The following is a 57367-nucleotide window of genomic DNA, read 5'->3' on the forward strand; positions in this document are numbered from 1 at the left end:
TGCCCTTCGCCGGGCCGGCGGAGCCCCCGGTGTAGCGCAGCGCCCAGGCGTTGTTGTCGCTGTTGGCGACGGGCGCGGAGCTCACCTCCCCGGCGCCGGCAGCGCCGGCACCGTTCGCGGCGCCCCCGGACGAACCCGACGACGAACACGCCGCGGCTAAGAGCAGGGAACTGAGCGCCAGCGCCCCCGCCACAGAACGACCTCTCACCGGTACCGCCTCCCACCTGCGCCGGCCCCCGTGGCCGACGGGTGGGAGCACCGTACGACCCCACAATAATTTAGTCCACCAGTCGATCGAATTAATCGAGAGGTCGGCCGATGGCCCTGGGCTACGACCCGATCGACGGCTTGATCGGCCGCCCGTTCGACNCCTTCCGATCNCCCGGCGAATTTATTCGACCCGCCGGTTGACTGTAATCTGCGTCTCACCTATCGTCCCGTGCAGGTAGTGCGCACCGTCCCGACCGGGGGCGTTCCCGGTCCCGCGTGAGGGGTACATCGTGGATCTCATCGACGAACTCGACCTCAAGGTCATCGACTGCGACACCCACGTCGTCGAGCACTACGACCTCTGGACGTCCCGGGTCCCGTCGAAGTACGGCGACCGTGTGCCCCACGTCGAACGCGACGCAGGCGGCATCGAGTGGTGGGTCGCCGGTGGCAAGGTGCTCAGCCCGGCCGCCGGTCTCGCCATCGCCGGTTGGAAGGAGCCGCCGCCGAAGTTCCCCGCTCAGCTCGACATGGTCGACCCGCGCATCTGGCAGCCCGAAGGCCGTCTGGAGATCATGGACGAGTACGGCATCCACGCCGAGGTCCTCTACCCGAACGTCGCCGGCTTCGGCGCCGGGCGCTACACCGACTTCGGCGACATGGAGCTGGCCCTGCTGCTGTTACAGGCGTACAACGACTGGCTGGCGGACTTCCGCCGGGTCTCGGACCGCTACGTCCCGGTCATGGCGGTGCCGTTCTGGGACATCGACCTGTCGATCGCGGAGATGACCCGCTGCGCGGAGCTCGGCCACAAGGGCCTGGTGTTCTCCCAGGCGCCCGAGGACTTCGGCTCCCCCATGCTCACCGACCCGCACTGGGACCGGCTGTGGGCAGCGGCCCAGGAAATGGGCCTGTCGGTGAACTTCCACATCGGCAGCGGGGACACCACGATGCCGCAGCTGCTGCACCCCTCGGCCGGCGTCCACGCCAACTACGCCACCTTCCCGATGACGTTCTTCCTCGGCAACGCCCGCACCGTGGGCAGCCTCATCGGCGCGGGCGTGTGCCACCGCTTCCCCGACCTGAAGTTCGTCTCGGTCGAGAGCGGCGTCGGCTGGGTGCCGTTCACCCTGCAGGCGCTGGACTGGATGTGGACCGAGTGCGGCGTCGCCAAGGAGCACCCCGAGTATGACCTGCTACCCAGCGAGTACTTCCGCCGCCAGATCTACGCCTGCTTCTGGTTCGAGCACGGCCCCACGCTGCGCGCGGCGATCGACTACGTCGGCGCCGACAACATCCTGTACGAGACCGACTTCCCGCACCCGACGAGCATGTCGCCGGGGCCGGTGAGCTCGGCGCTGCCACCCCGGCAGTTCATCAACGACAAGCTCGGCGACCTCCCCCACGACGTGCTGCGCAAGATCCTGCAGGACAACGCCATGAAGCTCTACGACCTCGCCTGAGCCGCACGACCCGGCCCAAGCCGCAGGACGCGGCCCGGGCCACCGGCCACCGGCACCGAGAAGGCCCGGGCACCGCACGGTGCCCGGGCCTTCCGCCGATCCCCTGTCCCGGCAGCACGGCGCGGTTCCGCGGAACACCAAGATCATCAGAATGAACCGGCGCTCGGATGCGTGGAGCGGTGCCGCGAGCACGTCGGCACCGCAACCCCTCCCGCCCGCCCACCTCGACCGGCCGTCACCGGCGCATGCTCGTGGTCGGAGGGTAGATCGGAGGGTAGAGAAGACTCGATCGGCTAGCGCGACGGCCGGGGCCGTGCCGGGGTCGTCACCTGGACGACCCGGTCCAGGGTGCGGACTACGAGCGCGAACGCGGACTCGGGATCGTTCACTGCGACCGCGGCCGCGCCGCCACCGGCGCCCCCGTCGCGGCGACGCTGGAGGGGATCGCGCCGGGACTCGGCGACGAGATCGGCCTCGACCTCGACGAGGTCGATGGTGGGCGGGTCGCCGTCGAGCACGCCGCGGTCCCAGACGACCGTGACGATGCTGCCGTTGCGCACCCCTCGCACCTCGAACGACTCGGTCGCGGGCCCCACGTCGGCCCGCCGTCCCCCGTCGGTCATCGCCGTGCTCCGTCCGCCTTGTGCTCCGCCCGCCGGTACCGCGCCCGTCTGGGCCATGTCCGCCCGCGCCGTGTCCGCCCGTACCGTGTCCGCCGCCTGGGCTGCGTTCGCCCCAACGGCGTCCGTCTGGGCTGCGTCCGTCTGGGCTCCGTGTGCCTGGACGGCGTCTGTCGGTGCCGGTCCGGTCGGGCGCGGTGCGGTGGGACGGCGGTCGGGGGGCAGCAGGCGGCGGTCGAGTTCGGTGCCCAGGTCGGCGAAGAGGCGTTCCAGCAGGGCGCGCTCGGCGGGCACGGTAACGGCCTCGGCGGCCCGCCACACCAGGCAGGCCATCTTCACCGAACCGAGCACCTCCCACCACCGCAGGGCCGCGAGGTCGGGCGCCCAGCCGGCGGCGGCGCCGTAGAGGTCCGGCCAGCGAGCCAGGTCCACCAGGCCGCCGACGCGGTCGGTGCCGACCCGCCAGCAGACGAGCTGCGCCCAGGCGAGGTCCTCCAGCGGGTCCCCGACATGGGCCATCTCCCAGTCCAGCACCGTGCGCAGCCCGTCGGGGCCGCCGTCGCCGTGACCATGCAGGATGTTGCCGGTCCGGTAGTCGCCGTGGAGCAGGGTGACCCGGACGGGCGGGGGTGGCGGGTTCGCGGCGAGCCAGCCCAGCGCCCGGTCCAGCACACCGGTGTGCGCCCGAGGGGTCGCGCGCAGCTCGCCGCTCCACCGGGCCAGCTCGACCCCGGCGACCCGCGCCGGATCCGGGCGGGCGCCGAGGATGTCGGCCGGCACGTCGGCGGCGTGGATCGCCGCCAGCGTCGCGGCGAACCAGTCGGCGAGCTCCGCCCGGTGCTGCACGTACCAGGGGTCGCGGTGCAGCGGGCCGATCGCGGCCGTGCCGCTGCACCGCTCCATCACCAGGTACGGGCGGCCGAGTTCCCCGCCGGGGCCCCCGGTGGCGCCGTCGCCGCTGGCCACCGCGTCGGGCACCGGCAGGCCCGCGGTGTGCAGGGTGTGCAGCAGGGCGGCCTCCGCGGGACGGCCGAGGGTCTGGCCGCCCGCGCCGACGACGCCGACGGCCGAGTCGGCGCAGAGGATCAGCGGGTGCGTGGCGCCGTCGCGGGTCACCGCGTCGAACGACCACATCTCGCGGGAGTAGCCGCCCTTGAGCCGGTGCAGGTCGACGATGTCGGCCTCGGCGAGGACGGGTTCGGCCAGGACGGGGTCGGCCAGGGCGGGGTTGCGTCCCGCGGCCAGCAGCGCGCGCAGCACGCCCGGGTCGACCCCGTGGGTGACGGCGGTCATCAGGAGATCACACCGGCGATCTTGAGGTTGATGAGCTCCTCCTCGGAGCGGCCGAGCGCCAGGACGACCTCGTCGGTGTGCTCCCCGAGGGTGGGCGCCGGGGTCAGCGTGGGCAGGTCGCCGTCGACCCTGGCGGGCACCGGAACCAGCGGCAGGCGTGCGCCACTCGGGTAGTCGACCTGCTGGACGTAGCCGTTCGCCAGCGCCTGCGGGTCGGTCAGGGTGTCGCCGGGGACGGCGACCGGCGCCCACTGGCCCTCCTGGCTGTCGAGGGCCTTGACCAGCTCGTCGTAGCTCATCGCCGTGAAGATGGCGTCGAGGGCGGCGACGCACGCCGCGGCGTGCTCGGTGCGCAGGGCCAGGGTGGTGAACCGCTCGTCGGCGGCCAGCTCCGGGTGACCGAGCGCCGCGCACAGGCCGGCCCAGTAGCGGTCGGCCTGTAACATCCCGAGCACGAAGAAGCGGCCGTCGGCCGTCCGGTACAGGTTCGTCAGCGGGTTCGGCGGGCGGCGCCGATCGAGCTGGACGATGTTGTCCGCGCCGATCGCCGCGGCGCCGGCGATGGTGGCCTGCATCGCCCACAGCCCGGCGCCGAACAGCGACACGTCGACCACGCTGCCCTGGCCGGTCCGCTCCCGCTGGTACAGCGCCCCTGCGATGCCGCCGGCCAGGAACATCCCGCTCTGGATGTCGCCGAAGGCGGGGCCGGGCAGCAGGATCGGGAAGTCGTAGCCCGGCGGGACCGAGGCGGTGCTGGCGCCCGATCGGCTCCAGTAGGAGATGCCGTCGAACCCGCCCTTGTCCGCGTCGGGACCGGCGGGCCCCTGACCGGTGCCGCGGCCGTAGATGATGCGCGGGTTGCGCGCCCGGACCTGGTCGACGTCGATGCCGAGCCGCTCCCGGGCCGACGGCATGAAGCTGGTGATGAACACGTCCGCCTCGTCGATGAGGCACATCAGCAGTTCGAGCCCGTCGGGGGTGGCGATGTCGATGCCGACGCCCCGCTTGCCGCGGTTGAACACCTCCCACAGCGTGGTGACGCCGCCGTCGCCGGGGCCGAAGCCGTAGGACGACAGCGCCCGGACCGGGTCGCCGGTCTCGGGATGCTCGATCTTGATGACGTCCGCGCCCCAGTCGGCGAGCGCGGCGCCGGCCGACGGCACGAAGCCGAACAGCGCCACTTCCACGACCTTGATGCCCTCGAGAATCCTGCCCATCGCCTGCCTCCACACCTACTGATCGCCGTTGCGGCGCTGTCGTCCGGCTCTGATCTGCGCGTCAGGACCTGCTCGGCGCGGTCAGACCCGCTCGATGATGGTCGCGGTGCCCATGCCGCCGCCGGTGCACATGGTGACGAGCGCGGTCGACAGGTCGCGGCGTTCCAGCTCGTCGAGGGCGGTCTGCAGCAGCATGCCGCCGGTCGCGCCGATCGGATGGCCGAGCGCGATCGCCCCGCCGTTGACGTTGACCTTCTCGGGATCGAGGTCGAGGTCGCGCATGGTCTTCAGCGGGACCGCGGCGAACGCCTCGTTGATCTCCCACAGGTCGACGTCGTCCACCGTCATCCCGGCCCGCTCCAGGCAGCGGCGCGAGGCCGGGCCGGGCGCGGTCAGCATGATGACCGGCTCCGCGCCGACGACCGCGCTCATCACCACCCGGGCCCGCGGGCGCAGGCCGTGCGCGCGGGCGAAGTCGGGCGAGGCGATCGCGAGCACGGCCGCGCCGTCCACGATGCCCGACGAGTTGCCGGCATGGTGGACGTAGTCGACCTCCTTCACGTCCGGGTAGACGTCGCGGACCATCTCGCCGAAGGCCCGGTCGTAGCCGTAGTCGGTGAACACGGCGCGCCCCAGGGCCGCGAACGACGGCGCCAGCTTCGCCAGCGTCTGCGGGGTGGTGCCCGCCCGGGGATGCTCGTCGCGGTCGAGGGCGACGGAGCCGTCGGCGTTGACGATGGGCACCACGCTGCGGGCGAAGTGGCCCTGCTCGATCGCCGCGGCGGCGCGCTGCTGGCTGCGGGCGGCGAACGCGTCGACGTCGTCGCGGGTGAACCCCTCGATCGTCGCGATCAGATCGGCGGACACCCCCTGCGGGACCTGCGGGAACCTGGCCCGCACCGCCGGATTGCCGGCCGAGAAGTCCATCGGCCCCTCCTCCGCGGGCCAGCGCGACATCATGTCCACACCGCCGGCCAGCACGAGCCCCTGGTGCCCGGAGGCCACGCCCATCGCCGCGAAGGTGACGGCCTGCTGACCGGACCCACACCACCGGTTCAGCGTCACGCCCGCCACCGTCTCCGGCCAGCCGGCCGCGAGCACCGCCATCCGGGCGATGTCGCCGCCGTGGTCGCCGACGGCGTTGCCGTTGCCCATCACCACGTCGTCGACGAGCTCCGGGTCGAAGCCGACGCGGTCGGCGAGCGCACGCAGGAGCTGGCCTAACAGCTCCTGCGGATGCAGGTGATGCAGCGAGCCGGTGGACCGGCCCTTGCCGCGGGGGGACCGCACGCCGTCGAGAATCCAGGCCTCGCTCATCGTGATCCTTCCGGGTTGTCTTCCGGGTCGGCTTCCGGGTCGCCGGTGCGGGCGTCGGCCTCGGCCTCGGCACCGGCCTCGGCATCGGCTCCGACGTCGGCTCCGGCCTCCACCTCGGCGCCGGCGCCGAAGTAGGTCGATTCGAGGGCGGCGGCACGCCCGGCGATCTCCGCGGTGGTGCCGCTGGCGACCAGGTCCCCATGGACCAGCACGGCGGCCCGGTCGGCGACCTCCAGGGCGAGGTGGACGTGCTGCTCGACGAGCAGCACTCCGGCGCCGGTGTCGTCGACGATGCGGCGCAGCACCGGCAGCAGGCGTTCGACGATGACGGGGGCGAGACCGAGGCTCATCTCGTCCACCATCAGCAGGCGTGGCTTCGAGGTCAGGGCCCTGGCCATCGCGAGCATCTGCTGCTCGCCGCCGGACAGCAGCCCCGCCCGCCGGCCCAGCAGCGGCTCCAGCGCCGGGAAGTACGACAGCGCGCGGGCGAGGTCGCCCTTGCTGCGCGCGGCGGCAAGCCGGAGGTTTTCGGCGACCGTGAGCTGGTAGAACAGCGAGCGGTCCTCCAGCACGTGGGCGAGCCCCTCGCGGGGCGCCCGGTGCGCCGGGCGGCCCCGCACCGAGCGGCCGAAGACCCGGATGTCGCCCTTCATCACCGGGTTGAGGCCCGAGGTGGTCAGCAGCGTCGTGGTCTTGCCGGCGCCGTTCGGGCCCAGCAGGGCCACGATCTCCCCGGCGTGCACGGTCAGGTTCAGGTCGCGGACCATCGCGACGCCGGCGTAGCCGGAGTACAGGCCGTCGATCTCCAGCAGCGCGGTCATATTCCCGCCTTCGTGCCGAGGTAGGCCGCCCGGACGCGCTCGTCGGCGACGACCTGCGCCGGCGTGCCGTGCGCGATCTTCGTCCCGAACTCGATGACGTAGACCTCGTCGCACACCCCCATCACCAGCCCCATGTCGTGATCGACGAGCAGGATCGACACGCCGGCCTCGACGATGCGGCGCAGCCGGCGGCCGAACTGCTCCGACTCGGTGGTGTCCAGGCCCGCGGCCGGCTCGTCCATGCAGATCAGCGCGGGCCGGGCGGCGAGGGTGCGCCCGGCGCCGACCAGCTTGCGCTGGCCGTGGCTGATCTCGGTGGGCAACCGGTCGGCGAGGTGGGCGATGCCGAGGACGTCCAGCGCCCAGTCCACGTCGGACTGATCGCGGCGGCGGCCGGGCCGGACCAGGTCGAGCAGAAACCCGCCGACCGTCTGCCGTTCGGCGCCGACCTGGAGGTTCTCCCGCACGGTGAGGTCCTCGAACAGTTCCAGCGACTGCCAGGTGCGGCCGAGGCCCAGGCGGGCCCGGCGGTGGGCCGGCTCGCGGTCGACGCGCTTCCCGCGGAAGTGGATCGCACCCTGAGTGCGGGTGAAGCCGGAGATGCCGTCGATGAAGCTCGTCTTCCCGGCGCCGTTGGGACCGATGAGCCCCACCAGGCGGCCCTCGTCGACCCGCAGGTCCAGCCCGTTGACGGCGTGCAGGCCGCCGTAGACGACGCTCATCGACTCGGTGCGCAGCAACTCGCTCACCGGGCCTCCCCCGCCACCGCGGGCGCCGCCCCGGCCGACCCGCTCACCCGGGAGCCGGCAGGGGACCCGGACGCAGCCGGGGTGGCCGCGGCGACCGGAGTGGACGCTGCAGGTGGGACGGACGCTGCAGGTGGGACGGTCGTGGCGGGCTCGGTGGACGCAGTGGGCTCGGTGGACGCAGTGGGCTCGGTGGACGCGACGGGACCAGTGGTCGGTGTTGCCACGTCCGCCGGGGTGGGTGGGTCCGCCGGGGTGGGTGGGTCCGCCAGGGTGGGTGGGTCCGCCAGGGTGGGAGGTCGGAATCTTCGCTGTAGGGCCAGCAGGTCCGTGCGGGCCTTGCCGGCGACGCCCTCGGGGTTCAGCACGGCGGTGACGACCAGGCCGAGGCCGCCGAGCAGCAGCACGAACTCGTCGGGCAGCCCGAACACCCGGTTGAGGACCGTGAAGCCGAGCCCACCGCCGACGAGCAGGCCGCCGGTGACCGCGCCACTGACGCTCGCGATCCCCCCGAGGTAGGCGAACGCGAAGAACATCAGCGACTTGTCGTAGAGGAACTTGTCGGGGGTGACGTTGCCGGTGCGGTAGGCGATGACCGCGCCACCGACCCCGGCGATGAACGCCGAGACCCCGAACGCCAACACCTTCACGGCGGCCACGTTGACTCCGGCGGCGGCGGCGGCCCGCTCGTTCGAGCGGATGGCCAGCATCTGGCGCCCGGTCAGCGATCGGCGCAGGTTGGCGACGAGGTAGCCCAGCGCGACCACGACGACCAGGCAGAACACCAGGGTCAGCGGGTTGGGTTGGGTGCCGTCCCCGATCGTGACGCCGAGGATGTGGTGGGTGGCGGTGTCCTGGGAGCGGATGAGCGCCGGCGTCGTCACGGTCGCGCCGTCGAAACCACCGTTGATCCAGGAGTTGGCGAACACGACCTTGTCGACGGCGACGGCGAAGGCGAGGGTGGCGATCGCGAGGTGCACCCCGCGCACCCGCAGTGCGGGCAGCGCCACGAGCACGCCGGCGACGACCGCGACCGCAGCCCCGGCGAGGATCGGCAGCGGGAACGGCCAGCCGTGGTGCGTCGACAGGCTCGCGACGGTGTAGGCCGACAGGCCGGCGAAGCTGGTCTGGGCCAGCGAGATCTGCCCGATGAAACCAGTGAGGACCACGATGGACAGGCAGATGACGATGCCGGTCAGCGTGTTCGTCAGCCCGTCGCGCATCGCTGGCGACAGGAAGAACACCCCGGGGATCAGCGCGACGACGGCCAGCCCCGGCCCGCCGTAGCGCAGCGCCCACGGCCGCGCCGTCGGCGAGAACGGCAGCCGGCCCGGCCCCAGCACCCCGCGGGTCGGCAGCGACTGCCCGCGCAGGGCCAGCACCGCGACGATGACGACGAGCGGCACGAGCAGGTCGACCCCGGGCACGGGCAACCCGCCGGCCTTCGGAAACCAGCTTTCGTTCGCGCCGAGGAAGGTCACCAGCGAGACCTGCATACCGAGGCCGAAGGCGGCCAGCGTCGTCCACCCGAAGGAGGTGAAACCGCCGACCAGGGCGGCGGTGACGGCCGGGACGATCAGCGCCGGCATGGTGTTCGGGTCGACGGAGGAGTTCACCGAGGCGACGAAGATGCCGAGCAGCCCGGTGACGACGGTGGACAGCACCCAGGTCGCCGCGGCGAGCCGGTCGGCGGAGAAGCCGAGGACCGTGGCGCCCTTCTCGTTCTCGGCGGCGGCCCGCACGGCGAGGCCGAAGCGGCTGCGCTGGAACAGCGCCCACAGCGCCACGGCGAGCACGAGCACCAGGCAGACGACGAAGAGCTGCTCCTGGGTGATCTTGAACAGGCCGAGGTCGACCTGCGTCTTGTCGACGAACGGCAGCGGCCCGACGACCTGCGTCGTCGTGGAGAACCGCCGGACGACGACGGCCTGCAGGAACAGCAGCACGCCGACCGAGGCGACCACCTTGGCCAGGACGGGCGCGTGCCGCAGCGGCCGGAACACCGCGACGTGCAGCACCAGGCCGAACAGGGCGCAGAACACCAGGGCGAGCACGAGGGCCGGCCAGAAGCCCATCGCGGCGCCGAAGGACACCGAGGTGGGCCAATGCGGCACGGAGAACCCGTCGTCGCCCGCCAGGTGCACGAGGCCCTCGATGGGCGCGAGCGGGTTGGGCAGCGGGGGGAGGAACAGGTCGCCGTGGGCCCGCAGGTCGGCGTAGACGTAGGCGGCGTACATCGCCACGGCCGCCCCCGCCAGGTTGACCACCCCGGACCCGCGGTAGGTGACGACGACGCCGAGAGCGATCGCCGCGATCAGCGCCCCCAGGGCGAACCCGCCGCCGGAGAAGAAGTTGGCCCGGTAATCCCCCTTGGCGAGGATCACCGCGAGCAGGGCCACCACCACGAGGGCGGGAACGGCCGTGCGTAATCGTGCGGCGGGAGTTCGGGGTCGCGTCATGTCGTCCAAGCTCCTGTTCCCGGCGGGCTGGCAGGCCCCGGCCGCCGGTGCGGCGGCGCGCGGGCGGGCCGGCGGGCTCGGCCGGCCCCGCGTCCAGGCCCGCCGGCGCGTCGACGGCCATCCGTGACCGCCTGAACCGACCACCTCCCCGGGGCGCCGATCGCGTTCCCGGCGGGGCCGCCGACCGCTGCGGCCTGCGAGGTAGGAGCAAGGTATGCGGGCGGTAGATTTATGTCAACCCATGAGTAGAAATTAATCCGCGTCACACTGGCGAGTGGCCCCGGCGGGGCGGACCGGCCGGCGGGGGCGTGGCCCGGGGNGGCGGATCGGCCGGATCTCCCGGCCGGCCGGGCGGGTGCCGGCCCCGCCCGGCTCAGCGCAGGACGAGGGCGACGCAGGTGTCGGCGAACGCCTCCGGCGAGTCGCGCCGGGCGTCGAACCACTTGTAGGACCAGCTCGTCATGCCGATGATCGCGTTCGCGACGAGCCTGGGGTCGCCCGGCGGGATCGACCCGTCCGCCATCGCGGCCTCGACCGCGAGGATGAACTGGCGCAGGTAGAGGTGCTCCTTGTGGCCGACGTCGGCGAGGTCGGCGTGCTCCAGGCCGGCCCGCTGGTCGAAGAACACGGCGAACAGGGCGGGATCCCGGGTGACCAGCAGCGCCTGGTGGCGGATGAGCGCGGCGAGCCGTTCGCGCGGGTTGGCGAGGTGCGCGAGCGTCTCGACCTCGGTGAGCGCCACCGTGATGGCGCGCTCGAAGACCAGGCGGAGCAGGTCGCTCTTGCGCTTGACGTAGTAGTAGAGGCTGGCCTTGCGCAGGCCCATCGCGGCGGCCACGTCGTCGAGCGAGCCGGCCTCGTACCCGTGAGCCTGGAAGACGTCCGCCGCCACCCGCACGATGTTCTCCAGCCGATCGCGGTACTCCTGGCTGGGCTCGAGGTTGCGCGGGCGGCCACGCTTGCGCGGCGGGTCGGACTGAGTCGTGTTCATCGGGATTGCGGCGTGGAGACCCCGCCGTTCATGGCAGGGAGGAAACGCCGTCTCATCTTATTCATCGGTCGATATCCCTTCTGTAGAATGGAGACATGTCCCGCTACCGGCTTTGTCCGACCGCCGAACAGGCGGCTGTGATGGAAGACCATTGCGGGCAGGCGCGGTACGCGTGGAACCTCGCCGTGGAACAGCAGTCCTGGTGGAATCCGCGCCGCGGCCCGGCACCGAACTACCACGAGCAGTCCCGCCAGTTGACCGCGGCGCGCCGGGAGAATCCGTGACTTGCCGCAGGTTCGCAGACTTTGCAGCAGCAGGCGTTGCGCGATTTCGCCACGGCCATGGCAAACCTCTTCCGGGGTTCGCATCGCCGGCCGTCGTGGCGCAAGCGTGGCCGGTCGGCGGGTTTCCGGATCGTCGCGGTGAAACCCACCGATGTGCATGTTCTGAACCGTCGCTGGTCGGCGGTGCGTATCCCGAAGGTGGGGTGGGTGCGGTTCCGCCGGTCCCGTGCTGTTCCGGAGGCGCGTTCCTACCGCGTGACGCGGGACCGGGCGGGCCGCTGGCAGGTGGCGTTCGCGGCCGTGCCCGACCCGATCCCGGGCACTGGCACTGGCACTGGCACGATTGTCGGGGTGGATCGGGGAGTGACCGTGTCGGCCGCGCTGTCGACGGGCGCGTTGCTGCACTGTCCCGGGTTGCGGCCCGGGGAACAGGCTCGGCTGCTCCGCCTGCAACGCCGGCTCGCCCGAGCGAAATCCGGATCGAACCGGCGGACCCGCCTGAAAGCGCAGATCGGCCGAGTGAAGGCCCGAGAGGTCGACCGGCGCAAGGACCGGGTCGAGAAGACCAGCACCGCGTTTGCCCGCCGGTACGACCTGATCCGCGTCGAGGATCTGCCGATCGGAAATATGACCCGCTCGGCGCGGGGCACCCTCGCCGAACCGGGGCGGAACGTGCGGCAGAAAGCCGGGCTGAACCGGAGCATCCTCGCCCACGGCTGGGGACTGCTCGTCCGCCGGCTGGAACAGAAAGCCCCCGGCAGGGTCGAGAAGATCAACCCTGCCTACACGTCGCAGACCTGCAACACCTGCGGAACCCGAGACCGGCAGGCGCGCGAGAGCCAAGCCGCCTTCCGGTGCCGGGCCTGCGGGCAGCAGGCGAACGCCGACGTGAACGCGGCACGCAACATCGCCCTGGGACATCAGTGGGCAACCACGTGGGTGACTGCGCGGGGAGGCGACGCCGACAGGCGGCCCGTGAACCGCGAACCTCAACGCTGCACACCCCCTCTCCCGGCGGACGTGTAGAAGTTGGAATCCCCCGCGTTCACGCGAGGGAGGATGTCAAGCGTTCCTCCGCAGGGCTCCGCACGCCCCGAGGCGATATCGACCATCCGACCAGCAGGTAGATTGCCCGTCGGCGAGGTCTAGCTTACGGACCGAGCGCGTCCAGACCAGTAAGGGTTACGCAGCTCACGCTTGAGCACCTTCCCCGCGGCATTGCGCGGCAGCGCGTCGACGAGGTCGATCGACGTCGGGCACTTGTAGGCGGCCAGGCGGGCGCGGGCGAAGGACACGACGTCGGCGGTCGTCGGGGTCCGGCCCGCCTCGGCGACGACGACGGCCTTCACCGTCTCGCCCCAGCGCTCGCTCGGCACCCCGATGACCGCGACGTCGGCGATGTCGGGATGGGACATCAGGACGTTCTCGACCTCGGCCGGGTAGACGTTCTCCGCCCCGGTGATGATCATGTCCTTGACCCGGTCGTGGATGAACAGGTAGCCGTCCTCGTCGAGGTAGCCGACGTCCCCGGTGCGCAGCCAGCCGTCCTCGAGCAGCGCCGCGGTCTCGCGCGGATTGTTCCAGTACCCGGGGGTGTTCTGCGGCGAGTGGATCCAGATCTCGCCGACCTCCCCGGGCGCGGCTTCGGCCCCGGTGTGCGGCGGGACGATGCGCACCCGGGCCCCGGGCACCGCTCGTCCCGCCGAGCGTAACCGCCCGGCTGCACCCGCCGACCCGGGAGGGGCCGCCGTCCCAGCCGCCTCCGCCGTCCCGCCCGCGCCCACTGCCCCGGGCTCCGCCGTCCCGCCCACGCCCGTCCCGGCGGCATCGAGGGCCCGGCGATGATCCTCCGGCGTCAGCATGGTGACGGTGCCCGCGGTCTCACTCAGCCCGTAGACCTGCACGAAGTCGCAGCGGAACGTCTCGATCGCCCGGACCAGCACGTCCAGGGAGATCGGCGAGGCCCCGTAGGCGATCGTGCGCAACGACGACAGGTCCAGCTCGGCGATGCCCGGCACGCCGAGCATCGTGCGCAGCACGGCGGGCACCGCGAACAGGTTCGTCACCCCGTGCTCGGCCACCGCGCGCAGGATCGCGTCGGGATGGGCCTCGCGCAGCAGCACCGTGTGGCAGCCGGCGTGGAAGCCGCTGAGCGAGTAGCCGCTGCCGGAGATGTGGAACAGCGGCATGGCGACCAGATTCACGCTGCCGGGTCCGAGGTCGAGCGTCTCCCCGGCCATCCGCAGCAGTGACAGCAGGTTGTGCTCGGTCAGCATCACGCCCTTCGGCAGGCCGGTGGTGCCCGAGGTGTAGAGCTGGATCCGCACGTCGTCGGGCTTCGCGCGCAGCCCGGGATCGAGCGCGGGCGCGGCGGCGACCCACTCGTCGTAGTCCTGATGGCGGGCCTCATGGCGGGCCTCGTGGCCGACCTCGGGACGGACCTCGTGGCCGGTCGAGCCGCCGACCACGATGATCTTCTTGACGCCGGGCAGCTCCGCCTCGACCGTCTCGACGGTCGCCGCGAACGCCGCGCCGACGATGAGGACCGAGGCCTGCGCGTCGGCGATGATCGCGGCGATCTCGACCGGCGCCAGCCGCCAGCTCACCGCGACGTTCACCGCCCCCAGCTTCGCCCCGCCGAAGAGCAGCTCGTAGTACTGCGCGGCGTTGGCGTCGAGGTAGGCGACCCGGTCGCCGGCACCGATCCCCTCCCCGGCCAGCGCCTGGGCGACCTGGTTCGAGCGGGCGTCGAGCTGGGCGAAGGTGACGGTGCGGCCGTCGGCGGTGAGCGCGGGCTGGCCACCGCACTCGGCGCCATGGGTACGGATCAGGTCGGCGATGGAGCTGATCGGCATGTCATTCCTCGATCCTCGCGGCGACGACCCGCAGACCGTAGGAGCCTCGCCGTATTAATGTCAACCCGCGAGTCGAGTAAACACACGTCCCCAGGGGGTCCCTCGTGATCACTCTCCTCGGATCCGCGACCTGGCACAACGGCCACGTTGACGGCGCCATCCGGGACATCCGCCGCCCGTTACCCGAGGACGGCCTGCTGAGCGGGGCCGTCCTGCGGATGGGTGACCCCGACGCGGGCCCCGTCGTCGCGATGTCCATCGAGGGCCGGATCTTCCCTCGCAAGGCCCCCGTGCACCTGCACAAGAGCGACAGCTTCCGGATGGCGCTGGGCGAGCCGATCCGGGTGGGCGGCACCAGCTACGCCCACGGCGAGTTCCGCCTCCAGCGGGCCGACGCCTTCTACGGCCCGGAGTACTGGACCGACGAGGTCGGCACCAACCAGCTCCTGCTGATGGCCGACCGGCGCGGACTCAAGCCCTACCTGACCGACGCGCAGCTCCAGCGGCTCGCCGACACCGCCCTCGCCGACGACGTCAGCCTGGAGGGGGTGGCGATGCTCCCCCGCGACGCCGACGTCCCGCACGCCATCGCCAACAGCTTCGGCGCCGTCCTGCGCCCGAGCCACTTCGACGCCGGCTTCACCGACACGACCCGATGGTCGACGCTCAGCGACGGCAGCCGCCTGGCCGCCGTCGCGCTGGGCGACCGCGAGTCCGGCGTGCTCCTGCTGTGCTGGGACCGGCCGCCGGGCGCCGCCGCGCTGCCCGGCTTCCGCCTCGGCACCGACCTGGTCCGGCTCGTCGTCGAGGGATCCTGCCGGATCGGCGCGCCGGGCACCGCCGCCGGCTCGACGGGCAGATCGACGGACGGATCGGGTGACCGGACGGACGGCGCCGGCGAGGTCGAGCTCGGCCGGCTCGGCTTCCGGCTCCAGCAGGAGGGCACCTGGCACGGAACGTCGCGCTCCGGCCCGGCCGGGTCGAAGGAGCTGTGGATCGTCGCCGACCGACGGGCATGGCCGCCGCTCACCGCCACCGGACCGCCCGAGGGGCTGTTGGCGGAGGCGGGCGCCGAGGTGGCGGCGCTGACCNCCCNGCNGGCGACCGCCGCATGACCGCCGGCGACAACTCGGCCGGCGCCGCCGGGACCTCGGCGAGGCCGGAGACCTCGGGAACCGCAGAAGCCGCACGGACCACGGGAGCCGCAGAAGCCGTGACGGCCGTGGGGACCGTGGGGGTGATCGGCGCGGGGGTGATGGGCGCGGGGATCGCGCAGGCGGCGGCGGTGGCCGGCTGCGCGGTGGTCTGCGTCGACACGAGCGGCGCGGCCCGCGAGCGCGCCCGCCGCCAGCTCGTCGAGGGCCGCTTCGGGCTGCGGGCCGCGGTCGAGCGCGGGAAGCTGGCCGCCGCGGACGTCGACCGGGTGGCCGCGAGGATCGCCTGGGAGTCCGAGCTGTCGGCCGTCGCCGGCGCGGCGGTGGTCATCGAGGCCGTGCCGGAGGACCTCGCGTTGAAGGTCCGGGTGTTCCGCGAGCTCGACCGGGTCGCCGCCGCCGGCGCGGTCCTCGCCACCAACTCCAGCGGCTTCCCAGTCGGGGCGCTGGCCGCGGCGACCGACCGGCCCACCCGGGTCCTCGGTTGGCACTGGTCGTCACCCGCGCAGATCATGCGCTTCGCCGAGATCGTCGTGACCGAGCACACCGACCCGGACGCCGTCGAGACGGTGACCCGGCTCGCCCACGGGCTGGGCAAGAACCCGGTCGTCGTGCGCGACGCCCCGATGTCCTGGGGCTACGTCGCCAACCGGGTCTACTGGGCGGCGGTGGCCGAGGCGCGCCGGATCGTCGCCGAGGGGGTCAGCACCGAACGCGACGTCGACCAGTTGCTGGTCGACTGCTTCCGCTGGCCCGTCGGACCATTCACGATGATCCAGGGCGCCACGGCAGGCTGGACGTAGCCAGCTCGCGGACTCCCGATCCATTGTGGATCACGGTGTTCCGCGGAACCGCGCCATCCAGCCCAGCCCCAGCCGGGCGATCATGGAGATTCCGCGGCGCCGGGCAACCCCGTCGCAGCCTCCCCGACTCCCCCTGCCCGGACCAAGCACGACGACAGAACTGCATCAGGGACGAATAATCTTCAGGAGCGCATGATGCCCGGTCTCACCTTCGATCTGTCCGGCCGCGCCGCCGTGGTCACCGGCGCCAGCAGGGGCATCGGCGCGGCGTGCGCGCGTGCTCTCGACGCCGCGGGCGCGCGGGTGGCCGTCGTCGCCCGCGGCAGCGCGGGCCTGGCCGCCGTCGCCGACCAGCTCGTCAACAAGCCGGTCACGATCAGCGCGGACCTCACCGTCGAGGCCGACGTGCGGCGGGTGGCCGACCAGGCCCTCGAGGAGCTCGGCGACGTCGACATCCTGGTGAACAACGCCGGGCTCGGCTGGCACCAGCCGCCGGAGGCCATCACCGCGAAGCCGCTGGACCTGCAGCTCAACCTCAACCTGCGCAACGTCATCCTGCTGACCTCGTGGCTCGCGCCGTCGCTGCTGCGGACGCGGGGATGCGTGGTCACGATGTCGTCGGCGGCGGCCTACGGCGGGGACGTCGAACAGGCCGTCTACGCGGCGACGAAGGGCGGGCTGAACACCCTGACCCAGAATCTCGCCACCGCCTGGGGCGATCGGGGGGTGCGGGTCAACGCGGTCGCGCCCGGCTTCGTCGACACCGACATCTGGCAGCCGCTGGTCGCGGCCCTCGGCGAGGAGGGCTACCAGCGGTTTCGCCGGGCGACGGCGGCCGGCATCCCGCTGCGGCGCTGGGCGAGCGCCGACGAGATCGCGACCGTCGTGCTGTTCCTGTGCTCCGACGCGGCGTCCTACCTCACGGGCCAGACGCTCGTCGTCGACGGGGGCGGCGCCCCGCTCCCGAGCCGGCACCTCCCGGCCTGACCCGAGCCGCCGGGGCGGTGGCTCGGCGGGCGGCCGGTCAGCCGCTGACGAGGATCGTCGAGCGGTTCGTGCCGGCCATGCCACCGGTGATCACCGCGCTGCGGGCGGCGTCGACCTGGCGATCCCCCGCGTCGCCACGCAACTGCTGCACCGCCTCGATCACGGAGCCGAACCCCTGCGTGGCACGCCCCTCGCTCAGGTTGCCGCCGTGCGTGCACACCGGAACCCGGCCGTGCAGCCGCAGCCGCTGCTCATCGTCGGACCACGACTCGCGCAGCAGCGCCGGGCCCTCCCCCGGCCCGGTGTACAGGGCCTCCAGCCACAGCATCGCCAGGATCGTGAACCCGTCGTACGGGTAGGCGAGGTCGATGTCGGCGGGGGTCAGGTCGCTGCGGGCGAACAGGTTGGCGACGGCGCGGCGGGCGGCGAGCCCGTCCGCCTCGGGCCACAGCAGCCCGTCGTTGCGCTCCGGCAGGGCGCTGGCGAACGCCTCGACGAGCACGGGCGGGTGCGGCAGGTCGCGGGCCCGGCGCTCGGTGGTGACCACGACGGCGAGCGCGCCGTCGATCGGCGCGTCCATGTCGAGCAGGCACATCGGATCGTCGATCATCGGGGCGGCGAGGTAGTCCTCGACGGTCAGCGGGGCGCGGAAGACCGCCCGGGGGTTGCGGGCGGCGTTCGTCCGGTTGTTGACGGAGATCCGGGCGAAGTCCTCCCGGGTGCTGCCGTGGCGCGCCATGTGCTCCCGCATCACCCGCGCGGCCCACAGCATCGAACCGCCGTGTTCCACCAGCGCGTGGTCGAGGCCGGGGTCGAACTCGTGCGCCGGGGCCTGGCGCAGCGGGTCACCGCGGCCGACGACCGAGGTGTTCGCCCACCGATACTTGCCGTGGTAGCACAGCGCGTAGTCGCAGTTGCCCGTCAGCACCGCGTTCGCCGCTGTGGACAGCGCCGTGACCGACGGCGGCTGCGCCGTGTCCCACCAGCGGACGTCGGGTAATCCCAGCGCGTCGACGACGTACCCGGGCCACAGTGTCGGGGAGTCCGTGCCGTACACGCCGATGACCCCGTCGATCGCGTCCCGCGCGACCCCGCTGTCAAGGACCGCCGCCCGGGCGGCCCGGGCGATGAGACTGCCCGGCCCCACGCCGCTGTCACGCGCCAGCTCCGACCACCCGATCCCCACGATCGCGGCCCGCTCCCACCCGTTCACGCCCCCGCCTCCCCCGCGCCGCCGTCCGCAGCACCCTCGTCCGCAACACCGCCAACCGCACCGCCGTCCGGCCGGGCCGGGGCGGCGTCGACCGGCCCGAACTGCGGATACACGCCGCCGTCGTCCTCCCACCAGCCCAACGCCAGCGGCATCCCGAGCGCGACCCGCTCCGGCTCGATTCCGACGATGCGGGCCAACAGTCGGACGCCCGGCGCCTCGGCCAGTGCCACGACCCCGCTGACGACCGGTGGCGACCCGGGCGCGACGCGGGGCAGGGAGTACGACACCAGCCGTCCCGCCCCGCCGAGCGCGGTCCCCACCAGGGCATCCGACCAGCAGCCGGGGCAGAACGGCCGCGGCGGGAAGACCCAGGTGCCGCAGTCCTTGCAGCGGTCGACGCGCAGCTCCCGCCGCTGCCACCCCTGCCACAGCTCGACGGTGTCGTGATTGATCCGAGCCATCCTGACCCCCAGCCGCCCGGCAACTTTTTCTCGACTCGCGAGTCGAGCATATATCCAGGGCCTGGTCGCCGACCCCGCGGAGGGATAGCGAAGGGATCGAGTAGGGATGGCGGCGTCGACCGTCAGGGTCGTATGGGTGACGGTCTCGATCGTGGCGCGTGATCCCGAGACCGGTCGGCTGGGAGTCGCGACCGCGAGCCGGGTCCTTGCCGTGGGCGCGGGCGTCCCGCACCCGCGTCCGGGAGTGGGCGCCGTGGCGGTGCAGGCGGGGCGCCGCGGCGGTGGGGAATCTGGCGCACGCCCCGGCGTCGCCGGACACCGGGCGCTGACGGCGTCATCCGTTGCGGGGCAGGGTAGTGTCGCGGGGCGTGACTCTCGATCGGTGGCGGGATCGGTACGCGCAGCGCGCCCAGGGGATGATCGCGAGTGAGGTTCGGGCGCTGTTCGCGGTCGCCTCCCGGCCCGAGATCGTGTCGCTCGCCGGGGGCATGCCGGCGGTCGACGCGCTGCCGCTGGAGGCGGTCGCGGCGACCGTGTCGGAGCTGGTGCTGAGCCGCGGGGCGGTGGCGCTGCAGTACGGCTCGGCGCAGGGTGATCCGGGTCTGCGGGCACGGATCTGCGACGTCATGGCGATGGAGGGCATCACCGACGCCCATCCCGACAACGTGGTGGTGACGGCGGGCTCGCAGCAGGCGCTCGACCTGCTCACCCGCGTGTTCGTCGATCCCGGCGACGTCGTCGTCACCGAGGGGCCCACCTACGTCACGGCGATCAACACGTTCGCGGCCTACCAGGCACGGATCGTGCACGTGCCGATGGACGGCGACGGCCTGTCGCCGGGCGCACTCGCGCAGACGCTGGAGCGGCTGGCCGCCGAGGGCGCCCGGGTGAAGCTGCTCTACACGGTCCCGACCTTCCAGAATCCCGGCGGGATCACGCTGACGCCGCCGCGGCGGGCCGAGGTGCTGGAGATCTGCCGGCGCGCCGGGGTGCTGGTCGTCGAGGACAACCCGTACGGGCTGCTGTCGTTCACGGGTGAGCCGGTGCGGGCGATGCGCGCCGACGCCCCCGACGACGTCGTGTACCTGGGATCGTTCTCGAAGACGTTGGCGCCGGGACTGCGGGTCGGGTGGGCGCTGGCCCCGGCGCCGGTGGCGGCCCGGCTGGTGCTGGCCGCCGAGTCGGCGATCCTGTCCCAGTCGATGTTCACTCAGCTGGTGGTCGAACGGTATCTGGCGACCCAGCCGTGGGCGGAGCAGGTGAAGGTGTTCCGGGAGATGTACCGGGAGCGTCGCGACGCCATGCTCGACGCCCTGGCCGAGTCGATGCCCGCCGGCGCCACCTGGACCCGGCCGGACGGCGGGTTCTTCGTCTGGGTGACGCTGCCGGGCGGGGTGGACACCCGGGCGATGCTGCCGCGGGCGATCGCCGCCCGGGTCGCCTACGTTCCCGGGGCCGGGTTCTACGCCGACGGGTCGGGTGGCAGCAGCATGCGGTTGTCGTTCTGCTACCCACCACCCGAGCGCATCCGCGACGGGGTCGGCCGGCTGGGCCGGGTCGTGCGGGACGAGCTGGCCCTTCGGGACACCTTTGCCCCTGACACCGTCGCCGACTGCCCATGACACCGTCGCCGACTGCCCATGACCCCGTCGCCGACCGGCCCTGATGTGCCCGACACCGCGAAGGACGCGATGATGACCGATCTGGGCCGTGTGCTGATCCTCGCCGGGGGGCTCTCGCCCGAGCGCGAGGTGTCGCTGCGATCGGGCGGGAGGCTGCGCGACGCGCTGACCCGCATCGGGGTCGAGGCCGACCTGGCCGACGTCGATGCCGCGACGCTGCCCGCGCTGGCCGCCGACCCGCCCGACGTGGTGTTCCCCGTGCTGCACGGGACGTCGGGTGAGGACGGCACGATCCGCGAGGTCCTGGACCTCTACGACCTGCCCTACGTGGGCGCCGCGCCGCCGGCCTGCCGGGTGGCGTTCGACAAGGCGACGGCGAAGGCGGCCGTCGGCGCCGCCGGGGTGGCGACGCCGGCGGCGGTGACGCTGCCCCGCGAGGCGTTCCACGACCTGGGCGCCGCCGCGTTGATCGAGCGGATCGTCGCCCGGCTGGGACTGCCGGTCGTGGTGAAGCCCCGCGCGGGCGGGTCGGCGTTCGGGGTCAGCCGGGTCGACGACGCGGGCGGACTCGCCGAGGCGCTGATGAGCTGCTTCGGCTACCACGACTCGGCCCTGATCGAACGGGCGGTCGCCGGCATCGAGATCACCGTCGGCGTCGTCGACACCGGCGACGGGCCGGTCGCGTTGCCGGCGGTCGAGATCGAGCCGGCCGCGGGGGTGTACGACTACGCCGCCCGCTACACGGCGGGCGCGACCGCGTTCTTCACCCCGGCCCGCCTCGACGACGCGGTGCTGCGCGCCGCCGCCGCGACCGCCGTCACCGCGCATCGCGTGCTGGGCCTGCGCGACCTGTCCCGCACCGACATGATCGTCGACGCGGCCGGCGTCGCGCAGTTCCTGGAGGTGAACGTGGCCCCCGGCATGACCGACACGAGCACCTGGCCGATGGGCCTGCACGCCGCCGGCCTCGACTTCGCCGTGCTCTGCCGCGACCTGGCGGCCCGAGCGCGCACGCGCCGCGACGCCGCTCACGCCGGCTGACCGCGACGGCTGACCGCGGCGGCCGATCGCGGCGCCGGCTCGACAGACACTCCGACCGACACTCCGGCGGAACGCGGTCAACCCACCCGGCCTTGGCCTGACAGCCGCGCCCGCATCAGGGCGAGCGGTGTGGCATCGGCTCGGCCAGTGCCGCCCGCCACGGGGGCGGGGCGAAGGGGTCGGCGAAGTACTGGGTCTCGTGGACGACGAGGCCGCCGGAGAATTCCATGATGCTCACCGGGTGGGACGGCACGCCGTCGTAGCTGATCACGCACTCGCTCACCCACAGATCCCCGCCGCCGCTGGTCCGAAGCACCGTGAAATGGCGGTCCGCCGGATGGCCACCGCGTTGCGTCGCGATGGTCGCGCGGCAGCCAGGCGGCTTCGCCGAAGAGAACCGGGCGTGTCGTGACGCGGGCGGGCCGTGGTTGCCGGCCGACCCGCGACGATGCCCTGGTGGGCACTCGCCCGGCGGCCCGCGGCCGGCCGGAAATCCCGCTCATGCCCCGCCGGCATATTGGTTTACCTGCTGTATACGTGCACCCTAAGCTGCCGAGATGACGGATACCCGTTCGATACCAATACCGCATTCCCGCCCGGCGGCCGCCGCCGGCGGCGATGCCGCATTCCCTGGCGGCCCCATTCCGGGCGCCCGTCCGCTCGACCGGACGCACGGCGAATTGACCCATGCCCTTTCCCCCGACGACCGTCCGACCCCGGAGTTTCCCCTCTTATGCGCCGCTGTTCCCGCCTAGCCCCCGCACTGGCCCTGCTCGCCGCCGCGACGCTGACCGGCTGTGCGTCCCATGAGGCGAAAGCGGCCGGGTGCGTCAGTCCCGGAGTCACGCCGAACGAGGTGAGAATCGGGCTGCTCTATCCCGACTCCGGTGTTCTCGCGCCTACCTTCAGTTCCTCCCGGGCCGGCATCGACGCCCGCATCGGCCTGGCCAACGAGCGCGGCGGCGTCCACGGCCGGAAGATCGTCTACGACTGGCAGGACGACCGCGGGACCGCCGACGCGAACAGCCAGGGTGCCCGCACCCTGGTGGAACGGCAGAACGTCTTCGGCGTCATCGAGTCCTCCTTCTCCGCCAGCGGCAGCGCCCAGTACCTCGCCGACCGTGGCGTCCCCGTGACCGGAATCGCGACCGAGAACATCTGGTCGCACTACCGGAACATGTTCTCGTTCTCCTATACCGACGGGAACGCGGTCGACACATTCGGCACCTTCGTGCACAACCGTGGGGGAAAACGCGTCCTGCTGGTTCAGGCCGCGTTGTCCGCGAGCGTCTCGGAGCTCACCTCGAAATACGACCAGAGCATCCGGGCCGCCGGGCTCGACCTGGCCGGCATCCTGAGCTACTCGTCGCAGGCCGACAATCCCGCGGAAACCGCGCGACGGATCGCCGAGTCGGGCGCCGACACGGTCATCTTCCTCATCCAGCCGCCCGACTACCTCCAGGTGCTGAGCGCCCTGCGCGGCGCCGGTCGGCTACCGGGGCTCGTCATGGCGGTCACCGGTTATGACCGGCAACTCCTGGAGACCGCGGGCGCGCAGATGGCCGGGCTCGTCATCCCCGTCTTCTACCGCCCGTTCGAACTCGGCGGCGCCGCCGTCGAAACCTACGAGAAGGCGGTGACCCGCTTCGCCCCCCAGATCCCGCAGGCGCAGCACGACTTCGCGTTGATGTCCTACGTCGACACCGACATGTTCATCCGTGGGCTGGAGACGGCCGGGCCCTGCCCCACCCGGCGGGCGTTCATCGACGGGCTGCGGTCGGTGACGGACTACGACGCGGACGGTCTGATCGCGCCGATCGACATCGCCCACGGGCTCGGCAGGACGACGAACTGCTACTCGTTCGTCCAGGTCAACCCTACGGGCACGGCCTTCGACGTGGTCGACCGAGACCGCTGCGGACGGGAGATCACCCCGTAGCGGTCCGCCGCCCGGCGCGGGCTCTCCCCGGTCACCCGACCGGGGAGAGCCCGCCCCCCCCCGGGGGGGGGCGCCGTCACCAGGTGGCGGGCAGGTGCGCGGGGCCCATGACGAAGTTCGACCGGGTCCACTCCATCTCGCCGTCGGGGTGGATGTCGGGGAAGGCCCGCAGCAACGTGGTGATCATCGCGATCGCCTCCGCCCGGGCCACGTGGGCGCCAAGGCAGAAGTGCTGGCCGAGGCCGCTGAAGGCGAGGTGGCGGTTGGGCGTGCGGGTGATGTCGAACCGCTCCGGGTCGGTGAACTCCCCCGGATCCCGGTTGCCGGCGCCGTAGTAGACGCACACCTTGTCCCCGGCGCTGATGCGCCGCCCGCCGATCTCGACGTCGCGCAGGGCGGTCCGGCGGTTGTACACCACCGGCGTGACCCAGCGCAGCATCTCCTCGACGGCGGCGGGCATCCGGCCGTCCAGGTCCGCCAGCAGAAGCTCGCGCTGGTCGGGATGGGTGAACAGGGCGTGTAGGCCGCCGCCGATCAGGTGCCGGGTGGTGTCGCCGGCGCCGACGATGAGCAGGGTCATGTTGGCCGAGAAGTTCTCCAGGCTCATCGGCGCCCCGTCCAGCTCGCAGGCCGCGAGCATCGAACAGACGTCGTCGCCGGGGTTCGCCCGGCGGTCCTCCCACACCTGGATCGAATACTGGATCAACGCCTCGGTCGCGCCCTGGCGCTCCTGCTCGGTGTAGGCGCCGCCGCCGAGGCCGATCTCGATGTACTCGTAGAGGCGCACCGCGTCGTCGCGGGGAATGCGCAGCACGTCGGCCGTCACGTAGGCCGCGATCTTCCCGGCCACGTCCACGGCGAGATCGCACCCGCCGGCCGGGCGGATCTCGGCGACGATCGCCTCGGCGGCGTCGACGAAGCGGGTCATCCGGCGGCGCACCGCCGAGGGCATGAACCCGGGGACGACCGCGCGGCGGATCACCGTGTGCAGCGGCGGGTCGAGGTTCACCATCGACTTGTCCTCGGTCTCCATGAAGTCCTCGATCATGGAGACCGGCCAGTGGGAGAAGTTCTCGTCGTCGCGGTTGACGGCGCGGATGTCCTCCCAGCGGGTGACGGCCCAGAAGCCCGGCCCGTTCGGCTCGTCGTTCCAGTGCACGGGATCATGCTCGCGCAGCCGGGCGTAGAGCCCGTACGGATGCCCGTGCTCGAAGCTCGCCAGGGAGTACAGGTCGATCGACTCGGTCTCCAGGATCGTCATGCGCTCGCTGCTCCCGCGGTCGAGACCGCCGGCGCCGCGGCGGGCAGAGTGATCTCCTCGAGGATGGTCGCCGAGAGGGTCGTGATCGCGAGGCGACCGTCGGCCTCGCGCATCGTCACGTGATAATCGCCGACACCGTGGGCGGTGCCGTCGGCCCGGCCCAGCCAGTACTGGAAGTAGCTGCGCACGTCGACGGAGCCGTCGGGCTCGACGTCGACGAGCAGGTTGGACACGAGGTGGCGGGCCCACTGCCGCTGGTCGAACAGCGAGGCGAGGATGTCCACCACGGTGTCGCGCCCGGCGAAGACCTGCTCGCTTCCCGGGCCGCCCTCGACGGTCCCGCCGGCCACCACGAGGGCGGCGTCCGGGGCGAGGACCTCCCGCAGGGCGCCCGCGTCGCCCTGGTCGATCGCCCGGCAGTAGCGGTACAGGACCCTGCCCGCGCGCCAGCCGATCTCGGCCGGCCCGCGGTCGTCCGGTAAGTCTGGCATGCAGCTTCTCCTTTTCGTCCCATCAGCGTTGTCGTCCGATCACCGCTTTCGCCGGATCAGCGATTACGCCGGATCAGCGGTCGATGACCATCCAGAGGTTCGCCACCGAGCTGCCGGCGTCGCAGACGACCGCCTGCCCGTTGACGAGCGAGGCCTCGTCGGAGACCAGGAAGCGGTGCACCCGTGCCACCTCCGCCGGGTCCGCGGCCCGGTTCATCAGCGCCTGCGCCCCCGGCCCGCCGACCGGCCCGGCCGAGGCCGACACCGACGCCGGCGCCTCCGCCGCGTCCGCCCGGGCCTGCGCCTCGGCCTGGGCCATGAGTACCGGCAGCACGTCGGTGTTCGCCAGCAGGTTGGTGGCGACGCCGCCCGGGCACGCGCAGTTGACCCGGATCCGATCGGTGACCAGCTCGAAGGCGAGGGCCCGCACGACGGCGACGATGCCGCCCTTCGACGCGCTGTACGCGGCCTGCCCGGCCACGCCGGTGAGCCCGGCGATCGACGCGGTCGCCGACATCGCCCCGCCACCCGCGCGGCGCAGGGCCGGGACAGCGGCGGCGAAGGTGCGGATGGTGCCCGCGAGGTTGATGTCGAGGATGGCCGTCCACCGCTCCTCGTCGAGGTCCTCCAGTCGCCGCGCCACGGCCGGACCGCCCACCGTGCCCGCGTTCGCGATCACCGTGTCGAGGTGGCCGTAGGTGGACTCGGCGGCGGCGACGGCCGCCCGCACCTCGTCGGCGCGGCGCACGTCCACCCGGTGGAAGATGGCCTCGCCGCCGGCCGCGACGATCTCCTTCGCCACCGCCTCCCCCTGCTGGTCGATGTCGGCGACGATGACCCTGGCCCCGTCGGCGGCGAGCACCCTCGCGGTAGCGGCGCCGATGCCCGACGCCGCCCCGGTGACGAGTGCCACCCTCCCCCGCAGACTCATGATGATCTCCGATCCTGGATCTTCCGATGGGCCCGCGCAACAGTTGTGATGAAGTGGCTGCTCAGAGTGCCTTCGCCGCGGCCGCAAGGCCTTCGATCAGCTCTCCCGCCTCCGCGGCCGAGCGCAGGCGGTGGTTGGGGCCGGCGACGGCCATGGTCGCCCCGGCCTCGAGGTAGGGCTCGGCGGCGGCGACGGTGCGCGCCGCGTCGATCCCCCCGGCCGCGTCGAGCACCGGCGGCAGCGGCACCCGCACGACGAGCGTCGCCGGGTCGCGCCCGGCATCGGCGTACGCCGAGCGCAGCGCGGCCACGCCGGCGCGCACCTGCTCGGGGGTGACGCCCACCGGCGTCCACCCGTCGCCGAGACGGGCGATGCGGCGGACGTTCGCCGCCGTCGCGGCCACGCCGTAGTAGAGCGGGATGCGGCCCTGGACGGGCACGGGCCGGGCGATCAGGCCCTCGAGGCGGCCGGCGCCAGGGCCAGCGTCGTCACCGCGGGCAGCGTCACGGCCGGCAGCGTCACGGCCGGCGGCGTCACCGCGGGCGGCGGCGAGCGGCAGGGAGAACGGCTGCTCGCCCCAGGCCAGCCGGCAGGTCTCGATCACCTCGTCGAAGCGGTGCCGCCGCTGCGCCCAGGCCAGCCCGACGCCGGCGTACTCCTCGGGCTGCCAGCCGGTCCCGACGCCGAGCTCGACCCGCCCGCGGGAGATCACGTCAAGCGTCGCGACCTCCTTGGCGAGCACGAGGCCGGCCCGCAACGGGGCGAGCAGCACCGCGGTCGACAGCCGGATCCGCTCGGTGACCGCGGCGACCGCGGCCAGCGACAGCAGCGGATCGGGCCAGGCGGTGTCGGGCGGGTGGCCCCACGGCCCGTACGGGTAGCGCGAGGTGTCGGGCGCCATCACGAGGTGCTCGCCGAAACACAGCGAGTGCAGCCCGGCCGCGTCAGCCTGCCGGGCCATCGCGAGGAAGGCGTCGAAGTCGCCGCCGGGAGCCAGGCCGGGCCGGGCGAACAGGCAGAGGTCCACGGGGGCGATCTCCCTCCAGCACCGGCGCGGCCGGTCCCCCGGCACCGTCGCCGCGAGGATTCGCCGACCGTAAGATCGCTCCCGATTTTTGTCAACCCAACGGTCGACGGAACAGCCCGCCCCCCGTACCGCCCCTTGATCGCAAACGGACCCGCCCCTAAGTCCTCCGCTTGACGTTCTAAAGCAGGTGGCTTAGAAATCGACGTCATGGCGTGGGACTTCGAGACGGACCGGGCGTTCGCCGAGCAGCTCGAGTGGGTCGACGCGTTCGTGCGGGAGGAGGTCGAGCCGCTGGATCACGTCCTGCGGGAGCCGTTCGACAAGACCGACGAGGTGGCGAACGCGATCGTGCGTCCGCTGCAACAGGCCGTGCGGGAGCGCGGGCTGTGGGCCGCCCACCTCGGCCCCGAGCTCGGCGGGTCCGGCTACGGGCAGGTACACCTCGCGCTGCTCAACGAGATCCTCGGCCGCTCACGCTGGGCGCCGTCGGTGTTCGGCTGCCAGGCGCCGGACTCCGGCAACGCCGAGATCCTCGCCCACTTCGGCACGCCCGAGCAGCGGGCCAGCTACCTCCAGCCGCTGCTCGACGGCCGGATCAGCTCGTGCTACTCGATGACCGAGCCGCAGGCCGGCGCCGACCCGACGCTGTTCCGCGCCTCCGCCCACCTCGACGGCGACACCTGGGTCCTGCGGGGCGAGAAGTGGTTCTCCACCAACGCCCGCTACGCCAGCTTCTTCCTGGTCATGGCGATCACCGATCCGGACGCCGGCCCGTACGAGCGCGCCAGCATGTTCATCGTGCCGGCGGGCACTCCCGGCTTGGAGATCATCCGTAACGTGGCGCTCGGCCACGAGGCGGCCGAGCTCGGCGCGCACGGGTACGTCCGCTACGACGACGTGCGCATCCCGGCCGATCACCTGCTCGGGCAGCGCGGTCGGGCGTTCGCCATCGCCCAGACCCGGCTCGGCGGCGGCCGCATCCACCACGCCATGCGGACCATCGCCATGGCCCGCCGGGTCTTCGACGCGATGTGCGAGCGGGCGCTGTCGCGCCAGGTGCGCTCCGGCCCGCTGGCCTCGCTCGGCGTGGTGCAGGAGCAGATCGCCGACAGTTGGATCGAGATCGAGCAGTTCCGCCTGCTGGTGCTGCGCACGGCCTGGCTGATCGACAAGCACAACGACTACCGTCGGGTCCGCCGCGACATCGCCGCGGTGAAGGTGGCGATGCCGAAGGTGCTGCACGACATCTCCCGCCGCGCGCTGCACCTGCACGGCGCGCTCGGCATCTCCAACGAGATGAACTTCGTCGAGATGCTGGTCGCCGCGGAGCTGCTCGGCCTCGCCGACGGTCCCACCGAGGTGCACCGGGTCACGATCGCCCGCGAGGTCCTCAAGGACCACCGCGCGGTCGAGACGCTGTTCCCGAGCGACCACCTGCCCACCCTGCGAGAGGCCGCCCTCCGCCAGTTCGCGGGCCGCCTCGGCACCGTCGACAACGACAACGACATCGACAACGACAACGTCGGCGTCGGGCTCGGTAACGGCGGTCCCGTCAACGGCGCCGCCCCCGCGCCGGCATGAACGGCGGCGCGGACGACCCGGCGGGCACCGTGCCCGGGGTGGACCTCGGCCGGCTGGCCGCGTGGATGGACGGTCAGGGTCTGCCGGCGGGGCCGATCACCGCCGTCGAGCGGCTCGCCGGCGGCACCCAGAACGTGCTCGTGCGCTTCGACCGCGGTGGGCTGCGGTTCGTGCTGCGCCGCCCGCCGGTGCACAAGCGGCCCGACAGCGACCGGACGATGCGCCGGGAGGCACGTGTGCTCGCCGCCCTGGCGTCCACCGACGTTCCGCATCCCCGGCTGATCGCCGCCTGCTCCGATGAGGCCGTCCTGGGCGCGGCGTTCTACCTGATGGAACCGGTCGACGGCGCCAATCCGACGGTCGAGCTGCCCGCCGGCTACCGGACCTCGGCGGGCTGGCGACACCGGCTGGGTCTCGCGATGGCCGAGGGGGCCGCCGCGATCGCCGCCGTCGACCACGCCGGCGCCGGCCTCGCCGACCTGGGCAAACCCGCCGGCTACCTGGAACGGCAGGTCGGCCGCTGGCGCGGTCAGCTCGAGGGCTACCGCACCCTGCCGGGCTACCCGGGACCCGAGGCGCCGGAGCTGGACGCGATCGGCGCCTGGCTGGACGCCCACCGGCCCGACGACTTCCGCCCCGGGCTGGTGCACGGCGACTACCATCTCGCCAACGTGCTCGTGACGGCGGACCGCCCGGCGCTCGCCGCGATCATCGACTGGGAGCTGGCGACCATCGGCGATCCCCTGCTCGACCTGGGCGGCCTGCTCACCACCTGGCCCGGTCCCGAGGGGCCGCCGCCCGGGGCACCGGGCGTGCGTCCCTGGGACGGGTTCCCCACGGCAGCCGAGCTCGTCGCCCGCTACGGCGAGATCAGCGGCCGGGACCTGCGATCCCTGCCCTGGTACGAGGTCCTCGCCGGCTACAAGATCGGCATCATCCTGGAGGGGACCTACGCCCGCGCCTGCGCCGGCCAGGCCGACCCCGCCGTCGGCCGGCAGTTGCGCGCCACCGCCCGGCGGCTGTTCGCCCGGGCGAGCGCGCGGATCGCGACGGCATGAGCGGCGAGCACACCCGCCGCGACCTGCTGCTGGCCGCCGAGCGGCTGTTCGCCGCCGGCGGCATCGACGGCCCCAGCATGCGTGAGATCAGCAAGGCCGCCGGGCAGCTCAACACGAGCGCGCTGCAGTACCACTTCGGCGACCGGCAGGCCGTCCTCGCCGCGATCATCGACCGGCATCACCGGGACATCGAGACCCACCGGCTCGGCCTGCTCGACGCCCTGGAGCTCGACGGGGAGCCCCCCGGGGAGCTCGACGGGGAGCCCGCTGGGGAGCTCGACGGGGAGCCCGCTGGGGAGCCCGCCGGCGAGCCCGGGCTGCGCGCGCTGGCCGCCGCGCTCGTGCTCCCCCAGGCGGCCCGCCTGGACCATCACGACGGCGGACCCGAGTACCTGCAGATCATCGCCGAGGTGACCGCGCGCCCCGAACGCTTCGCGGCCAGCTTCGCGGCGGCGTCGGCCGCGCCGAGCATGGTCCGCTGGCGCGCCCTGGTCACGCCCTTTCTGCCGCCCGCCGCGGTGGGCCCGCCGCTGCACCGCCGGTTCGCGGCGATCCGCTTCCTCAACGGGGAGCTGGCCACCCGCGCCCGGGAGCACCACCGCCCGGACCACCGCCTGTTCGCCAGTCACCTCGTCGATCTGGTGACGGCGATCCTCGCCGCCCCGGTCTCGGCGCAGACCAGCCGGCACATCCACTCCGGCACGCCGAGCCCCGCCGACCGGTAGGGTCGGAATGCGGCGCGACCGCCGGATGAGGGCCGAACGCGCAGCTCATCGGGTCGAGCCCGGGCGGGTCGAGCAACCGGGGCGGCCCGGGATCGGTAGTGCCCGCGGCCGTGCCGCGCGGCCTTCAGGGGGAGCGAGGCACCGCGGGCGATGCTTCGGTACACGCTGCCGGTGACGCACCGGCCGGACCGCGACGGCGTGCTGAGCCAGCACCGCCACGTCCCCTTCTTCCTGGCTCTGGAGATCGCCTCGCAGGCCTGGGCGCGGGCGCTCGCGACGACCTGTTCGGGGCTGCTCGCCCCCGCCGACCTCGCCGTCGTCGACGTGGCCAGCAGCTACCGCCGGGAGCTGTTCACCGGCGACGTCCTGTTCGACGTCACCCTGGCGAAGTTCGGCACCAGCTCGCTGACCTTCGCCCTGGAACTCACCCAGCACGATCACCCGGCGGCGAGCCTGACCGCGACCCTGGTGAAGGTCGACGACGACCGGCTGCACTCGATGCCCTTCACCCCCGAGCAGCGGGCCGGCCTGGAGCGGCTCCTGCTCGCCTGAGCACCACGCCGGGCGTCGTCCAGGCCCGGTCCCGTCCCCGGGAACGGGGGCCTACCAGGGGAGGTCGGCGAGCAGCGCCTCGACGCGCGCCCGCACCCCCGCGGCCGTCTCCGGGTTGGTGAGGATGTGGACCCGGTCGGCCTCGACGCCCTCGAGCGCGATCCGGGCGACGTCCGCCGGCAGCAGGACGCCGGCGCCGCGCTGCGCCGCCCGGTCGGCGAGGGTGTCCGTCGGGTCGGGCGTCGCCGCCCCCGCCGGCTGGTTCGCCCGCGACGTCTCGCCGAGCGCCGTCGCCACCGGCCCCGGGCACAGCACGCTCGCGCCGAGGGTGGGAGCGACCCCCCGAAGCTCCAGGTTGAGCGTCTCGGTCAGCCCGATGACGGCGTGCTTGACGGCGTTGTACGGCGTCAGCGTCGGCAGCGGCATGAGGCCGCCGACGGAGGCGGTGTTGAGGACGTGGCCGCCGCCCTGGCGGATCAGATGCGGCACGAAGTGGTGCACGCCGTGGACCACCCCGAGCAGCGCCACGTCGATCAGCCAGCGCCAGCTGGCCAGGCTCTGCTCCCACATCGGTGCCGGCCGGCTCACCACCCCGGCGTTGTTGCACACCAGGTCCACCCGGCCGAACCGGTCGATCGTGGCCGCGGCGAGGGCGCCCACCTGGTCGGCGTCGCCGACGTCGGCCGCGACCGCGAGCGTGGTGGCCCCCGTCGCGGCGAGCGTGGCGGCGGCCCGCTCGACGGCGTCGGTCTGCACGTCGGACAGGACGACGGCCACGCCCCGGGCCGCGAGCGCCTCGGCCAGCCCGTACCCGATCCCGCTGGCCGCCCCCGTCACCACTGCGACCTGCCCCTGCTCGATCCTCATGTCCGCATCCTGCCGGGAATCACCCCCGGACGTCGACGTCGGCCTGAACCGTGCAGGTAAGGGCGCTCACCGTCCTCGCGGACCCGATGGAGGCGTTCGTTCGCCTTTCGGTATCCGCTGACGGACAGACTTCGTGCCACAGCGGAGCCGGCCGTTGCGCAGCGCAGAAAGGTCATCTACCTTCCGTCACTGGACGGTTCGCGGAACGGCCACATGAAGGGACACGAACCTGTGGACGACGATGTCCAGGTGCTGGACCCAGGGCGACCGGCACTGTCGCTGCCATCACCGCGGCCGGCCGGATCGCACAAGGACCCGCAGCTCCGGGATGACCCGCAACTCCGGGATGACCCGCAGGTCCAGGACGACCCGCAGGTCGACGTGCTGATCGCGGGCTACGGCCCGGTCGGCGCGGTGCTGGCCGCCCTGCTCGGCGGACGCGGGCTGTCGGTGGCCGTCGTCGAGCCGCAGCACGAGCCCGTACCACTGCCCCGCGCGGTGAGCCTCGACGAGGAGGTCCTGCGCCTCCTGGTCCGGCTGCCGGGCCTCGGTGACCTGATCGACCACGTCCACGCCTCCGAGCGCAGCACGATCCTCGGGCCAGGCCGGCGGGTCCTGATCGAGCTGGGTCTCGGCGAAAGCGAGCTCGGCATGCCCGCCGCCGCGTTCTTCCACCAGCCCACCCTCGAACGTGACCTGCGCGCCGGCATCGCCACCCTGCCGACGGTCCGGCTTCACCTCGGCCGCGCCGTCACCGCCCTGCACCAGCACACCAGGTCCGGCACCGGGAACGCGGCCCGCCACGGCCACGGCCGCGACGACGGCGCCGTGACCGTCGAGCTGGACGACGGCAGCCGGCTACGCGCTCGGTGGGTCGTCGGCTGCGACGGTGCCGCGAGCCCCGTGCGACGCATGCTCGGCATCGGCTACCAGGGATCAACCTTCACGCAACGCTGGCTCGTCGTCGACGTCACCACCCCGGCGCCGCTGGCGCACCTGCCGTACTTCACCTACAGCTGCGATCCGCGGCGCCCGTCGGTCAGCATGCCCATGCCCGGCGGTCACCGGTGGGAGTGGATGTTGCTCCCCGGCGAGGATCCGGAGCAGATGGCCGCGCCCGCCGGCGTGCGCGCGCTGCTGCGCCCCTGGGTCGACCCGGACCAGGTCCAGGTCACGCGCACGGCCGTCTACACCTTCCACGCCCGTACGGCCGACCGTTGGCGGCGCGGGCGAGTCCTGCTCGCCGGCGACGCGGCGCACAGCATGCCACCGTTCAGCGGGCAGGGCCTGGGCGCGGGCGTCCGTGACGCCGCCGCCCTCGCCTGGCGACTCGACGAGATCCTGCGCGGCCTTGCCCGCGACGACCTGCTCGACAGCTACGAACGGGAACGACGCCGGCACGTCGAGACGGTGATCGCCGGATCGCTCCGGATCGGCCGCGTCCTGCAGACGACCGACCCGGCCCTCTCCCGGCTCACCCGCACCCTCCTGTTCACCCTCGGCCGGACCCCGGGTCTGCGCCAGGCGTTGCGTGGCGGTGCCACCCAACAGCGCCCCCGTCTGCCCGGCCGGGTCGCCGGCCCGCTGCCGGGCGCCGGCCTCGTCCTGCCCAATCCCCGCCTGCGTACCCTCGACGGCCACCGCCGCCAGCTCGACGATCTTCTTACCGACGGGTGGACACTGATCGGCCTCGGCGGTGACCCCGTCGCCGGCCTGGATCCAACGGCGCGCGCCTGGGCGGACCGGCGCGGCGCCACCGCGTTCGCTGTCGTGCCACCCGGCGGTCTGCGAGCGGTCGCCGAGGTGACCTGCCCGGTCTTCGAGGACCTGGACGGCACCCTGGTACGCCTCCTGACCGCCCCCCGCCTGGCCCGCGTGAGCCCCCTGGCCCGCGTGAGCCGCGTGAGCCGCGTGAGCCGCGTGGGCCAGGGGAGCCCGGGCGTGGACGGAAGCTCTGCATCACGGGCCCTCGCCCCGAGACCGAGCGCGCCGAGAGTGAACGCGCCGAGAGTCGCCGTCGTCCGACCCGACCGCTTCCTGCTCGGTATCTTCCCGACGCCACCGCGGGGAACTGATCTCCCGGGATTCGCCACGCCTGCCGGCTTCCGGGACACGCCCCGTCCGGATCTCGATCAGGTCGATTGCACCGATTCCGTCGACCTCATCGCCGCGGCGGCGAACCCGTCGCCGTAGTACCGAAAAGGGCCCAGTCCGACGGGCCCAGTCCGACGTGCTCCGTCGCGCTGTGCCATCCAGCACCGCTCCGATGCCTCCGAGGCAGCGGGTACAGTGCGATCAGATCACTTCACGGGCGGCGATATCCGGCGCGGTCACAGTCGATTCCCGGATCCGCGGCGGCCGTGCGTCATGGGTTGGGGGGCCTGTGAGCAGTTCCGGTGGTTCCGACGGCGGCCTGCTCGGCAGCAGGGCCGTCGCCTTCTGGGCGGTGGTCACGGGCATTCTCGCGGTGGTGACCTTCAGCGTAGGCGTCGCGACCAGATTGACGGCCGGGCCCGACGGGCCCACTCCCACCCCGGCCCCGACCATCTCCTACCCCACCTCATCTCCCACCCGGTCGCCATCTGCCACCCGGTCGCCATCGCCCACCCCGACGCCGTCCGAGGACGCCGGCCCGTCCCCCACCGCGCGGACGGCTCCGCCGTGGCCGTTCGCCACCGTCGGCGGGGCCGCGACCTCGCCATATCGGCCGCCCATCGGGACGGCACCGGCCGGTCCCCGGCCGCTGCAGTACACCTTCGCCGGAGCGAGTCAGTACCCGTGCTCGTCGGAGGGCCGGATCCGGTCCCTGTTCCAGGCGCCGGTGCAACTCGTGGTGGAAAACCGCAGCTCCCAGCTCATCCAGCTCTACTATCTCGACGCCACGGGAAACCGGATCGCGCAGACCAGCATTGCGTCCGGCCGCAGCGTTTCCGTGGCGAGCCACCTGGGTGACGCGTGGCTACCCGCCACCGGCCAGGCGGACTGCATCGGCATCTTCGCGCTGCGCGCAACCAGCCGCATCCAGATTTTCGACGCCCGATAGCCCCCGACGCCCGATAGCCCCCGACGCCCGATAGCCCCCGGCGTCGGAGGATGGCCGGTCCCCATCCCCTGCGCGGACTCCACCCGACCGGCCACCGAACGCTCTCGCAGAGCGCGGCGCGTCGCTCGCACCGGAGGTGAAGAGCAGGCAAAAGCTGACCGCGACGGCGTCTCGGCTACGGTCGGAGCGCGGACACGGACCCGCCGCGCCGCGTCACCCCGCGCCGGGCCTCAGCGCGTACCAGAAAGTCCGCACGGGGCTACTCATCGATCCGGCTCGGGGACTGTGCCGTGACCGTGGCGGAGCCGAGTTCGGCCGGGACGTCCAACGCCGTGATCAGTACGTCGATGCGCAGCCGAAGCTCTGTCGGTGGTCCGTTCACGAGACCGGCGGAGGGGTCTGCGGGGTCCACGGCGAGCGGGATGCTTCCGGCCAGGACTGCGCGGGTGTCGGTGTCCCCAAGGGCGCGGTCCGCGAAGTACCTCAGGTCGCGGACCGCGGCGGCGAACAAGCGCGGGTCCTGGTCCGCGAGTGCCTGTTCAAGCTGGCGCAGGGCCGTCGCGACCGTCCTGGTTCTGGCGTCGCGCCGTTGCCAGTGGTGCGGGGGCAGCGACCAGCGGGCCGCCGAGCGGAGCGTCCGCGCGGCCGACGCTCGCGAGTCTTCGTCCGGCCACGGCTGGACGTCCGGTTTACTGTTGGTCATCCGTCCCTCCGCGGACATGGGATCACCACCCCGTCAGCGCCGTAGGCCCGCCGGCCACACGACCGTGACCGGCTTTCCCAGCTGACCGGCGTAGGCGACGACATCGGCCGTACCACCAAGACCGCGGGCCGACAGTCCGTCCCAGACCGCGAGAAGCTCGTCGGCTTCATCGACGACGGCACGGCCCGCCGCGAAGAACGCCTCTTCGGAGGCGGCCCCGAAATCCAGCAGGCACGACTCGTCGGCAAGCCCGAGCAGCTCACGATAGGCGGCGATATCTGTCTCCACCTGAAAGGTCGCGGCATAGTCGTGGCTGGGAATAATCGCCCGAAGCGAGCCGCCGGCCGCGAGCACGGCTCGCGCGAAGAGCTGGTCGGCTCCTGCCGCGAGCGAGCTCAGGCCGACCAGCGGGCGCCCGACCGAGGCGAGGTACGCCTGCATCTCGCGGGTGATGTACGGAACGCCCTCGGGCGGCAGGTTCTGATGACCGGAGAACCCGACGGTGGTCATAGTTTCCCCTGGCGTGCGAGTGTCCAGTAGTGCTCGCCCAGCCGGGTGAGCCGGCAGGCCTTCGAGTTGATGGCGGCCCAATAGAGGTGATCCTCACCGACCGGCTCGACCAGTTTCACGGCGCGCGCGGCCTGGAGCAACGAGAATTCTGCCTCATGTCTGTCGTCGTGCGGCTGCTCAGTCGGCTCGTAGGACGGGTCGAGTGGTAGATGGTAGGTCGACTCCGGAAAGATTTCGGCCAGTTGTCGCAGCTTCTTGCGCGACAGGTCAGGTCGTATCTGCCGGAGCTCGTGAAGTCGGTCTATGTTGGCCTTGAACGTGGGACGCTGGTCCCAGGGCCCGAACATCTCGGTAAGGTAGGCATATAGCCCCGCGAGGGTCACCCTGCCCAGCAGATCCGCCGCGCCCCCTTTCAACGCATGCTCAAGGTGCGTAGCGAAGACCCCACGCCCAGCGGTCTCCGCAGCGGTCTGGTCACCACGGGCGGCGGTGATGATCGAAACACCCGAACGCAATGTCGCGGAGGCGGATCCGAGCTGCGGCACGCTNCCGGCCCTACCGGAGAAGCAGCAGTCGAGGAGTATGACGACCTCGGGAACCGAGCATTGCTGAACCAGCGCGAGAACCTGGGATAGCGGGACGCCCGGCGTCTTTTCGGTTCCGTCCATGGTGGTCAGGACGACGTCGTTCTGCTCCGGGTACCCGTGGCCGGCAAAGTACAGCAGTGCGACGTCGGCCGCCGGGGCGAGCAGTCTCTGCAGGTTGGCCAGCAGGTCGTCCCGGGTGATCAGCTCGCGGTCGCTGGTGAGTGAGACGCAACTGAAATTGGGCTCGTCGTCCTCGTTCCATTGGAGCAGTGGCTCGAGCGCGCGAACGTCACCACAGCACCCTCGCAGACGCCGGAAACTGTCGTACTCGTCGATGCCCACGAGCAGGGCGCGCTTCACCACAGCCCACCCGAATGCCTGGTCAACAAGATTAACCCCCGTAAATCCTGCTTCTGGACGCCGTTTCCGGCGCTCCAGATGATGTACCGCAGAGTGTAGTCTCGTGCGGTCCGTGTCCGTAAGCCCCCCGCCGGCCACCGGCCACCGGGCGCCGCGTCGCCAGCCCGGTCTTCAGGTGCCGCCGCCTGGGCAGCGGGACGGCGAGTCGAAGCGCTCTCTGGGCGGGCGCGTCGCGCTCACTCCGCCGGGGTGCCGGGCGGATCTGCCCACGTGCCTGCGCTGTATCGGTCGGCGATCGCCCGGAAGACCTGATTGTGGCGATAGTGCCGCAGGACCGCACGCAGCAGGTCGCGGTACGGCGTCGCCACGAGCCCGCTTTCCAGCTCGTGGAACACCTCGCCCCACCAGGCCCGCGCACTCAGTCCCGTTTCCGCCGGCAGGCGGCGACGCGGTACGCCCAGCTCCTCGAGGAGCTGGCGTGCCCTGATCAGGTCGGCGTAGACGTCGGCCAGCTCGTCCAGGAGCGTCAGGCGGTCCTCGCCGGCGAGCTGCAGGTCGAACACGGCCCCGTCCACTGGTTCGGAGACGACGCCGAGCCGTTCGCAGACACGCACCACCTCGCGCGCCCGCCGCCCCGCCGTCCGCAGGTAGCCCGCGCCGTCCGCCAGCACACCCAGGAGGTGCTCGGCGCACCGCTGGTCGTCGCCGAACGGGTCGGCATACCCGGTCGGGATGACCTCCCGTGCGGTGAGCGCCCGCATGTTGGCGGCGGCGACCTCCACGTTGCGGCGCAGGTCGTCGATGGTCATCCGGACGGTCTGTTCATGGAAGGAGTCGGTACGAAGCTGGGCGAGCCGTCCCGCGAGGTCCGCGTCCACGCTGTTGACGAGCCGCGAGGACGGGCCGGCGCCGAGCAGGCCCGTCTGGGCCAGCCGTCCGCCGATCTCCTTCGCCGTGCCGTCCAGGCGGTGGCGCAGCCGGTCGGCAGTGGTTCCGGCGGACCAGACCCGGCCCTGCAGCCGCATCTTCGCGGCCTGCGCCAGGTAGAGCGCCAGGGCTGGGGGCGCGGTGTCCCCGGACGACCAGGTCCAGGTACCCAGCGCGGCCTCGCGCGCCGCAGCGGCCAGGACGACCAGCCGACGGAGGGTCCGGTAGTCCCCACCGCCCCCCGGCTCCCAGACGGCGAACCCCGACATGGTCGTGCCCCCGCGGGCCTCCCAGCCCGCGGCACGGGTGAACTCCGGTAACGCCGCCGAGCACGCCCGGGCCAGGGACGGACTCGCCGCGTGGGGGTAGTGCGCGAAGACGTCGAATTCGGGCAGCAGCGCCTGGTAGATCCTGGTCTCGTCCACGAACTCCGAGCGGAACGGCGCGCTTGCCGTCTCCCAGCGAGCGTCCAGCGCCGACCAGCCACCTCGACTCACGGCCACGGTCTCGCCGCCGGACGCACGGGTGGACGCGCCGCCCTCGCCGTCCCCGCTGGCACCGTCTGCGCTGGCACCGTCTCCGCTGGCACCGTCCCCTGAGCGGCGCGGCGACTCGGCGGGCGCGAGGATCGCCGAAAGACACAGCAGAGCGTGCTGGCGCCGCAGCACCGTCTGGAACACGCCACGCCCGTCATCGGGTGCCTGCTGGACAGCGAGCAGGTCGCCCGCCCGAGCGGCGGGCAGGGAACAGGGCAGGTCGGCCGGCACGCCGACCACGTGAGCCGGCTGCGACAGGCCCAGCACCTCGCGGCAGGCGTACCACAGGCCGCGCATCCGCGCGTAGGCCCGTTCCCCAAGCGGGCCCTCGTCGAACGGCGTGACCAGATGGACGACGAGCTCGGCCGAGCGCATACACCCTCCCCACGCCGAGACCGATGATCGACGCAGCTATTGTCGACCTTCGACGGTGGCGGGAACACGGCGGGACTCGATCAGCCACGGCCGAGGCCGCGGCCGTCGCCGACGTGCTTGCCCCCGAGGTGCTCCGATCGCGCGGGTCCGGTCGGCTCAGGGCGGGATCCGGCAGCACGTCGCGCCATAACGGGGGGCAGCATGGCGATGACACCGGACCGGCGAGAAAGCCGACGACCGGGCCGACGATCGGGCCGACGGCCAGGCCACGGAAGCAGGCGCGCCAGGATCGGCGCCCGTCTGGCCGCCGCGGTCCTGGCAGCGATGTTCAGCCTGAGCTGGCTCACCGCGCCGGCCGAGGCCTCCGCAGCCACCACCCCCACCACCACCTCGGCGCCCCGGCTCATCACCGCACCGCCGCCGATGCCGGCGGCCGGGCCAGCGGGCTGGCGGTTCGTCGGGCAGGGGCCGGGCCAGACGATTCTCGCGGGCACCTCGGCACGGTGCCCGAGCCAACTGCGACGCTGGGACGGGGTCGCCGGGTTCCGCGTGACGGTGACGCTGTTCGACTGCCAGACGGCCCAGGACGCTGCGGTTGCGCTCTGGTCGCTGACGGTTCAGGCCGTCAACCACGCCCATTACACGCAGACGGAGCTTCCGGACCACTCGCTCCTGCTGGTCTGCGCCCAGAGCCGATCCGGCCCCTGCTCGCTGGACGCGTTGGCCCGGGGTCGGCTGCTCATCGTCGTCGGGGCCGCGGCGCCACCGGGCTCGACCCTCAACGAGGTGGACGTGGTCGAGCGGACGGCGGCGGCCCAGGCCCGGCTGACCCCGGGTCCGAACACCGACATCGTCTCGCAGTGGCGGGCGATCAGCTCCAAACGCGTCAACCAGACCCTCGCCGCGCTGCTGGTCGCCTACCTCACGATCATCGGTCCGTGGGCGATGGCTACCAGGCCGCTGCGCGGCGAACGGTACGGCGTCCGTGCCGGTGACAGTCGGTGGATCGACGTCACGCGACCCGCCAGCCGGCTGAAGCACTGGGTCCGGCTGCGTGCGACAGCGCGAGCCCTGTTCCTCCTTCTCGCCGCCGCGACCGCGGCCCCGGGCAGTATCAGTATCGGCTCAGTTCTGGGTCTCCTCGTGCTGGCGATCCTGGGGTGGATCCGGCCGTTGGGCAGGATCGGCGGCTGGCGGCCGGCCCGGGTACGCGGCCTGCGGGTCTTCGCGTCGCGCAGCGCCTGGATCAGCCTCGTGCTCGGGATCGTCAGCGTCGGCCTGCTCGCGGCGGCGGTGCTGGCGGTCCTGGTCCCGGTAGCGGCGCTCGCGTCGGGCATCTCCCAGTCGCCGCTGTTCGTGGACGGCTCGCTCGACCTGCGCTACGTCAACGTGGCCGGCCTCAATCCGGTGTTGCGGCTGTTCGTGTTCACGCTGACCCTGCCGCCGCAGTACGCTCTCGAGATCGCGCTGGCCACGGCCGTCGGGCTGGTGGCGGCCGCGACGCTGCTGCGCCGGGCCGGCCGGCGCTTCGCGCTTCCCTCGAAGCTTCACCTGCCGCCGCCGTACGTCCTGTATCTGCGGAACTTCAGTGACGACAAGCTCAAGATGTCCCCCAGCGCGATCGGGCGGACCAGCCTGGTGGAACGCCTCAACCCGTTCGCCCGCCAGCCGTTCGAGGAGATCCTCGCCCGCCACCTCAACCGGCTCGCGCCGGTCGTCACGGCCAAGCCGCCGGGCAGCCGCCTACCCACGATCGGCGCCGCGCGGCTGACCCTGCCCACCGGGAAGGACGGGGAGGCGTGGAAGGAGGTGGTCGAAAGGTACGCCGTCGCGGCGAGCGCCGTGGTGGTCGCCGCGACGCCCGAGGCCGTACAGCCCGGCCTGCGCTGGGAACTCGCTCTGCTCGACCGCGACCGCGCGATCGGGCCGGTACTCCTCGTCCTCGGCCCGCACCCCCGCAGGGACCTCGTCACCCGCTGGAGCCTGTTCGTGGCCGCAGCCCGGGTCTACCCCCGCTTCCGCGCGCTGGATTCCTACCGGGACGACGGTCACAGCGGAGCCATCGTCATGGTGCTCGACCCGGCGGTCGGCTGGGTGACGTGGGGCGCCGGGGCGCGCACGGAGTGGACGTACGCCGCCGCGCTGTCCTCCGCGATCGACTATGCCCGCGCCCTGGGCCCGGCATCGGGCCGGATCGCACCGGCCGCGTAGTGGTCGACGCCCCGTGGCGGCCCACGCCTGGCTGCCGCTAGGGAACATCTCTTCGCGGCAGGATGCCGGCCGCCCGCGCCAACTCCGGCAGGCGCTCGTCGAGGTTCTCCAGATTGATGCCGAGCACGGCGTCCCGGACCAGGCCGACGACGTCGCGCTCGCTCAGGCCGGCGGCGGCCAGCGCCTGCACGGCCGCCCCGTCCGGGTCGACCACAACCGCGAGGGCCAGTACTGCCGGCGGCACCGGCCCCAGCTCCCAGTGGGCCGCTATCAGGCCGGCGAGCCGCAGGGCACGCAGGCAGGTCCCGGTCAGCCGTGCACCGGCGTAGGCAAGGGCCGGCGCCGAATCCGCGTCGGCGACGTGGAGCCCTGCCAGGTAGTCGGGGTCAGCGGTGTCGATCCAGACACGCCGCCAGTCCGCGCCGTGGTCGACGGCGGGTAGCGCGAGGAGGACATCGCGGGTGTCGACCGGGCGTCCCTCGGTCCTGCTGGCCAGGTCGCGGAACACGTCGGTCACCGTGGATGCCACCGGCGCGCCGCGCAGCGGATCCCAGTCACACGACGCGCCGGGTGCCGTCCCCTCGCCGGCACGCGGGAGGGCGCCCCCGGGCCGCGTCGCCGCCGGTCCCGTCATCACCGGAGCCTCCGGCACCTCCGGCATCCCCGGTCCCGTCGGGGCCGCAGGGGCCTCGGTCAGTGCCAGGCGCGCGACCGCTGACCGGTCGTATCCCCGTTCGGCCAGGAGGAACTCGGCGGCGAGGCTCATCGCGACGGCGTAGGTCCACTCGGTGCGGCGGCGGGCGCCCCATACCCGCCAGGAGCCGTCGGCGGCCTGGACCGCCACCAGCGTCCCCGAGTAGACGACCTGCTCCAGCCGCTCCGGTGGCCCGGCGTGGCGAACGTAGTGAAGCAGCCCAGCCAGCCGAGGCTGCCCGGCGGCGGCGGTGAGGAACAGCCGCCACCGCGGGGTCAGGTCCTTGGCCGAAAGCGGCGGCACAACGAGGCACAGAGGCGCGTTGGCCGCCGCAGCGTCGAGCCGCGGCGCGGCGCGGTCCACCGCCGCGAGATGCTCCGACCCACCCACCAGGGCGACCACGGCCGCGCTCGGCTCCGTCGCCCGCTCGAACGGCGCGAACGGTCCCAGCCGCCCCAGCCACTGCTGTGCGAACGGGCGGAACGGGCGACGGCGCGGCCAGGCGAAGCGATCGACGAGCGGCGCGGCCACCACGCGGGCGGCGAGCCGGAACTCGTCCGGTGGCCAGAGCGCGCGGACGGGCGGCCCGAGCGACGGGCCCGACGCTCCACCAGCCGCAGTGCTCGGCACCGGCACCGCGGTCGGGACTGGCACCGCGGTCGGGGCTGGCACCGCGGTCGGGGCTGGCACCGCGGTCGAGGCTGGCACCGGCGGCGCGGCCAGGGCGATGCGGGCGGCCAGGCGCCGTGCCACGACCGCCGTGGCCAGGCACAGGGCTCCGGCGAGGGGTCCGGCGCTGGCGGCCCGCCCGATCGGCGCGAGCCAGAGCACCAGCGCGCACACTCGGCTCGTGCCTGAGGTCGCGTCCAGGTAGGTCGGGTCGAACCAGCCACCCCGGAGCATCGGCGCGTCCTCGAGCCCGCCGGTCGACAGCAGGTACTGCGCGACCAGGATGGTGAGTCCGGCGCCGAGGAGCACCGTGGCCGCGCTGGTCAGCGCCCGGTACCGGGCGTCCCGGCCGGGGAGTGTGCGGGTGGTCGCCCGCATCACCGCGGCGACGCGCGCCGTCCTCGGCGCCAACATGGCCGGCGGCGGCGCCCAGGCGACGATCGCGAGCACCGCCGCCGAGCACAGCGACCAGATCTGCACCCGCGCAGCGAGAACCATGCCCACGACCAGCACCACCGTCGCGGCGCGCGCGGCCACCCGCACGCGGCGCGCCCAGGCCAGGCGACGGGCGAGGCGAGTGACGTCGTACCAGCGCGGGTCGCCCCGCCGCGTCGCGTAGCGGCTTCGCCAGACCGCGTTGAACAGCGCATACGGTCGGAAGAACAGCGCCCACCAGCCGAGGGTCAGCAGGCCGGAGAGGAAGCCGGTCGACGAGTGCGGGTCTGGTGGGCCGCCCCGGTCCGGCGGATCGGGCAGGAGCGCGGACTGCTGTGCGGTCACCGTGTCCAGGACGGCGGTCGCGTCGAGGTGGGAGGTGTCCGCCAGCTCGACCGAGCTGAGCACAACGGTCCGACCTGATTCGAGGACCTCCCCGGTCAGCCTGGGCAGGCCGCGGTCGAGAGGCGGAATCAGGATCAGAACACGGTCGGCGTGCCGCTTCAGCCGAACAGGGTCGCGGTCAAACGGGCGCAGGAAGCGCCAGGCGTAGACCCCGGCGTCCGTCGCCGTCCGGCAGGTGACCACCCGCAATGACACGGTCACGCCGGTCGCGCGCCAGGCCCGCGCCGCCGCCGGGCATCCCGCGTCCACGCCCGGTACGGAGAGCCGGCCGGTCACGCGCGAGGCGAGCGTCCAGCTCCCCACGCCTTCGACCTGCGGCTGGTCGATCATCGCCGGTGTCGGGGACGACGTCCCCGTCGAGGCGGCGAGCGCGGGCGAGGCCGCCGCGGTGCTGGTCACCAGCATCACGCCGGCGACCGCACCAGCGACCAGAGACCAGCGACCAGGCCGTTTCGCCCTCGGCCGCGCGATACGAAAGAATTTTCCCCCCAGCACCTCGCCAGGATAGCCGGGGACGATCTTCCTCCCGACCGGGAGGGCCACCCCAGGCGACACCTGACGAGGCGCCACGGTTGCTGCTTTCCTAGCTAAGGTAATCCGGGGGGATTGCTTGACTACGGGGGCCGAGCAATGAAAAGCGTCATCGCCAGTACGATCTTCTTGTTTCCGTTCATCGCCATCGCGGTGTTCATCGCGGTCAGGGCCGTGCGCGCACGTCGGCGCAGGGAGACGTACGACCTGCCCCCGGCCTCACCGTCCTGGACCGACGTCGGTTCGGAGGTCGGCCGGATCCGGCGACGTTCGCTGGCGTGGGCGACGGTGGTGGTCACGCGCCGGANGATGGTCGGTGGCGGCGTTGTGGTCTTCGTGGCCGATTACTTCGGCGCGGCAGAAAACCTGACCGGCGACCGGAGCCCCAGCGGAGGCGTCCCGTTCTTCGCGACAGTCTGTGCGCTGATACTCGGCGGACTGGCGCTCACTCCGCTCTGCCGTGCTCTGCGAGACCCGCTCTACTCCGACGAGGTCTATGAGACCGACGAACGCCGGCCCAGCAGCGCCATCGGTCTTGGCCTGCGTTTCATCGCCAAGCTGTTGATCCTCCCAGCGGTCTTCACCGCCGCGGCGTTCCAGGTGGGTGACCTGATCACGCTCGGGAGTGTGGGCCAGAGCCAGGCCGACGGAGCCGGCCCCTCGCTCACCAGCGTGGCGGGCTCTTTTCTGCTGAGCGAGATTTTCCGCTATGGCCTGGCCGCAGCCATGCTCGCCCTGCTCGGAGCCGCCGCGGTTGCCCTCGACCGGCTCGGACTGCGCCTGCTGACCGAGGAGGCACAGACGTTGCTGCAGCGTGATCCGCGCCGACCGATCCTGTACCTGCGCAACTTCGGCGACGACGAATTCAGGATCGAGGCGGCCGGCCCCAGCAGGCGCGGCCTCGTGGGCAAGCTGGCCCTTCGCCGGACGCGACCGTTCGAGGAGACCTTCGCCTGGCGACTCAACCAGTACGGCCCGCTGATCGCCGCCAACGACCCGAACATCCGGCTTCGCACACTCGGTGCCGCCAAAATGCATCTCCCGCACGTCAACTGGAAGGATCAGGTCGAGGCCTACGCCGCGGACAGCCTGGCTGTCGTGATCTCCGCCACCCCGACAGAGATCAACTGCGGACTACTGTGGGAGCTCCGGATGATCGCGGAAAGACTGCCCCACCAGCGCGTCATCCTCCTGCTGCCACCTCGACGGAAACGGGAGAGCGAGCAGGGTTGGACCGCCTTCTGCAACGCGGTCTCCGGCTGGGCCTTCTTCGACGGAGCACGCGCGGCGAACCCGACCGGCGCCGCCCATCTGCTGGTGCACGTTCCTGGCGAGGGCTGGCGTGCCTGGGGCGCGGCCACCCGCACCGAATGGACCTATGTCCTTGCCGTGCGCGGCTGCCTGGACTACGCGACAAAGGCGTGGCAGCGGACGGCCCCCTGGCTCGCCGACGCCCGACCGGCGGCCGCGCGGCACCGGCCGATGGCGGCGACCGTCCGCGTCGGGCTGCGGTTCATGTACGCCGGAATCGTGTTGACTCTTCTCAACACCCTGGTCACCGTGCCCATGCTGAGCCGGAACTACGGCAACGCCGCGCTGCGCGAGGCAAGCCAGGACCCGATCGGTAACAGTGACCTCGTCGTCAGCCAGGCCGCCATGACAATCAGTTGGTTCGAGCTGGGCGGTCTCGCGGCGACGGCCGCGTGGACCTGGGTCGCGTTCCGTTGCCGGAAGGGAAACAACTGGGGCAGGGTCCTGGCCACCTGCGGCTGCCTGCTCGGCACCCTCTTCCTGCTGGCCAAGCTGCTCGGAGACACCCGCGCACACTCATGGGTCAGCTCCATAGACGCGGCGACGGCGCTGGCGGGTGTCACCGGGGTCGGGCTGATGTGGGCCGGGGATTCCGAACAGCACTTCGACTCGCCCACGCGGGCGACCGCGATGCCCGCGTCCGTGCGGACCGCGCTGCGGCTCATGTACCTCGGCATGGCTCTGACCCTGGCGGACGTCGTCGACATCGGGATCACCCGCTACTTCGGCTATCGCCACCTCGCCGGCCACAGCGACGCACTCACCGCCCAGGATGCGTACGCGCGCCTCGTCGGCGGTCTCGTGCTCCTGGTGGCCGGCGGCCTGATCTGCGAGGGTCTCTGGCTTTCGGCTGTGCTCGGATGCCGCCGAGGCGGTCACTGGGGGCGGATACTGGCCACCATCTACTTCGTTGTGGCGACCTTCGGCATCCTCATCAGACTGCTCGTCGAGACGACCCTCAGCGGCCGCCTGCTGGACCTGACCGTCCTCCTCGTCGCCGCGACCGCCCTCTGCCTGCTGTGGAGCAGACCATCGGGGCGCTACTTCCGCCCCCAACCCGGCCCCGCACTCGCCTACCCCGGCCCACCAACCTGGTACCCCTGACCGAGGCGGCGGTTCGGCTCCCTATGGCACGGTTGGAAACCCTGATCCGCACCGGACGGACCCGGCGGCGGGTCGTAGCGTCGGGGCACGCCGACCGTCGGCCGCGCGTGCCGCACCCGGCGCGGGGCGGCTCGCGGACGGCGCGCTGCCGCACGCCACCCGGCGAAGGGGTACACCGTGGGCCACGCTCTTCACCATGCCCTCGAGACGAGCGCCGACTACGACCTCGGCCTGACCGTGACGGCGGGCCGATGGCCGGCCGGCCTCGCCGGGCACCTGTATCTCATCGGCCCCGCCCAGCCGACCGAGGTCGGCTTCATGTTCGCCGGACCGGGGATTCTCACCCACGTCGATCTTGGCGCCCGGCACTGGCGGACGAGCCGGGTGCGCACCCCCGACCTGGCATTGTTCGCCGCTCTGCGCCAGGCCCTGCCGGCCGCGGACTTCGCCGCGCTCACCCTCGGTGCGCGGCCGTCGCTGACGAACGTCGCCCCGCACCTGTTCGGTGACCGGCTGATCCTCACCGGCATCAGCCAGCGCCCGGTCGAGGTCGACCCGATCACTCTCGACTTCCACAGCTTCCTCGGGGGCGTCGACGAGTATCCGGAGGTGGCGGCGCACCCGCTGTTCGCCGGGGTGCGGACGGCGGCCCATCCGGTCGAGGATCTCGACGAGGGCTGCATGTGGTGGTGCAATACGCGGCTGCGCCCGCAGGGCACGTCGACGACGGACGTCGAGGGCACGCTGTGGGTGGCGCGCTGGGACGGCGCCGGGGCGGTGGAGACGTGGTGCGTGCCCGGCGCGCATCTCGTGCAGGGCGTCCACGAGGTGACGGTGACGCAGGACTACGTCATCGTCACCGAGATCGGCTTCCAGCAGGAGCCGGGCAGCGTCGCCGGCCGCAACCGCACGAAGCCGCACCTGCCGTTCACCGACATCTACCTCGTCGCCAAACGGGACCTGACGGCGGCCCGGCGTGGCCGCACGGTCCCGGTGACCCACGCCCGCGTCCCCTACGAGTCGTTCCACCACTTCGCCGACTACCGTCAGGACGGCGACGACGTGACGCTGTACATCGCGCACTCCAACGGCTGGGACCTCAACTACAGCCTGGCCGCCACCGACCGGGTCTGGCGGTCGGGCGCCGCCCTCGCCCCGGGGCTGCACGGGTTCATCTCGGCGCCCGTCGACGCCTCGCCCGTCGGGCGCTACGTCATCGACGGTCGGACGGGCGAGGTCCGCGACAGCCGGCTGTTCCTGGCCCCGCACCAGCACTGGGCGACCCTGCTGTACGGCCGCGACCTGCGCCGCGGCGCGCTCGAACGAGGCCGGTACCTCTGGCAGGCGTACTGGGGATGCGACCCGGAGATGCTCGTCGACCGGATCGTCGACCTGTACGCCGCGCACCCCTGGCGCGTCGTCCCCGTGCACCGGCTGCCGTCCCAGGAGATCCCGTCCTCGCTGGTCTGCCTCGACGCGGAGGCGATGACGGAGCAGTCCTCCTGGTCGTTCCCCGCCGGCACGGTGGGCGAGTCGCCGGTGTACGTGCCCGATCCGGCGGGCGGCGCAGGCTGGGCGGTCATCGTCGTGCACCACGCCGACCGCAGTGAACTGCAGGTCTTCGACGCGCTGGCGCTGGGGGCCGGACCGGTGGCGATCGCCGGCGCACCCGGGCTGAAGCTCTCCGTCCAGTTCCACTCCGCCTACAGCCCGACGCTGCGTACGCGCCCGGCCGACTACCGGCGCTCCTTCGCCGATGACCTCGACCCGAGCTGGAGGGACCTGCCCGCGGCCGCCCGCACGGTGATCGCCCGGGTTCTCGAGCAGTACGGCTGAGGCACGACGAGGGAGCGAGGAAGCGAGGAAGCGATGTACGACGTGATCATCGTCGGGGCGCGCTGCGCGGGCTCGCCGCTGGCCATGCTGCTGGCCCGCCGCGGCCACCGGGTGCTGGTCGTGGACCGGGCCACCTTCCCGAGCGACACCGTGTCGACGCACTTCATCCACCAGACGGGCCTCGCCCGGCTGCGGGACTGGGGGCTGCTCGACCGCCTGCGGGCGACGGGGGTGCCGCCGGTGCGGCACATGACCTTCTCCTACGACGGCATCCACGCCGAGGGTTTCGCCGAGGCGATCGACGGCATCACCGAGGTCCTCTGCCCACGCCGCACGGTGCTCGACGCGCTGCTCGTCGACGCGGCCCGCGCGGCCGGGGCCGAGGTGATCGAGGGCTTCACCGTCACCGCCACGATCGTCGCCAACGGCCGGGTGGCGGGGATCCGGGGATACCACTCCGACGGCACCGAGCACGCCTTCGCCGGGCGGTTCGTCGTCGGCGCGGACGGTGTCGAATCGGCGATCGCCCGGCTGGTGGGCGCGGAGGTCTACCGCGACGTGCCCGCGAGCGGGTTCGTCTACTACTCCTACTTCGACGGCCTCGACTGGGGCTTCCACAACCGGACGGCGCACGGGCGGCAGTTCGCGAGCTGCCCCACCCACGACGGGCGCACCATGGTCGCGGTCATGCGCCGTCGGGACGCCTACGGCGAGTTCCGAGCCGACGTCGAGGGCAGCTTCCGGTCCGTGCTGGCCGCCGTCGTGCCCGAGTTCGGCGCGGACCTGCGGGCCGCCACGCGGACGGAACGCTTCCGAGGGCTGCGCTACGCCGACAGCTTCTACCGCCGGTCCCACGGACCCGGCTGGGCCCTGGTCGGCGACGCCGGCTACCACAAGGACCCGCTCACCGCCTGGGGCATCACCGACGCCTTCCGCCACGCCGAGCTGCTCGCCGAGGCCCTGCACCGAGGGCTGGCCGACGAGTCCCCGATCGACGGGGCCGTCGCGGACTACGCGTCACAACGCGACCGGGAAAGCGCGGGCACCTTCGCGTTCACCGTCGCCGTGGCGGCACTCACGCTGCCGCCGTTCCTGCACGCGGCGCTGTCCGCGGCGACGCGCAGCCCGGCCTACCGCGCGAAGTTCTTCGCCATGGTCGGCGGGGGCTACCCCGGCGAGGAGTTCTTCGCCCCCGATCGCCTCGCCGACCTCTACGAGGAGGTCGGCATGCCCCCCGCCCTGCGCCTGCTGCCCCCCGCTCCGGCGCCCGTCACCCCGTCCTGACCAAGCCACCCAGTCCTGACCAGCCACTCGGTCCTGACCGGCCATTCAGTCCTGACCAGCCATTCGGGAGCTGTCATGCCGCAGGTAAGCGATGAGCTCGTCACCGACCGGCCGATCGAGGCCGTGTTCGACTTCACCACGACGGCCGGGTACTGGCCGCGGTGGCACCCGACCGCCCGACGTGTCGCGGGGGAGGTCGACCGCCCGGCCCAACTCGGCGACCGAATCGGCGAGCAGGTCACTGTCGCCGGTGTCGACAACACCGTGACCTGGACGATCGTCGGCTGCGACCGTCCGCACCGGCTGGAGTTGACCACCAACGTCGACGCCGGCCGGGTGCGGATCGGCTACGACCTCGCCGTTCTGGCCGACGGACGGACCCGCTTTCGCCGGACGGTGGACTTCCCCGAGCTGGGCCCCGCGTTCGCCGAGGCGATGCGGGCGCAGTCCGTCGAGGGGCTCGCCAACCTCGCCCGCCTGCTGACCGAGGGCGCCGCCGACCCTGCCGCCGACCCCGTGGAATGACCCCGCCCGGCCGGCGCCTCCTCCGGTCCGCTCGGAACGCCCGCCGGCCGCCCGGCCGCCCTGGCTAGAGACGCGTCGCGGTCCGGACGAGGCCGGCGACGGCTCTGGAGCGGCTGTGCGGTGGCCACGCGATGACCGTCGTAACCGTCGGCGCGTCCAGCACCGGCACGGCGGCGAGGTCGCCGCGCAGGTGGGCTCGGCACGAGTCCGGCAGGATCGCGCACGCGCGACCGAGCGCGATGAGCTGCAGCAACTGCGTGTGGTCGCGAACCGGCGGACCGGGGCCGTCCGGGTACGCGCCGTCGAAGACGTTCCTCAACGCCGTCACCGTCCAGTACGCCGAGGAACTGCACGACACGAACATCCTGATCAACGCGGCGTGCCCCGGATTCACCGCGACCGGCCTCAACGGCTTCCGCGGCGTCCGCAGCCCGGAGCAGGGCGCGGCGATCGCGATCCGGCTCGCGACCCTGCCCGACGACGGCCCGACCGGCGGTTTCTTCGACGACGCGGGGGTGGTGCCCTGGTGACGTGCCCGGCTGCCCGCGATCAGCCCGCCGGGCCGTGGTCACGGATTACCGGTCCGGGCAAGCTCGGGGCGATGCCGGTTGATCCGCTGCCGCCGGCGGGCGAGGAGGACATCCGCGAGGGCGTCCGCGCGTTCCATGTCGTCGAGGGTGGCCCGGGATCGTCCCTCCACCTCGAGGATGGCGGCGAGGAGCTCCGCGGACAGTCTCATCCGCGCCGCCACCCGCGCCACGCTCGGCGGGAGGCCGCAGGACGCCCGGTCCGACAGCGGGCGGCCATCGCCGGGACCGACCACCTGCGACGGGATCCGACCGTCCGGCGTGACGCGACCCGTAGGACCGGCATGATCCGTAGGGGCGGCGTGACCCCTGGGCGCGAGGTGGCTCTTGGGCGCGATGCGACCCTCGGGGGCGAGGCGGGGCCGGACTCCGAAGAGATCGAACATACATTCGATTCTGGCGAAAGCGGATCGTCCTGTCAAGGTCGGCCGCCCCCGGGGTCGGGTCGTCAGCCGGCTGTGCGTCGTCCAGGACACCAGCTCGGACCGGGCGAGCTGCGCCGCTCGACCCTGCTCAGCTCGTCGTCGCGCCACCGGGCACGCGATCCCTGCGCCCACCAGGAACTGCACCCGGCTCGCCAGCAGCCGCAGCAGGTCGCCCGGCTCCCCGCCAGACGTGACGGCGATCACCGCAGGGCGATAGGTTGACGATGATCCAATTCTGCTCTGGAGGTTCCATGGCTACAGCCTTCGTCACCGGCGCGAGCCGGGGCATCGGCAAGGCGATCGCCCTGTCCCTGGCCGACGCCGGCTACGACCTGGCCGTCTCGGCCCGCACCGTCCAGCCGGGCGAGATCCGCGACAACGCGCTGACGGTGCACCACACCGATTCCCGACCCTTACCCGGCAGCCTGGCCGAGACCGCCGCCGAGGTCGAGGCCCGCGGTCGCGAGGCCCTGATCGTGCCGTGCGATCTGACCGACCGGGCGTCGGTCGAGGCGGCCGCGCGTCGCCTCCTCGACACCTGGGGCGGCGTCGACGTCATCGTCCACAACGGGCGTTACATCGGCCCCGGGATCATGGACGTCTTCCTCGACACCCCGCTCGAGGCCTACGAGAAGATGTTCGAGGCCCACTGCATCGCCCCGGTCATCCTCACCCGCGCGCTGCTGCCGGCGATGCTCGCCCGCGGCGGCGGGGCCGTCGTCACCATCACCTCCGGCGCAGCGTGGCTCGTCCCGCCCGCCCCGGCCGGGCAGGGCGGCTGGGGGCTGGCCTACGCCGTCGGCAAGGCGTCGGGAAACCCGCTGGTCGGGGTCCTGCACACCGAATACGCCGGGCGTGGGCTGCGCGTGTTCAACGTCGAGCCCGGCTTCGTCGCCACCGAGCGCAACGAGATCTCGGTACGCGACTACGGCCGGGAACTCGTCGGGGCCGCTCCCCCCTCGGCGATCGGCGCGACCGTGCGCTGGCTGCTGGACAGCCCCGACGCCGACTCCCTGCTGGGCACGACGATCGAGGCCCAGGACCTCTGCCGGGCCCGCGAGCTGCACCCCGCCTGGTAGACCGCGGCGGGGTTCCCGCCCGGCCGGGCGGGAACCCCGCGATCAGTCGATCAGCGGTGCGTCGATCGGCGCGAATCCATCGGCGATGTGTTCCGCGCGCCGGGCCGCCGCGCGGGACGAGCCGCCCAGAAGCACCGGCGGCCCCGGCTGCCGCACCGGCACGGGTGTCACCCGGACCGTGGTGCCGCGGCGGCACCGTACAGCTCCTGTGTCGAGCGCCCGAACTCGGCCGGCACCCGCATGTCGCACCGCAGGCCCACCCGCATCGGGTTTCGGGACGCAACGGCCGCAGCTGACGTCGTTGTCACGGTCACCTCAGTTGCTGGTCGTCGTGCGCGGGCAGCGGACCAGGCGGAAACCGGCGCGTCTCCGCCTTCGAGCGTGTCGACGCCTGACCTGTCTGACGACGGACCTGTCTGACGACGGACGTGTCTGACGACGGACGTGAATCCGGCGCAGGGGTGCCCCGCGGTCATTCGATGCGGCCGACCAGGGTGCCCACCGGGTAGGTCTCCTCCGGCACACCGAGGATCTCCAGCGTGCCCGCGGCGGGCGCCTCGATCTCGGTCTCGGTCTTGTCGGTCGCCAGGACGTAGAGCGGCTGGCCCGCCTCGACGGCGGCGCCGTCGTCGGCGAGCCATTCGCCGATGATGCCCTCGGTCATCGTCACTCCGAGCTGGGGAATGCGCAGTTCCTCCGCCACCGGGCGTGTCTCCTTCGACTGTTCGCGGCCCTCGGCCGGTGCCTGCTTTGGCGCATGGTTGGGCGCACGGTTGGGTGCAGGTATCCGTGCACGGTCCGGGGCACCGATCCGTGCACGGATCGCCGGCTCGGTCAGAGCGTGGATCGGATGGCCGCCGCGATCCGCGACCGGCTCGGGATGTAGGCCTCCTCGAGGGACCGCGCGTAGGGCACCGGCGTGTCGGGCGCGGTGACCCGGACGACGGGTGCCGCGAGCTGGCCGAACAGCTCGGCGTGGATCGTCGCGGAGAGCTCGGCGCCGAAGCCGTTGCGCCGCACCGCCTCGTGGACGATCACGGCCCGGCGGGTCCGGGCGACGGAGCCGAGCAGGGTCGCGGTGTCGAGTGGCTGCAGGGTGCGCAGGTCGATCACCTCGACTCCCACCCCCTCGCCCGCGAGCTGCTCGGCGACCGCCAGGCAGTCGGCCACCTGGCGTCCGTAGGTGATCACCGTGACGTCATCGCCCGCGCGGGCGATGTTCGCCTGGCCCAGCGGAACCCGGTAGTCCCCCTCGGGCACCGGGCCGCGGGCGGCGAAGTACAGCCCGGTCACCTCGACGAACACGCACGGGTCGTCGTCGAAGATGGAAGACAGCAGCAGGCCCTTGGCGTCCGCCGGGTTGCTCGGCACCACCACCTTGAGCCCGGCCGCGTGCACGAGCTGGGCCTCGAGCATGTCCGAGTGCTGCGCGCCGAAGCCGCCGCCCGCGCCGGTGGCGGTGCGCACGGTCAGCGGCACCGGGGTCCGGCCGCCGGACATGTAGCGCAGCTTCGCGGCGTGGTTGACGAGCTGGTCCATGCAGACGTGCACGAAGTTCATCAGCATGATCTCGGCGACCGGCCGCAGGCCCGAGATGGCCGCACCGATGGCCGCGCCCATGATGGCCTGCTCGGAGATGGGGGTCATGCGCACCCGGTGCGCGCCGTGCTTCACGCCCAGGCCCTTGTGGACGCCGAACCCCCCGCCGCCGGGCTCCTGGATGTCCTCCCCGAGCGCGAAGACCGCCGGGTCGGTGCTCAGCGCGACGTCGAGGGCCTCGTTGATGGCCTGCACCATGCCGAGCGTGCGGGCCGTCTCGGGCGTCGCCGTCCCTGCGGTCGTCATGCCGTCACTCCGTCCTGCGCGGTGTCCGCGTACACGTCGGTGGTCAGTTCGCTCACCGCGGGCAGCTCGGCGGTCCGCGCGAACTCCCAGGCGTCCGCCACCTCGTCCGCGGCGGCGCGTTCGACCGCGGCGAGCTCGTCCTCGCCGACGTGGACGGCGAGCTGCGCCCGAAAGCGGACCAGCGGGTCGGCGGCGATGGCGGCCCGCAGTTCCTCCGCGGGCATGTAGACCTGCTGGTCGCCCATGATGTGGCCGCAGAACCGGAAGGTCATCGCCTCCAGCAGCGTCGGGCCGCCGCCGGACCTGGCCCGCTCGACCGCGGCGCCGGCGGCGTTGTACAGCTCGATCGGATTGTTGCCGTCCACCGTGACCCCGGGAACGGAATACGCGGCCGCCCTTTTCGCGATCCGGTCGACCGACGTTCCCTCGCGCAGCGGGGTGTATTCGGCGTACTGGTTGTTCTGGCAGACGAAGATGACGGGCAGGCGCCAGATCGACGCCAGATTCAACGATTCGTGAAAGGCACCGATGTTGGACGCACCGTCGCCGAAGTTGACCACGGTGACCTGGTCGGTGCCGCGAAGCTGGGCCGACAGGCCCAGCCCGTTGGCTATCGGCAGGCCCGACCCGACGACGCCGGTGGTCACCATGAGCCCGTACTCGGGCGCGGTGACGTGCATCGGGCCGCCCTTGCCCGCGCAGGTGCCGGCCGCCTTGCCGAGGTACTCGGCCCACAGCTCGCGCAGCGGCACACCCTTGGCGATCTGGTCGTGCAACCCGCGGTAGGTGGTGACGACGTAGTCGTCGCGACGCAGGTGGGCGGCGACGGACGCGGCGGCGAACTCCTGCCCGCGCGGCGAGTAGTACATGCCCCCGATTGCGCCGCTGGTCATCAGGGAGCGGTACTTCTCGTCGAACCGCGCGATCCGGGTGGCGGTGCGGAACAGGCCGAGCTGGACGTCGATCCCCGGCGACGCGGAGAAGTCGACCGCGTCGGCGGAGTCCGGGGGTGCCGAGATGCTCACGTGAGCTCCCCTTGCCTGGAGTGAACGGCGTGGCCGGGACGGCCGGCTTGACTGGAATGGCCGCCGGCTTGCGCGGAGTGGCCCGACTGCGTGGAATGGACGGCTTGACCGAAATGGCCGGCTCTGCCCGCCGCATGTGCACCGGCGCGCCGGCCCGAGAAGACGGCGTCGGCGAGGGAGAGCCCGGACACGTAGCTGTTGCTGCACAGGCCGACCGCCGCCCGACCGCCGGCGTACAGGCCGGGCACGATCGATGCGTCGCGGCGCAGAACCGCGCCGCTGTCCCCGTCGACCACCAAGCCGCCGAGGGTGATGAACGGGAACGGGTAGAGCGACGACGTGCGGGCCGAGACGTCCACCGCGTAGTAGGGGCCGTCGCCGATCGCACGGTGGAACTCGCCGGTCTTGCCGAACCGGTCCGGCAGGCCGGCCGCCGCCGTGTCGTTGTACTCCCGGACCGTCTTGTCCAGACCAGCCGGGTCGATGCCCACCCGGCGGGCCAGCTCGCCGAGAGTCGCGGCGCGCCGGTGGCCGGCGGGGCCGAACAGGTAGGCCAGTTGGGGGAGGTGGAAGAACGCCGACTGCGTGCGGATCTGGCCCCGGGCCCGACGCCACGTCTCGGCGTCGACGATGAGGTAGCCGCGGGCGTGCTGCTCCTCGACGAGGGGCGCCGAGAAGGTCGCGCCGTAGAGCTGCTCGTTGGCGAAGCGGTCGCCCTGGTCGTTCACGGCGATCCCGCGCATGAAGTCCGAGGGCGGGGAGAGGAACCGCCAGCCGGACATCTTCTCCAGGTGCGAGGTGGCGGCGTCCACCGTGGCGGCGAGGTCGAGGGCGGCCCCGGTGTCGCCGGCCGTGCCGAGCGCCGTCAGCCCAGCCCAGGCGGGGGCGTGGCGCGCGACGAGCTCCCGGTTGAAGCCGTGCCCGCCGGTGGTCAGCACCACCCCGCCGGTCGCCCGGACCCGCCGGGGCACCGAACGCCGGCGGGCGGCGGCGACCCCGACCGCGCCGAGTCGGGCCCCGAGCGCCGGATTCCACACGTGGGCCTTCGCCGCGAGCTCCGTGTACGTCCGGTGCCATCCGCCCGGTTGGCGTCCCGGCGGTGGCGCGTCGTAGTCGACGCCGACCACGCGGCCGTTCTCCACGACGAGGCCGCGGGCCTCGGCGAGCGGGCGAAACGTGACTCCCAGGCGCAGCGCCGAATCCCGCAGCCGGCCGTAGAAGGTCGCCCCCGAGAAGTTCTTCGCGTGGGTACGGTGCCCCCGCGGCGCCGGGGGCGCGACGTCGGCGTAGCCGGAGGCCAGTTCGTTGCCGGAGTAGTAGAGGTAATGCCGGTTCGTCGGGTAGGACGTCTTGTAGGGGCACAGGCTGCCCTCGAACTCGACCCCCTGCCGGCCGAGCCATTCGACCATCTCCCGGCTGCCCTCGACGAACTGGCGCAGCGTTTCGGCGGAGACGGCGTCGCCGACCTCCAGGCGGAGGTACTCGTACATGCCCTCGACCGTATCGGTGACCCCGGCCTGGGTCTGCTGGGCCGTGCCACCGCCGGCGTAGACGACGCCGCCCGAGTGCACCGTCGAACCGCCGCCGTAGAAACGGTCCAGGACGACGACGGAGGCGCCGCGCTCGGCGGCCGCGATCGCCGCGCACGCCCCCGCCCCGCCGAACCCGACCACGACCACGTCAAACGTCTCGGCGGCTTTCTGTGCGGCAGTCTCGGCGGCTTTCTCGGCGGCTGTCTCGCCGGCGGCTGTCTCGGAACCAGCGGTCGCGGACAAGCGGGCCGGTTCGGCTAAGTGGGCCGGTTCAGATAAGTGGGTCGGCTCAGCTAAGTGGGCCGGTTCAGATGAATCCATGGATGCTCGCTCCTCGGTTCCGGAGCACTCCCTCGGTGAGCTCCGGCACGACTGTCAGGGATTCAGGCTTTCCGGTTCGGGGAGGGTGGCCGCGGTCCGCGCCGGTGCCACCACGGAACCGTCGTCCGGGGCGTCCTGGGAATTCGGTCGGACGCCCCGTTTCTCGACCGTCACGTCGCCGGTGACGGTGAGCCGGCAGGCCAGCCTGGTGTCGCGGCTGGACCGCCTGCCGTGTCGGCTGGCGAGCTGGCGCAGTACACCCTGCTCGACGGAATCCGGCGGGACGAGGTTCTGGTGGCCGTCGATGACCCGCAGCGCGCAGGCGGTGCACCGGGCCTGGCCGTAGCAGATCGTCGGCCAGGTCAGGTCCGTGCGCAGCGCGGCGGCGAAGACGGTCTCCCCCACCCCGACCTGCAGGTCGATCCCGGCGGGCTCGACCCGGACCCGCGACGGGCGACGCGTCATCGGGACAGGTATTCGTCGATCACCCGATGGCTGTTCACGATCATCGACTCGTA

Annotated in this window: 50 protein-coding genes and 2 pseudogenes (2 of these 52 only partly in view); 22 read left to right on the plus strand and 30 right to left on the minus strand. The window is 72.7% G+C overall.

All coding sequences use genetic code 11. From position 1 onward, the window contains the following. Nucleotides 1-208, minus strand: the 5' portion of a protein-coding gene (locus FF36_RS11165; RefSeq protein ID WP_044885021.1) for an ABC transporter substrate-binding protein. 1136 nt of this gene lie to the left of the window's left edge; only the first 208 of its 1344 coding nucleotides appear in the window; its start codon is at nt 206-208; its stop codon lies off the left edge, out of view. Between the two features lie 292 nt (nt 209-500). Between FF36_RS11165 and FF36_RS11170 the strand changes: the two genes are divergently transcribed. After that, the gene (locus FF36_RS11170; RefSeq protein ID WP_044884961.1) at nt 501-1673 is read left to right on the plus strand and encodes an amidohydrolase family protein; all 1173 of its coding nucleotides are present in this window, start codon (nt 501-503) and stop codon (nt 1671-1673) included. Between the two features lie 293 nt (nt 1674-1966). On the opposite strand, the gene FF36_RS31465 is transcribed toward FF36_RS11170, so the two are convergent. The 6 genes from FF36_RS31465 to FF36_RS11205 all read right to left on the minus strand — a co-directional run bounded on the left by FF36_RS31465 (nt 1967) and on the right by FF36_RS11205 (nt 10146). Beyond that, nucleotides 1967-3586, minus strand: coding sequence for a phosphotransferase family protein (locus FF36_RS31465; RefSeq protein ID WP_242422433.1), 1620 nt, complete (start codon nt 3584-3586; stop codon nt 1967-1969). After that, a complete protein-coding gene (locus FF36_RS11185; RefSeq protein WP_044884962.1) occupies nt 3586-4803 on the minus strand; it encodes a CaiB/BaiF CoA transferase family protein in 1218 nt (405 codons plus the stop codon). Before FF36_RS11185 ends, FF36_RS31465 begins: the two co-directional genes overlap by 1 nt. An 81-nt stretch (nt 4804-4884) precedes the next feature. Next, a complete protein-coding gene (locus FF36_RS11190; protein WP_082121828.1) occupies nt 4885-6120 on the minus strand; it encodes an acetyl-CoA C-acetyltransferase in 1236 nt (411 codons plus the stop codon). After that, complete coding sequence (locus FF36_RS11195) at nt 6117-6941, minus strand: ABC transporter ATP-binding protein (RefSeq protein WP_044884963.1); 825 nt, start codon at nt 6939-6941, stop codon at nt 6117-6119. The genes FF36_RS11190 and FF36_RS11195 overlap by 4 nt, the downstream gene beginning before the upstream one ends. Further along, nucleotides 6938-7690, minus strand: a complete 753-nt coding sequence (locus FF36_RS11200; RefSeq protein WP_052681050.1) for an ABC transporter ATP-binding protein — start codon at nt 7688-7690, stop codon at nt 6938-6940. Before FF36_RS11200 ends, FF36_RS11195 begins: the two co-directional genes overlap by 4 nt. Then, a complete protein-coding gene (locus FF36_RS11205; protein WP_052681051.1) occupies nt 7687-10146 on the minus strand; it encodes a branched-chain amino acid ABC transporter permease in 2460 nt (819 codons plus the stop codon). Before FF36_RS11205 ends, FF36_RS11200 begins: the two co-directional genes overlap by 4 nt. Between FF36_RS11205 and FF36_RS39935 the strand changes: the two genes are divergently transcribed. Then, entirely contained in the window at nt 10145-10273 is a 129-nt protein-coding gene (locus FF36_RS39935; protein ID WP_255354330.1) for a hypothetical protein, read from the plus strand. The two genes, FF36_RS11205 and FF36_RS39935, sit on opposite strands and share 2 nt — an antisense overlap. Before the next feature lie 246 nt (nt 10274-10519). Here FF36_RS39935 and FF36_RS11210 read toward each other — a convergent pair whose 3' ends face one another. Then, complete coding sequence (locus tag FF36_RS11210; protein WP_044884964.1) at nt 10520-11137, minus strand: TetR/AcrR family transcriptional regulator; 618 nt, start codon at nt 11135-11137, stop codon at nt 10520-10522. Nucleotides 11138-11232: 95 nt separating this feature from the next. On the opposite strand from FF36_RS11210, the pseudogene FF36_RS11215 reads away from it, so the two are divergent. Then, nucleotides 11233-12447, plus strand: a pseudogene (locus FF36_RS11215) (RNA-guided endonuclease InsQ/TnpB family protein). A 119-nt stretch (nt 12448-12566) separates the two neighbouring features. On the opposite strand, the gene FF36_RS11220 reads toward FF36_RS11215, so the two are convergent. After that, nucleotides 12567-14276, minus strand: a complete 1710-nt coding sequence (locus FF36_RS11220; protein WP_044884965.1) for a long-chain-fatty-acid--CoA ligase — start codon at nt 14274-14276, stop codon at nt 12567-12569. Between the two features lie 104 nt (nt 14277-14380). Between FF36_RS11220 and FF36_RS11225 the strand changes: the two genes are divergently transcribed. The 3 genes from FF36_RS11225 to FF36_RS11235 all read left to right on the plus strand — a co-directional run. After that, a partial coding sequence (locus FF36_RS11225) for a hypothetical protein (RefSeq protein ID WP_242422434.1) occupies nt 14381-15367 on the plus strand: 987 nt, incomplete at its 3' end. 20 nt (nt 15368-15387) lie between these two features. Further along, the gene (locus FF36_RS11230) at nt 15388-16233 is read left to right on the plus strand and encodes a 3-hydroxyacyl-CoA dehydrogenase family protein (RefSeq protein WP_082121829.1); all 846 of its coding nucleotides are present in this window, start codon (nt 15388-15390) and stop codon (nt 16231-16233) included. 195 nt (nt 16234-16428) lie between these two features. Continuing rightward, nucleotides 16429-17220 carry an SDR family NAD(P)-dependent oxidoreductase gene (locus FF36_RS11235; protein WP_044885028.1) on the plus strand — a complete coding sequence of 264 codons (792 nt, stop codon included), beginning with the start codon at nt 16429-16431 and terminating at the stop codon, nt 17218-17220. A 37-nt stretch (nt 17221-17257) separates the two neighbouring features. On the opposite strand, the gene FF36_RS11240 is transcribed toward FF36_RS11235, so the two are convergent. Both FF36_RS11240 and FF36_RS11245 read right to left on the minus strand, forming a co-directional pair. Then, entirely contained in the window at nt 17258-18433 is a 1176-nt protein-coding gene (locus FF36_RS11240; RefSeq protein WP_044884967.1) for a thiolase family protein, read from the minus strand. After that, the gene (locus FF36_RS11245; protein WP_044884968.1) at nt 18430-18894 is read right to left on the minus strand and encodes a Zn-ribbon domain-containing OB-fold protein; all 465 of its coding nucleotides are present in this window, start codon (nt 18892-18894) and stop codon (nt 18430-18432) included. Before FF36_RS11245 ends, FF36_RS11240 begins: the two co-directional genes overlap by 4 nt. 106 nt (nt 18895-19000) lie before the next feature. Between FF36_RS11245 and FF36_RS40745 the strand changes: the two genes are divergently transcribed. The 3 genes from FF36_RS40745 to FF36_RS11255 all read left to right on the plus strand — a co-directional run bounded on the left by FF36_RS40745 (nt 19001) and on the right by FF36_RS11255 (nt 21557). After that, nucleotides 19001-19324, plus strand: a complete 324-nt coding sequence (locus FF36_RS40745) for a DUF1028 domain-containing protein (protein WP_370657146.1) — start codon at nt 19001-19003, stop codon at nt 19322-19324. Then, complete coding sequence (locus FF36_RS11250) at nt 19311-20516, plus strand: aminotransferase-like domain-containing protein (protein WP_044884969.1); 1206 nt, start codon at nt 19311-19313, stop codon at nt 20514-20516. Before FF36_RS40745 ends, FF36_RS11250 begins: the two co-directional genes overlap by 14 nt. Nucleotides 20517-20588: 72 nt before the next feature. Next, nucleotides 20589-21557 carry a D-alanine--D-alanine ligase family protein gene (locus FF36_RS11255; RefSeq protein WP_044885029.1) on the plus strand — a complete coding sequence of 323 codons (969 nt, stop codon included), beginning with the start codon at nt 20589-20591 and terminating at the stop codon, nt 21555-21557. A gap of 115 nt (nt 21558-21672) precedes the next feature. Here FF36_RS11255 and FF36_RS11260 read toward each other — a convergent pair whose 3' ends face one another. Continuing rightward, the gene (locus tag FF36_RS11260) at nt 21673-21840 is read right to left on the minus strand and encodes a hypothetical protein (RefSeq protein WP_199865371.1); all 168 of its coding nucleotides are present in this window, start codon (nt 21838-21840) and stop codon (nt 21673-21675) included. A 450-nt stretch (nt 21841-22290) separates the two neighbouring features. Here FF36_RS11260 and FF36_RS11265 point away from each other — a divergent pair, with 450 nt between their 5' ends. After that, the gene (locus FF36_RS11265; protein WP_044884970.1) at nt 22291-23496 is read left to right on the plus strand and encodes an ABC transporter substrate-binding protein; all 1206 of its coding nucleotides are present in this window, start codon (nt 22291-22293) and stop codon (nt 23494-23496) included. Between the two features lie 76 nt (nt 23497-23572). On the opposite strand, the gene FF36_RS11270 is transcribed toward FF36_RS11265, so the two are convergent. The 4 genes from FF36_RS11270 to FF36_RS11285 all read right to left on the minus strand — a co-directional run bounded on the left by FF36_RS11270 (nt 23573) and on the right by FF36_RS11285 (nt 27206). After that, nucleotides 23573-24757 carry a cytochrome P450 gene (locus FF36_RS11270; RefSeq protein WP_044884971.1) on the minus strand — a complete coding sequence of 395 codons (1185 nt, stop codon included), beginning with the start codon at nt 24755-24757 and terminating at the stop codon, nt 23573-23575. After that, nucleotides 24754-25248: a nuclear transport factor 2 family protein gene (locus FF36_RS11275; protein ID WP_044884972.1), complete on the minus strand. Its 495-nt coding sequence runs from the start codon at nt 25246-25248 to the stop codon at nt 24754-24756. Before FF36_RS11275 ends, FF36_RS11270 begins: the two co-directional genes overlap by 4 nt. 73 nt (nt 25249-25321) lie before the next feature. Continuing rightward, nucleotides 25322-26179 (minus strand): SDR family NAD(P)-dependent oxidoreductase, encoded by an 858-nt coding sequence (locus tag FF36_RS11280; RefSeq protein WP_044884973.1) that lies wholly within the window; start codon nt 26177-26179, stop codon nt 25322-25324. A gap of 61 nt (nt 26180-26240) precedes the next feature. Then, nucleotides 26241-27206 carry an LLM class flavin-dependent oxidoreductase gene (locus FF36_RS11285; protein WP_242418690.1) on the minus strand — a complete coding sequence of 322 codons (966 nt, stop codon included), beginning with the start codon at nt 27204-27206 and terminating at the stop codon, nt 26241-26243. 207 nt (nt 27207-27413) lie between these two features. Between FF36_RS11285 and FF36_RS11290 the strand changes: the two genes are divergently transcribed. The 4 genes from FF36_RS11290 to FF36_RS11305 all read left to right on the plus strand — a co-directional run bounded on the left by FF36_RS11290 (nt 27414) and on the right by FF36_RS11305 (nt 31122). Beyond that, a complete protein-coding gene (locus tag FF36_RS11290; RefSeq protein WP_242422436.1) occupies nt 27414-28787 on the plus strand; it encodes an acyl-CoA dehydrogenase family protein in 1374 nt (457 codons plus the stop codon). Then, on the plus strand, nt 28784-29845 hold the full coding sequence (locus FF36_RS11295) for a phosphotransferase family protein (protein WP_044884975.1): 1062 nt from the start codon (nt 28784-28786) through the stop codon (nt 29843-29845). The genes FF36_RS11290 and FF36_RS11295 overlap by 4 nt, the downstream gene beginning before the upstream one ends. Beyond that, nucleotides 29842-30570, plus strand: a complete 729-nt coding sequence (locus FF36_RS11300; RefSeq protein WP_044884976.1) for a TetR/AcrR family transcriptional regulator — start codon at nt 29842-29844, stop codon at nt 30568-30570. The genes FF36_RS11295 and FF36_RS11300 overlap by 4 nt, the downstream gene beginning before the upstream one ends. Before the next feature lie 150 nt (nt 30571-30720). After that, nucleotides 30721-31122 (plus strand): acyl-CoA thioesterase, encoded by a 402-nt coding sequence (locus FF36_RS11305; RefSeq protein ID WP_044884977.1) that lies wholly within the window; start codon nt 30721-30723, stop codon nt 31120-31122. 51 nt (nt 31123-31173) lie between these two features. Here the strand turns inward: FF36_RS11305 and FF36_RS11310 are convergent, their stop codons facing one another. Then, nucleotides 31174-31989, minus strand: a complete 816-nt coding sequence (locus tag FF36_RS11310) for an SDR family NAD(P)-dependent oxidoreductase (protein ID WP_044884978.1) — start codon at nt 31987-31989, stop codon at nt 31174-31176. 231 nt (nt 31990-32220) lie between these two features. On the opposite strand from FF36_RS11310, the gene FF36_RS11315 reads away from it, so the two are divergent. After that, nucleotides 32221-34182 (plus strand): bifunctional 3-(3-hydroxy-phenyl)propionate/3-hydroxycinnamic acid hydroxylase, encoded by a 1962-nt coding sequence (locus tag FF36_RS11315; protein WP_242422437.1) that lies wholly within the window; start codon nt 32221-32223, stop codon nt 34180-34182. 190 nt (nt 34183-34372) lie between these two features. Further along, entirely contained in the window at nt 34373-35032 is a 660-nt protein-coding gene (locus tag FF36_RS31470) for a hypothetical protein (protein WP_052681052.1), read from the plus strand. A 259-nt stretch (nt 35033-35291) separates the two neighbouring features. Here the strand turns inward: FF36_RS31470 and FF36_RS11325 are convergent, their stop codons facing one another. From FF36_RS11325 to FF36_RS11340, 5 genes and pseudogenes are all read right to left on the minus strand, one after another. Beyond that, nucleotides 35292-35735 (minus strand): hypothetical protein, encoded by a 444-nt coding sequence (locus FF36_RS11325; RefSeq protein WP_128423291.1) that lies wholly within the window; start codon nt 35733-35735, stop codon nt 35292-35294. Nucleotides 35736-35768: 33 nt separating this feature from the next. Further along, on the minus strand, nt 35769-36245 hold the full coding sequence (locus tag FF36_RS11330) for a hypothetical protein (protein ID WP_044884980.1): 477 nt from the start codon (nt 36243-36245) through the stop codon (nt 35769-35771). Next, nucleotides 36242-36793: hypothetical protein (locus FF36_RS37690; RefSeq protein WP_479686780.1), on the minus strand; the 552-nt coding region annotated here is incomplete at its 5' end. The genes FF36_RS11330 and FF36_RS37690, both read right to left, overlap by 4 nt. 1 nt (nt 36794) lies before the next feature. After that, a pseudogene (locus tag FF36_RS40750) lies at nt 36795-37330 on the minus strand (caspase family protein); the annotation flags it as partial. Nucleotides 37331-37428: 98 nt separating this feature from the next. Continuing rightward, entirely contained in the window at nt 37429-39030 is a 1602-nt protein-coding gene (locus FF36_RS11340; protein WP_044884982.1) for a CATRA conflict system CASPASE/TPR repeat-associated protein, read from the minus strand. A gap of 324 nt (nt 39031-39354) precedes the next feature. On the opposite strand from FF36_RS11340, the gene FF36_RS11345 reads away from it, so the two are divergent. Next, nucleotides 39355-41241 (plus strand): hypothetical protein, encoded by a 1887-nt coding sequence (locus tag FF36_RS11345; RefSeq protein ID WP_044884983.1) that lies wholly within the window; start codon nt 39355-39357, stop codon nt 41239-41241. 37 nt (nt 41242-41278) lie between these two features. Here the strand turns inward: FF36_RS11345 and FF36_RS34105 are convergent, their stop codons facing one another. Then, a complete protein-coding gene (locus FF36_RS34105; RefSeq protein WP_128423292.1) occupies nt 41279-43843 on the minus strand; it encodes a hypothetical protein in 2565 nt (854 codons plus the stop codon). 2724 nt (nt 43844-46567) lie between these two features. Between FF36_RS34105 and FF36_RS11360 the strand changes: the two genes are divergently transcribed. The 4 genes from FF36_RS11360 (at nt 46568) to FF36_RS11380 (ending at nt 50565) form a co-directional block, all read left to right on the plus strand. After that, nucleotides 46568-48226, plus strand: a complete 1659-nt coding sequence (locus FF36_RS11360) for a carotenoid oxygenase family protein (protein ID WP_044884986.1) — start codon at nt 46568-46570, stop codon at nt 48224-48226. 33 nt (nt 48227-48259) lie between these two features. Next, nucleotides 48260-49510 (plus strand): NAD(P)/FAD-dependent oxidoreductase, encoded by a 1251-nt coding sequence (locus FF36_RS11365; RefSeq protein ID WP_044884987.1) that lies wholly within the window; start codon nt 48260-48262, stop codon nt 49508-49510. Between the two features lie 75 nt (nt 49511-49585). Next, nucleotides 49586-50035 carry an SRPBCC family protein gene (locus FF36_RS31475; RefSeq protein ID WP_052681053.1) on the plus strand — a complete coding sequence of 150 codons (450 nt, stop codon included), beginning with the start codon at nt 49586-49588 and terminating at the stop codon, nt 50033-50035. 239 nt (nt 50036-50274) lie between these two features. Continuing rightward, nucleotides 50275-50565, plus strand: coding sequence for an SDR family NAD(P)-dependent oxidoreductase (locus tag FF36_RS11380; RefSeq protein ID WP_242422438.1), 291 nt, complete (start codon nt 50275-50277; stop codon nt 50563-50565). Between the two features lie 38 nt (nt 50566-50603). Here FF36_RS11380 and FF36_RS11385 read toward each other — a convergent pair whose 3' ends face one another. Continuing rightward, on the minus strand, nt 50604-50774 hold the full coding sequence (locus FF36_RS11385; RefSeq protein ID WP_370657147.1) for a hypothetical protein: 171 nt from the start codon (nt 50772-50774) through the stop codon (nt 50604-50606). A gap of 524 nt (nt 50775-51298) precedes the next feature. Here FF36_RS11385 and FF36_RS11390 point away from each other — a divergent pair. Continuing rightward, complete coding sequence (locus FF36_RS11390) at nt 51299-52126, plus strand: SDR family NAD(P)-dependent oxidoreductase (RefSeq protein WP_044884990.1); 828 nt, start codon at nt 51299-51301, stop codon at nt 52124-52126. A gap of 472 nt (nt 52127-52598) precedes the next feature. On the opposite strand, the gene FF36_RS11395 is transcribed toward FF36_RS11390, so the two are convergent. The 6 genes from FF36_RS11395 to FF36_RS11420 all read right to left on the minus strand — a co-directional run. Further along, on the minus strand, nt 52599-52829 hold the full coding sequence (locus tag FF36_RS11395) for a lipoyl domain-containing protein (RefSeq protein WP_044884991.1): 231 nt from the start codon (nt 52827-52829) through the stop codon (nt 52599-52601). Nucleotides 52830-52960: 131 nt separating this feature from the next. Continuing rightward, nucleotides 52961-53971, minus strand: coding sequence for an alpha-ketoacid dehydrogenase subunit beta (locus FF36_RS11400; protein WP_044884992.1), 1011 nt, complete (start codon nt 53969-53971; stop codon nt 52961-52963). Continuing rightward, nucleotides 53968-54996 carry a thiamine pyrophosphate-dependent dehydrogenase E1 component subunit alpha gene (locus tag FF36_RS11405; protein ID WP_082121835.1) on the minus strand — a complete coding sequence of 343 codons (1029 nt, stop codon included), beginning with the start codon at nt 54994-54996 and terminating at the stop codon, nt 53968-53970. The genes FF36_RS11400 and FF36_RS11405 overlap by 4 nt, the downstream gene beginning before the upstream one ends. Continuing rightward, the gene (locus tag FF36_RS11410; RefSeq protein ID WP_242422439.1) at nt 54993-56771 is read right to left on the minus strand and encodes an FAD-binding protein; all 1779 of its coding nucleotides are present in this window, start codon (nt 56769-56771) and stop codon (nt 54993-54995) included. Before FF36_RS11410 ends, FF36_RS11405 begins: the two co-directional genes overlap by 4 nt. A 132-nt stretch (nt 56772-56903) precedes the next feature. After that, nucleotides 56904-57314 (minus strand): 2Fe-2S iron-sulfur cluster-binding protein, encoded by a 411-nt coding sequence (locus FF36_RS11415; protein ID WP_044884993.1) that lies wholly within the window; start codon nt 57312-57314, stop codon nt 56904-56906. Then, a protein-coding gene (locus tag FF36_RS11420; RefSeq protein WP_044884994.1) for an aromatic ring-hydroxylating oxygenase subunit alpha crosses the window boundary here: on the minus strand, nt 57311-57367 show its 3' portion. 1281 nt of this gene lie beyond the right edge of the window; the window shows 57 of its 1338 coding nt (coding positions 1282-1338); its start codon lies off the right edge, out of view — the gene reads right to left on this strand; it ends in the stop codon at nt 57311-57313. The genes FF36_RS11415 and FF36_RS11420 overlap by 4 nt, the downstream gene beginning before the upstream one ends.

Source organism: Frankia torreyi, assembly GCF_000948395.1.
Lineage (GTDB): Bacteria > Actinomycetota > Actinomycetes > Frankiales > Frankiaceae > Frankia > Frankia torreyi.

Bases quoted from the DNA above. Each gene is read 5' to 3' on its own strand.
- FF36_RS31465 (WP_242422433.1), bottom strand. From the start codon at position 3,586: ATGACCGCCGTCACCCACGGGGTCGACCCGGGCGTGCTGCGCGCGCTG.
- FF36_RS11185 (WP_044884962.1), bottom strand. From the start codon at position 4,803: ATGGGCAGGATTCTCGAGGGCATCAAGGTCGTGGAAGTGGCGCTGTTC.
- FF36_RS11190 (WP_082121828.1), bottom strand. From the start codon at position 6,120: ATGAGCGAGGCCTGGATTCTCGACGGCGTGCGGTCCCCCCGCGGCAAG.
- FF36_RS11195 (WP_044884963.1), bottom strand. From the start codon at position 6,941: ATGACCGCGCTGCTGGAGATCGACGGCCTGTACTCCGGCTACGCCGGC.
- FF36_RS39935 (WP_255354330.1), top strand. From the start codon at position 10,145: ATGTCGTCCAAGCTCCTGTTCCCGGCGGGCTGGCAGGCCCCGGCCGCC.
- FF36_RS11205 (WP_052681051.1), bottom strand. From the start codon at position 10,146: ATGACGCGACCCCGAACTCCCGCCGCACGATTACGCACGGCCGTTCCC.
- FF36_RS11210 (WP_044884964.1), bottom strand. From the start codon at position 11,137: ATGAACACGACTCAGTCCGACCCGCCGCGCAAGCGTGGCCGCCCGCGC.
- FF36_RS11220 (WP_044884965.1), bottom strand. From the start codon at position 14,276: ATGCCGATCAGCTCCATCGCCGACCTGATCCGTACCCATGGCGCCGAG.
- FF36_RS11230 (WP_082121829.1), top strand. From the start codon at position 15,388: ATGACCGCCGGCGACAACTCGGCCGGCGCCGCCGGGACCTCGGCGAGG.
- FF36_RS11235 (WP_044885028.1), top strand. From the start codon at position 16,429: ATGCCCGGTCTCACCTTCGATCTGTCCGGCCGCGCCGCCGTGGTCACC.
- FF36_RS11245 (WP_044884968.1), bottom strand. From the start codon at position 18,894: ATGGCTCGGATCAATCACGACACCGTCGAGCTGTGGCAGGGGTGGCAG.
- FF36_RS40745 (WP_370657146.1), top strand. From the start codon at position 19,001: ATGGCGGCGTCGACCGTCAGGGTCGTATGGGTGACGGTCTCGATCGTG.
- FF36_RS11250 (WP_044884969.1), top strand. From the start codon at position 19,311: ATGATCGCGAGTGAGGTTCGGGCGCTGTTCGCGGTCGCCTCCCGGCCC.
- FF36_RS11255 (WP_044885029.1), top strand. From the start codon at position 20,589: ATGACCGATCTGGGCCGTGTGCTGATCCTCGCCGGGGGGCTCTCGCCC.
- FF36_RS11265 (WP_044884970.1), top strand. From the start codon at position 22,291: ATGCGCCGCTGTTCCCGCCTAGCCCCCGCACTGGCCCTGCTCGCCGCC.
- FF36_RS11270 (WP_044884971.1), bottom strand. From the start codon at position 24,757: ATGACGATCCTGGAGACCGAGTCGATCGACCTGTACTCCCTGGCGAGC.
- FF36_RS11275 (WP_044884972.1), bottom strand. From the start codon at position 25,248: ATGCCAGACTTACCGGACGACCGCGGGCCGGCCGAGATCGGCTGGCGC.
- FF36_RS11280 (WP_044884973.1), bottom strand. From the start codon at position 26,179: ATGAGTCTGCGGGGGAGGGTGGCACTCGTCACCGGGGCGGCGTCGGGC.
- FF36_RS11290 (WP_242422436.1), top strand. From the start codon at position 27,414: ATGGCGTGGGACTTCGAGACGGACCGGGCGTTCGCCGAGCAGCTCGAG.
- FF36_RS11295 (WP_044884975.1), top strand. From the start codon at position 28,784: ATGAACGGCGGCGCGGACGACCCGGCGGGCACCGTGCCCGGGGTGGAC.
- FF36_RS11300 (WP_044884976.1), top strand. From the start codon at position 29,842: ATGAGCGGCGAGCACACCCGCCGCGACCTGCTGCTGGCCGCCGAGCGG.
- FF36_RS11305 (WP_044884977.1), top strand. From the start codon at position 30,721: ATGCTTCGGTACACGCTGCCGGTGACGCACCGGCCGGACCGCGACGGC.
- FF36_RS11310 (WP_044884978.1), bottom strand. From the start codon at position 31,989: ATGAGGATCGAGCAGGGGCAGGTCGCAGTGGTGACGGGGGCGGCCAGC.
- FF36_RS11325 (WP_128423291.1), bottom strand. From the start codon at position 35,735: ATGACCAACAGTAAACCGGACGTCCAGCCGTGGCCGGACGAAGACTCG.
- FF36_RS11330 (WP_044884980.1), bottom strand. From the start codon at position 36,245: ATGACCACCGTCGGGTTCTCCGGTCATCAGAACCTGCCGCCCGAGGGC.
- FF36_RS11340 (WP_044884982.1), bottom strand. From the start codon at position 39,030: ATGCGCTCGGCCGAGCTCGTCGTCCATCTGGTCACGCCGTTCGACGAG.
- FF36_RS11345 (WP_044884983.1), top strand. From the start codon at position 39,355: ATGTTCAGCCTGAGCTGGCTCACCGCGCCGGCCGAGGCCTCCGCAGCC.
- FF36_RS11365 (WP_044884987.1), top strand. From the start codon at position 48,260: ATGTACGACGTGATCATCGTCGGGGCGCGCTGCGCGGGCTCGCCGCTG.
- FF36_RS31475 (WP_052681053.1), top strand. From the start codon at position 49,586: ATGCCGCAGGTAAGCGATGAGCTCGTCACCGACCGGCCGATCGAGGCC.
- FF36_RS11380 (WP_242422438.1), top strand. From the start codon at position 50,275: ATGAGCTGCAGCAACTGCGTGTGGTCGCGAACCGGCGGACCGGGGCCG.
- FF36_RS11385 (WP_370657147.1), bottom strand. From the start codon at position 50,774: ATGAGACTGTCCGCGGAGCTCCTCGCCGCCATCCTCGAGGTGGAGGGA.
- FF36_RS11390 (WP_044884990.1), top strand. From the start codon at position 51,299: ATGGCTACAGCCTTCGTCACCGGCGCGAGCCGGGGCATCGGCAAGGCG.
- FF36_RS11400 (WP_044884992.1), bottom strand. From the start codon at position 53,971: ATGACGACCGCAGGGACGGCGACGCCCGAGACGGCCCGCACGCTCGGC.
- FF36_RS11415 (WP_044884993.1), bottom strand. From the start codon at position 57,314: ATGACGCGTCGCCCGTCGCGGGTCCGGGTCGAGCCCGCCGGGATCGAC.